Origin of the sequence: Azohydromonas australica DSM 1124, from assembly GCF_000430725.1 — a bacterium.
GTDB classification, from domain to species: Bacteria; Pseudomonadota; Gammaproteobacteria; order Burkholderiales; family Burkholderiaceae_C; genus Azohydromonas; species Azohydromonas australica.
The window spans coordinates 55,515-105,210 of the sequence record NZ_KE387213.1; the positions used below are offsets into that span (position 1 = coordinate 55,515).

Here is a 49,696-nt window from a genome sequence, read left to right on the forward strand (position 1 = left end):
AGCCCGGCACGCCGCTGGCAACATCGCTCACGCCCGTCTACCCGGCCAGCGCGCAGCTGCCGCAGGCCTACCTGCGCAAGGCCGTGGTGTCCGCGCTGGGCCGCGCGCCGCTCAACGAGCTGCTGCCGCCGCAGGTGCTGCCCGCCGGGCTGCCCACGCTGCGGCAGGCGCTGGACTTCCTGCACCACCCGACGCCCGACGTGAGCATGGCCACGCTGGAGGACCACAGCCACCCGGCCTGGCAGCGGCTGAAGTTCGAGGAGCTGCTGGCGCAGCAGATCAGCCAGCTGCAGGCGCAGCGCGAGCGCGCCAAGCTGCAGGCGCCCGGGCTGGTGGCGCGCGCGGACGGCCTGCGCGAGCAGCTGCTGGCGCAGCTGCCCTTCGGCCTGACTGGCGCGCAGCAGCGGGTGGTGGACGAGATCGCCGCCGACCTCGCGCTCACGCAGCCCATGCACCGGCTGCTGCAGGGCGACGTGGGCTCGGGCAAGACGGTGGTGGCGGCGCTGGCGGCGGCCGTCGCCATGGATGCCGGCTGGCAGTGCGCGCTGATGGCGCCGACCGAGATCCTGGCCGAGCAGCATTTCCGCAAGCTGGTGCAGTGGCTGGAGCCGCTGGGCGTGGGCATCGCCTGGCTCACCGGCAGCCGCAAGGGCAAGGCGCGCCAGCAGATGGTGGAGCGCGTGGGCAGCGGCGAGGCGAAGCTCATCGTCGGCACGCACGCGGTGATCCAGCAGGACGTGCATTTCGCCCGGCTGGGCCTGGCCATCGTGGACGAGCAGCACCGCTTCGGCGTGGCGCAGCGGCTGGAGCTGCGCAAGAAGCTGGCGCACGAGGCGCTGGAGCCGCACCTGCTGATGATGAGCGCCACGCCCATCCCGCGCACGCTGGCGATGACCTATTACGCGGACCTGGACGTGAGCACCATCGACGAGCTGCCGCCGGGGCGCTCGCCGATCGTGACCAAGGTGTTCGCCGACACCCGGCGTGAGGAGGTGATCGCGCGCATCGCCGACGAGGTGGCCAACGGCCGCCAAGCCTACTGGGTGCTGCCGCTGATCGAGGAAAGCGAGACGCTGGACCTGCGCAACGCCACCGAGGCGCATGCCGAGCTGCAGGCCGCGCTGCCGGGGGTGAAGGTGGGGCTGCTGCACGGGCGCATGCCCGCGGCGGAGAAGGCGGCCGTGATGGCGGAGTTCTCCGCCGGGCAGATGGGGCTGCTGGTGGCGACCACGGTGATCGAGGTGGGCGTGGACGTGCCCAACGCCAGCCTGATGGTGATCGAGCACGCCGAGCGCTTCGGCCTGAGCCAGCTGCACCAGCTGCGCGGCCGCGTGGGCCGCGGCGCGGTGGCCAGCGTGTGCGTGCTGCTCTACACCGGGCCGCTGTCGCAGACGGGCAAGTCGCGGCTGCGGGCCATGGCGGAGACGACGGACGGGTTCGAGATCGCCCGCCGCGACCTGGAAATCCGCGGCCCCGGCGAGTTCATGGGCGCGCGCCAGAGCGGCGATGCCCTGTTGCGCTTTGCCGACCTGCTGCACGACACCGCGCTGCTGGAGCGCGCGCGGCGCGTGGCGCCGAAGCTGCTCGACCAGTTCCCCGACGCCGCGCAGGCGCACGTGGCGCGCTGGCTGGGGAGCAAGGCGGAGTTCCTGAAGGCGTGAGGCGCGTGTCGACGCGCCCGGCGCGGTCTCAGATCTCCACGTTGTCGATCAGCCGCGTCTTGCCCAGCTTGGCCGCGGCCAGGACCACCATGGGCTCCTGCAGGCCCTGCGGCTCCAGCAGGTCGGCCTGGCGGCGGATGACCACGTAGTCGGGCTGCCAGCCGCGGCGCTGCAGCGCGGCCAGCGCCTCGCGCTCCAGCGTGTGCGCGTCGCTGCCGCTGTCGCGCACGGCGCGCGCCACCGAGTCCAGCAGCCGGTGCAGCTCCACCGCCTCGGCGCGCTCGGCCGGGCTCAGGTAGCCGTTGCGTGAGGACAGCGCCAGGCCGTCGGCGGCGCGGCAGGTCTCGCCGGCCACGATCTCCACCGGCAGCGCCAGCTGCCGCACCATCGACTTGATCACCAGCTGCTGCTGGTAGTCCTTCTTGCCGAAGTAGGCCGCCGCGGGCTGCACGATGTTGAAGAGCTTCAGCACCACCGTGCACACGCCGGTGAAGAAGCCCGGGCGGAAGTGGCCTTCCAGGATGTCGGCCAGCTCGGCCGGCGGCTGCACCTTGTAGCTCTGCGGCTCGGGGTACAGCTCCGCCTCGTCCGGTGCGAACACGATGTCGCAGCCCTCGGCCTTGAGCAGTTCGCAATCGGCTTCGAAGGTGCGCGGGTAGCGGTCGAAGTCCTCGTTGGGGCCGAACTGCAGCCGGTTGACGAAGATGCTGGCCACCACCGGGCGGCCCGAGGCCTTGGCCTGGCGCACCAGCGCCAGGTGGCCCTCGTGCAGGTTGCCCATGGTCGGCACGAAGGCCGGACGGGGACCTTGCGCCAGGGCGGCGCGCAGGTCAGCGATACGGTGCAGCACTTGCATGGCGTGCCAGGCTCCCTTGAAGTCGTTTCTTGTTTATCGGCTGTGCAGCCGGTCGTCCGGGAAGCGCCCGGCCTTGACCTCGCTGACGTAGCTGCGCACGGCGGCGTCGATGCCAGGCGCGCCTTCCATGAAGTTGCGCACGAAACGCGCCTTCTTCCCCGGCGTGATGTCGAGCATGTCGTGCAGCACCAGCACCTGGCCGCTGCAGCCCGCGCCGGCGCCGATGCCGATGGTGGGGATGGGCAGCTCAGCCGTGATCTCGCGCGCCAGCGCCGCGGGCACCAGCTCCAGCACGATCATCGCAGCGCCGGCCTGCGCCAGCTCCTGCGCGTGGCGCTTGAGCGTGGCGGCGGCCTCGTCGCTGCGGCCCTGCACGCGCCAGCCACCCAGCGCGTGCACCGACTGCGGCGTCAGGCCCAGGTGGCCGCACACCGGGATGCCGCGCTCCACCAGCGCGCGCACCAGCGGCACGGTCCAGCCGCCGCCTTCGAGCTTGATCATGTGCGCGCCGGCCTGCATCAGCGCCGCGGCGCTGCGCACGCCCTGCTCGACGGTCTCGTAGTAGCTGCCGAAGGGCATGTCCGCCACGATCCAGGCGCTGCGGTTGCCGCGCGCCACGCAGCGCGTGTGGTAGGCCATCTCCTCCAGCGTCGTGGGCAGCGGGCTGTCGTGGCCCTGCAGCACCATGCCCAACGAATCGCCCACCAGCAGGATCTCCACGCCCGCGGCGTCGAGCACCTGGGCGAAGACGGCGTCGTAGCAGGTGAGCATCGTGAGCTTCTCGCCGGTGGCATAGAGCTCGCGCAATCGGTGCAGGGTCAAGGGCTTGCGGTCCATGGTTTCACTCCGTGCCGGCGCGGCTCGCGCGGGCGGGGCGGGATTTGAGCACAATCCCCGGATGACCCTGACCGAACTGCGTTACATCGTGGCGGTGGCCCGGGAGAAACATTTCGGTCGCGCCGCCGAAGCCTGTTTCGTGTCCCAGCCGACCCTGTCGGTGGCCATCAAGAAGCTGGAGGAAGAGCTCGACGTCAAGCTCTTCGAGCGTGGCAGCAACGAGGTCAGCGTCACGCCCCTGGGCGAGGACATCATCCGCCAGGCCCAGTCCGTGCTCGAACAGGCCGCGGCCATCAAGGAGATCGCGCGCCGCGGCAAGGACCCGCTCAGCGGCCCGCTGCGCCTGGGGATCATCTACACCATCGGCCCGTACCTGCTGCCGGAGCTGGTGCGCCATGCCATCGAGCACACGCCGCAGATGCCGCTGATCCTGCAGGAGAACTTCACGGTGAAGCTGCTGGAGATGCTGCGCACCGGCGAGCTCGACTGCGCCATCATGGCCGAGCCCTTTCCCGACACCGGGCTGGCGCTGGCGCCGCTGTACGACGAGCCTTTCGTCGTGGCCGTGCCCCAGGCGCATCCGCTGGCGCAGCGCAAGGCCATCGGCGCCGAGGAGCTCAAGCAGGAAACCATGCTGCTGCTGGGCACCGGCCATTGCTTCCGCGACCACGTGCTGGAGGTCTGCCCGGAGTTCGCGCGCTTCTCCAGCAACACCGAGGGCATCCGCAAGAGCTTCGAAGGCAGCTCGCTGGAGACCATCAAGCACATGGTGGCCTCGGGCATGGGCATCACCGTCGTGCCCAAGCTCTCCGTGCCGCGCGAGCCGCAGCCCTTCGTCAAGTACATCCCCTTCGAGCCGCCCGTGCCCTCGCGCCGCGTGGTGCTGGCCTGGCGGCGCACCTTCACGCGCTACGAGGCCATCGCCGCGCTGCGCAACGCGGTCTACGCCTGCCAGCTGGAAGGCGTGACGCTGCTGAGCGAGTGAACGACCCAGCCGGGGGCTGGGGCTATCGCCGCGTTTGAGCTATTCAAATAGCTCAACAGATAGCCAGGCACTATTCTTTGCCTCATCCCGGCGCTGCCGGATTCGAAGACGAGGAAGGAAGCCCATGAACCAGCCCAGCACCGCTCTCGGCACCCCGGGTGCCGGCACGCCAGGTGCGTGGGCGTCCGCCATGGGCACTGTGCCGGGCCGCCTTGACCTTCCCCGGGTCCGCCGCCTTGCGGGATGGGCCATATTCGTGACGGGCGCGCTGCACGGCCTGGCACAGGCACTGCCCTTGCTGACGCGCGGCGCCTGACCGGCAGCACGCGGGGTCCGCGCCGATGGCGCCGCCCCGCTCCCGCCCCCATCCCCTCAGCAGTCCGTCCACTCACAGCCACAAGGAGAAACGCATGCCCTCGCCCATCAACATCGGCATCAGTGAAGAGCATCGCGCCGCCATCGCCGGCGGTTTGAACAAGCTGCTGGCCGACACCTTCACGCTGTACCTGAAGACCCACAACTTCCACTGGAACGTCACGGGCCCGATGTTCAACACGCTGCACACCATGTTCATGGCGCAGTACACGGAGCTGTGGAACGCGGTGGACCCGATCGCCGAGCGCATCCGCGCGCTGGGCCACACGGCGCAGGGCTCCTACGCCCAGTTCGGCCAGAACGCCACGGTGGGCGACGCCCCGGGCCAGCCGCCCAAGGCGCTGGAGATGGTGCGGCTTCTGGTGGAAGGCCACGAGGCCGTGGCCCGCACCGCGCGCGAGCTGTTCCCCAAGGCCGAGGAAGCCGGCGACGAGCCCACGGCCGACCTGCTGACGCAGCGCCTGACGGTGCACGAGCAGACTGCCTGGATGCTGCGCTCGCTGCTGGAGGAGTAAGCCGCCACGCCGCCGCGGCCCGCACCGGCACGAGTGCACGGCGCCGGTGCCGCGGCAAAGCCCGCCCGGCCGGCTCGCCCGGGCGGGGCCCGCGATAATCGAGGGTTTTCCTCCTCCAACGAGCGGTCGGGTTTGCGGCCGCGAGCCGCATGTCCGCCGACCTCCTCTCCCAGGTGCGCCGCCGCCGCACCTTCGCCATCATTTCCCACCCCGACGCCGGCAAGACCACGCTGACCGAGAAGCTGCTGCTGTTCTCGGGCGCGATCCAGATCGCCGGCTCGGTCAAAGCGCGCAAGGCCAGCCGCCACGCCACCTCGGACTGGATGGAGATCGAGAAGCAGCGCGGCATCTCGGTGGCCTCCTCGGTCATGCAGATGGAATACCGGGACTGCGTGATCAACCTGCTCGACACCCCGGGCCACCAGGACTTCTCCGAAGACACCTACCGCGTGCTCACCGCCGTGGACGCGGCGCTGATGGTCATCGACGCGGCCAACGGCGTGGAGCCGCAGACCCGCCGCCTGCTGCAGGTCTGCCGCGCGCGCAACACGCCCATCCTGACCTTCGTGAACAAGATGGACCGCGAGGTGCAGGAGCCGCTGGCGCTGATGGACGAGATCGAGCGCGAGCTGGGCATGGGCGTGGTGCCGTTCACCTGGCCGGTGGGCATGGCCAAGCACTTCGGCGGCGTGCTGGACCTGCGCCGCGACCAGATGCGCGTGTTCTCGCCCGGCGAGGACCGCCACCACGACGACGACGAGATCGTCGACGGCGTCAACAACCCGGTGCTGGCGGATCGCTTCGGCATGTCCTACGAGCAGGCCGCCGGCGAGATCGAGCTGGTGCAGGAAGCCGCGCCCGCCTTCGACGAGGACGAGTTCCTGGCCGGCCGCCAGACGCCGATGTTCTTCGGCTCGGCCATCAACAACTTCGGCGTCAAGGAAGTGCTGGACGCGCTGGTGGAGCTGGCGCCGGCGCCGGGCTCACGCATGGCGATCCAGCGCGAGGTGAAGCCCGAGGAGCCCAAGTTCAGCGGCGTGGTGTTCAAGATCCAGGCCAACATGGACCCGGCGCACCGCGACCGCATCGCCTTCCTGCGCGTGGCCAGCGGCCACTTCGAGCGCGGCATGCGGCTGAAGGTGGTGCGCTCGGGCAAGGAGCTGCGTCCCAACTCCGTGGTGAGCTTCCTGTCGCAGCGCCGCGAGCTGCTGGACGAGGCCTTTGCCGGCGACATCATCGGCATCCCCAACCACGGCGTGCTGCAGCTCGGCGACACCATCACCGAGGGCGAGGCGCTGCAGTTCACCGGGCTGCCCTTCTTCGCGCCGGAAATGTTCCGCGCGGTGGAAGTGGCCGATCCGCTCAAGACCAAGCAGCTGCGCGCGGGCCTGACGCAGCTGGGTGAGGAAGGCGCGATCCAGGTCTTCCGCCCGGCGGCCGGCTCGGTGCTGCTGCTGGGCGCGGTGGGCCAGCTGCAGTTCGAGGTGGTGGCGCACCGCCTGGAGCACGAGTACGGCGTGCGCGCGCGCATCCAGCCCGTGCGCTACAACGTGGCGCGCTGGGTGACCTGCCCGGAGGAAAACGGCGGCGCCAAGGAACTGCAGCGCTTCATCGACCACAACGCGCACCGCGTGGCCTACGACGCCGTGAACGCGCCCTGCGTGCTGCTGGAATACGCCGGCGAGCTGCGCGCCATGCAGGACAACTGGCCCAAGATCAAGTTCCACGCGCTGCGCGAGCACGCGGGGCTGATGTTCCAGCAGCGGCTGGAGGCCTGACCAGGCGCGGCCTGGCGCAAGCCTGAAAAGCCGGGGAGCGGTCCATTGGGCCTCCCCGGTGCGTCAGCTCTTCACGCATCCCTTCCCGGCTGATCCTCCCGGATCGCCTGGCTCACGTCCGTGCGCGCGAGGCCCCAGCGCAGCAGCAGGTGGTCGAAGAGCACGCGCTCGCTGTCCTGCACGCGGCCGTCGGCGGTGATCACCGCGGCGCCCAGGCGCGCCACCAGGCGCTGCTTGGCCGGGTCGCGCACGGCCTGCAGCTCGGCCTCCATCAGCGCCCGCTCCGACAGCGTCAGCCACGGCCGCTGCTGCAGCCGCTCGCCCAGCTCCTCGCACAGCTCGCCGGCCACGTGCATGAACTCGGCGCGATCGATGCCGATGCGCCCGAAGGCGTCCAGCTCGTCGAGCATCGCCAGCTCGCGCGGGTCGAGCCGGGTGTCGGCCACGATCAGCAGCGCGATCAGGCGCGCCATGGCTTGGGGGCTGTCGGTCTCGCGGATGGACATGGGCGGTTCTCCTTGATGGCAAAAGCGTGCGCCGCACCCTTGCCTCAGGTGCGGCCCCGGTGGACCCAGGGCAGGCGCGGGGCCCGGCGCGCACCTGCCGTGGAGCCGCGGCGACGCGCCGGAGTTCCGCGCGGGCCTGCGCGCGACAATCCGCCGCCATGAGCACGCACGCCGTATCGCCTCCCTCACGCCTGTCGCTGTACCTCGACCTGATCCGCTGGAACCGCCCCGCCGGCTGGCTGCTGCTGCTGTGGCCCACGCTGTCCGCAATGTGGATGGCGGCCGACGGCTTCCCCGGCTGGCACCTGCTGGCGGTGTACGTGGGCGGCACCGTCCTCATGCGCAGCGCCGGCTGCTGCGTCAACGACGTGGCGGACCAGGAGTTCGACCGCCACGTCAAGCGCACCGCCCAGCGCCCCGTGACGCGCGGCGCCATCGGCACGCGCGAGGCACTGCTGGTGGGCGCGGCGCTGGCGCTGCTGGCCTTCTTCCTGGTGCTCACCACCAACGGGCCGACCATCACGCTGTCCTTCGCCGCGCTGGCCATCGCCATCGCCTACCCGTATGCGAAGCGGCTGGTGTCCATGCCGCAGGCCGTGCTGGGCGTGGCCTTCAGCTTCGGCATCCCGATGGCCTTCTCGGCCGTGCAGGGCGGCACCGGCTGGGGCCCGGCCGCGGTGGCGGACGCCGTGCCGCTGCACGCCTGGGGGCTGCTGGTGTCGAACCTGTTCTGGGTGCTGGCCTACGACACCGAGTACGCGATGGTCGACCGCGACGACGACATCCGCATCGGCATCAAGACCTCGGCGCTGACGCTGGGCCGCTTCGACGTGATCGGAGTGACGCTGTTCTACCTGGTGCACCTGGCGTCCTGGGCCTGGATCGGGTGGCTGCTGGGGCTGGGCGGCTGGTTCCTGGCCGGCATCGCCGCCGCCCTGGCGCAGGTGGCGTGGCACTGGACGCTGATCCGCCACCGCACCCGCGAAGGCTGCTTCAAGGCCTTCCGCCTCAACCACTGGCTGGGCTTCACGGTGTTCGCCGGCACGGTGCTGGACCTGGCGCTGCGCTGAAGGCGGCTCGCCCGGCGGCCGGCACGGCTTGACACCCACCGCCGCGCCGCCGGAGAGTGCACTGCACACCGCCGCGAGGCCTCCACATGCATGACGCCAAAGCCGCTGCCCGCACGCTGATAGAAATGGCGGCCGAGCGAAATATCGAGCTCACACACTTGAAACTGCAGAAGCTCCTGTATTTCTGCCACGGCCTGATGTTGGCCCAGCACGGCCGGCCGCTGGTCAAGGACGATTTCCAGGCCTGGAAATATGGCCCGGTACTCGAAGACCTCTATCACGACCTGAAGGTTTTCGGCACGTCCGGCATTCGGCCCGAAGACGGCTTCATCAAATACTGGCCCAGCCTGCCCGAAGGGGCGGCCGTGGAGAGAAAAGCCATCTCGGACGTGCTGGACCAATTGGGCGACATGCGCGGCGGAGAGCTGATCAACATCTCACACGATCCGAACGGGCCTTGGTATGCCGTCTTCCAGGAACAAACCCAGAGCAGCACGATCGGGAACGACCGGATCGAAAGCTATTTCAAGACCATCGTCGCCCGCTGAGCCGGACGGTATTCAGCCCGTCGCCGCTGAGGAGCCGCGCAAGCCCGGCGTCTTCACCCTGCCCCGGCACCAGTTCGCCAATCCCGTCCCGGACGCGGAGCTGGGCGAGGACGACGTGCCCAAGAGCGTGCGCTACGAGACGCGCTACGTCGGCTTCATCGACATCCTGGGTTTCAAGGAGCTGATCAAGCAGTCGGCCCGCGGCGGCAAGGGCCCGCAGTCACTGGAATCGATATTCAACGCGATGAGCCTGGATTTCTCCGGCATCAGCGCGGACTATGCCCGGCAATCCGGCACCGGCGCCGATGCGCTGGACTTGCGGGTCAATACCTTTTCGGATTTCGTCGTCATTTCCTGCCGCGACACGCCCGAAGGCCTGGACATGCTGTGCTTTGCCGTGTGGTGCGTGGCGCGCGATTGGCTCTCCAAGGGTTACCTGAGCCGCGGCGGCATTGCCAAGGGCAGCGTCATTCACGAAGGCGGCAAGGAAGGCAAACCCGGCCTGGTATTCGGGCCGGCTTTCATCGACGCTTATCTGCTCGAACAGGAAGTGGCCGAATATCCCCGCGTGGTGCTGTCCAAGGACGTGCGCCAGGACGTGCGCCACTGGCAGGTCAATGGCGGCGGCGCCATCGAGGCCGTGAAGAAACTGGTGGCCCGCTGCGAGGACGGGCCCATGTGCATCGATCTGTTCGCGCACCTGCGGCGCAACGGCTTTTCATTCCTCGGCCTGGACCACCGCCTGGAAGCCGGCCAGTTCGCGCAGACGCTGCACACGCACCTGGAACAGGGCTCGGACGTGCCGCGCTGGCACCGCAAGACCCGCTGGCTGATCGAGCAGTTCAACGAGGCCGTGACCCGCACGGCCTACGCCGATCTCACCATCCAGCCGCACGGCTTCTGAGGCCGGTTTTTCTCGGCACAGAAAGAAAACCCGTTCGGGCTGAGCTTGTCGAAGCCCCCGGCACAACCGGCCTACAGGCCCTTCGACAGGCTCAGGGCGAACGGTGACTTCACTTCCAGCCCGGGTTTGAAGTGAGCTTGGCAGCGCCGCGGCAGGCCAGCCCCGGCGCAAACGCCTCGAACACCCGCAGCCGCGCCCCCCGGCGCTCGAACACCGAGCTGCGCCCGTGCGCCACCCCGGCCGGCCAGGGCGCGCCGGTGGCCTGGAGCCAGTCGCGCGCGATGCGCCGGTGCCCGGGACCGCCGCGGCCCAGGCGGTGCGGGCGCAGCGGCGAGCGCGCCACGCGCGCATCGTCGAACAGCAGCTGCCCCAGCGGCCGCGTGCCCAGGCCGGCCAGCGCGCGCCAGGGGCCGGCCAGCGAGCGCGCCGGGGCCACGCTGCGCGCCCACACCAGCGCTTCACCATCCACCTTCAGGATCACCTCGCGCACCAGGTAGCGGCCCGGGCCCAGCACGCGCTTCTCTTCGGCCAGCAGCGGCGCGACGCGCTGGCGCAGCGTCAGCACCTCGAAGCACTCGCCCAGTGCCTTGAGCCGGGCCGTGAGCGAGCCCGGCGCCCGCTGCCAGCGCCGCAGCGCCAGGCTCACGCCTGGCCGAACTCGTCGCCCAGCTCCCGGGCACGAGCCTGCGCGGCCTGCAGCGCGCGCACGAAGGCATCGCGCACGCCGTCCTTCTCCAGCGAGCTCAGCGCGGCGTAGGTGGTGCCGCCCTTGGAGGTGACGCGCTCGCGCAGCACGGCCGGGCTCTCGTCGGACTGCTGCGCCAGCGCCGCCGCGCCGGCCACGGTGGCCAGCGCCAGCTCGCGGCCCTGGTCGGCGCTCAGGCCCATCTTCTCGGCCGCGGCCATCATGGCCTCCACCACGTAGAAGACGTAGGCCGGGCCGGAGCCGGAAAGCGCCGTGACGGCGTCGAGGTCGGCCTCCTGCTGCACCCACAGCGTGCGGCCGGTGGGCGCCAGCAGCGCGTCCACCTCGGCCTTCTGCGCCTCGGTCACGGCCGCCCGCGCGTACAGGCCGGCGATGCCCTGGCCGATCAGCGCCGGCGTGTTGGGCATGGCGCGCACCACGGCCTCGCTGCCGGTGGCGCGCACGATGGCGTCGCTGGGAATGCCCGCCATCACGCTGAGCTGCAGCGCCTGGCTCACGCGGCCGGCGCAGGGCGCGGCGGCTTCCTTGAAGAGCTGGGGCTTCACGGCCCAGACCACGATCTGCGCCTGCGACAGCGCCGGCGCCGCCGCGGGCAGCGCCACGATGCCGAAGGTCTGCAGCAGCTTCACGCGCTGCGCCTCCACGGGCTCCACCACCAGGATCGAAGAGGCCGGGCGACCGGACTGCAGCAGCCCGCCGATGAGGGCGCCGGCCATGTTGCCGCCGCCGATGAATGCAACTGTGCTCATCCGGAAAGTGTAGGCGGCGCGCCGCGGGCGCCTGGCCGGCACGCGTCCTGCCCGCGGCACGCGCGCCGGCTTGGCTGAGATCACGGCCTTTTGGCCTCGCGCCGGCCTACAGTGGCCTGGACGGCCGCAAGAGACCGCCTTGGACGACGACCCGCGTCGAGAAAGAGGAGAAGAACCCATGACATCGAGCCTGTCCTACGTGCATCCCACGCCCGGCAGCCCCTGGGGCACCTACCTGTCGCAGGTGGAGCGCGTGACGCCCTACCTGGGCCACCTGGCGCGCTGGGTCGAGACGCTCAAGCGCCCCAAGCGCGCGCTGATCGTGGACATCCCCATCGAGCTCGATGACGGCACCGTGGCGCACTTCGAGGGCTACCGCGTGCAGCACAACCTCAGCCGCGGCCCCGGCAAGGGCGGCGTGCGCTACCACCCGGCCGTGACGCTGGAGGAGGTGATGGCGCTGTCGGCATGGATGTCGATCAAGAACGCCGCCGTCAACCTGCCCTTCGGCGGCGCCAAGGGCGGCGTGCGCGTGGAGCCCAAGCAGCTCTCGCTCAAGGAGCTGGAGCGGCTGACGCGCCGCTACACCAGCGAGATCGGGCTGATCATCGGCCCGCAGCAGGACATCCCCGCGCCGGACGTCAACACCAACGCCCAGGTCATGGCCTGGATGATGGACACCTACTCCATGAACACCGGCGCCACCGCCACCGGCGTGGTCACGGGCAAGCCCATCCACCTCGGCGGCTCCCTGGGACGCGTCAAGGCCACCGGGCGCGGCGTGTTCGTCACCGGGCGCGAGGCGGCGCGGCGCATCAACCTGCCGCTGGACGGCGCGCGCGTGGCGGTGCAGGGCTTCGGCAACGTGGGCTCGTCCGCGGCGGAGCTGTTCGTGCAGGCCGGGGCGAAGATCGTCGCCATCCAGGACCACACCGGGACGATCTTCAACGGCGGCGGCATCGAGTTCGCCGACCTGATGCCCATGGTGCAGCGCCAGGGCTCCATCGCCGGCTTCACCGGCGCGGAGGTCATCGACGACGAGAGCTTCTGGGACGTGGACTGCGACATCCTCATCCCCGCCGCGCTGGAGGGGCAGATCGACAGCGCCCGCGCCCAGCGCATCAAGGCGAAGCTGGTGCTCGAAGGCGCCAACGGCCCCACGGTGCCCGAGGGCGACGACACGCTGGCCGAGCGCGGCGTGCTGGTGGTGCCGGACGTGATCTGCAACGCCGGCGGCGTGACGGTGAGCTACTTCGAGTGGGTGCAGGACTTCTCCAGCTTCTTCTGGACCGAGGACGAGATCAACGTGCGGCTGGAGAAGATCATGATCGGCGCGCTGCGCCGCATCTGGGACACCGCCGACCAGCACCGCATCTCGCTGCGCACCGCCACCTTCGCCGTGGCCTGCGAGCGCATCCTCACGGCGCGCGAGGAGCGGGGGCTGTATCCCTGAAAGGCCCCCGTTCGGGCTGAGCCTGTCGAAGCCCTCGCAGCCCTGCCGCACAGCCGGGCTGCAGGCCCTCCGGCGGGCTCAGGGCGAACGGGCCTGGAGCGCGGCTTAGCATCCGCGGTTTCGCCTCTTGCCGACCCGACTCATGCAACGCCGAGCCCTGCTGGCCGCCACGGCCTTCGCCCTTCCCGCCTCCTTCGCGCGCGCCGAGCCCGGCTGGCCGCAGCGCCCGGTGCGCCTGATCGTCCCCTCCTCGCCCGGCAGCTCGCTGGACATCATTGCCCGGCTGCTGGGCGACAAGCTCAAGGACCGCTGGGGGCAGAACGTGGTGGTGGAGAACAAGCCCGGCGCCGGCGGGCTGCTGGGCATGGACACCGCGGCCAAGGCACCGCCCGACGGCCACACCCTGGCGCTGGGCTTCAACGGCCCCATCGCCTTCGCGCCCTTCATGTACGCCCGGCTGCCCTACGACCCCGCGCGCGACCTCGCGCCCGTGGTGATGACCACCTCGCAGCCCAACGTGCTGGCCGTCCACGCCGGGCTGCCGGTGAAGAGCGTGCGCGAGTTCGTGGCCTGGGCCAAGGAGCGCGGCGGGCGCATGAACTATGCCTCACTGGGCAAGGGCAGCAGCTCGCACCTCACCATGGAGCTGCTCATGGCCGAGGCCGGTTTCCAGGGCACGCACGTGCCCTTCAACGGCTCGCCGCCAAGCGCGATGTCGGTGGCGCAGGGCGAGACCGACGCCACCATGATGGTCGCGCCGGCGCTGCTGCCGCACGTGCGCGCCGGCCGCGTGCGGCTGCTGGCGGTGACGAGCCGGCAGCGCGTGGAATCGCTGCGCGAGCTGCCGACGCTGGCCGAATCGGGCTACCCCGCCATCGAGGCGCTGGCCTGGAACGGGCTCTTCACCGCGGCGGGCACGCCGGAGAGCGTGGTGCAGCGCATCAACGCCGACGTCAACGCCGTGCTGCACGACGCCGGCGTGCGCGCCGCGCTGGAGCAGCAGGGACTCACGCCCGTGGGCGGCAGCGCGGCGGAGTTCCGCGCGCTGGTGGCGGCGGACATGCAGCGTTGGGGTGCGACCATCCGCCGCATCGGGCTGAAGCTGGAGCCCTGAAGCGGCCTTCGCCGTGCGCCGACCTTCAGCGCGCCGCGCGCAGCACGTCCTGCAGCGACTGCGCCAGGTCGCCGAGCATGGCCCAGCGCCGGCGGTACATGGCGCGCTTGCGCGAGGGCACCTCGCTCAGGTCGCGCGGCAGCGGCTGCAAGCCGGCCTGCCAGTAGCCGTCGCCGCGCTGCGAGGCGCCCACCTCGCTCCAGAAGCGGCGGTAGTCGAAGCGCAGGCGGCGCGAGCGCAGGTTCCAGCGGCCCTTGACGTGGTGCGCCGGGTCGATGCCCACCAGCGCCGAAACGCCCCACGCCGCGGCCGCGGCGCGCAGTGCCTCGAACAGCAGGTAGGGCGGCCGCAGGCCCTCGGCGCTCTTGGTCAGCTCGCGGATGCGCTCCTCCACATCCTCCACCTCGGGCCGCGGCCCCTGCACCGTGCCCACCAGCAGCGCGCCGCAGGGCAGGAAGCCGAAGCTCAGGCTGTAGAGCCGCTGGCCCTGGCCGTTGCGCAGGCTCAGCATCCAGCGGCCCTCGTGCCAGCTCACCTCGTTGAGGCTCAGCGTCACATGGCAGTCCGGGGTCAGCGACCACAGCGGCACGCTCTCCCCGTTCGCCAGGCGCAGGGACAGGTGCGGACCGAAACAGGCCTCGGCCTGCCGCAAGTCGGCCAGCGCGACCTGGAAGCGGTGCCGCAGGCCGAAGCGGCGGTCCAGGAAATGGCTCAGCGCCGGGTAGTAGCACTCGGGATGGCGCCGGTGCAGCTCGCGCCAGGCCGGGTGCTGGGACACGGCCTGCAGGTACTGCGGGCGCAGCGGCGCGGACAGCAGCAGGCGCAACTGGTACTTGGCGCGCTTGACCAGCCCGGACCAGCCCGGCCGCCCCATCGGCTCCACGCGGGGCCAGCACGCAAGCGGCGGCGTCTCGACGCTCCCGGGCAGCTTCAGCGCCGCATTGCCGTTGACATCCATGCCCCACTCCTGCCACTGCTTAAAAACAGGGCAGCAATGTAGCGTCTGTTTACAGAAGAAAAACTTTCAGAAAACTTGCAGCAACATTCGGATTTCACGCCCGAACGGGATAAGTGCGTCCGCCAAAGATAGCCGTGCCGATGCGCACGATCGTGGCGCCCTCGGCCACCGCAGCTTCCAGGTCGGCGCTCATGCCCATGGAGAGCGTGTCCAGCGCCAGCCCCTGCCCGCGCAGCTCGTCCAGCAGCGCCCGCAGCACGCGGTGCGGCGCACGCTGGGCCTCGACATCGGCCGCAGGCTCGGGAATGGACATCAGCCCGCGCAGCCGCAGCCGGGGCAACCGGGCCACCTGCACCGCCAGCGCCGCCACCTCGGCGGGCGGCACGCCGCTCTTGCTGGCTTCGCCGCTGACGTTGACCTGCAGGCACACCTGCAGCGGCGGCAGGCTCTCGGGGCGCTGGACCGACAGCCGCTCGGCGACCTTGAGGCGGTCCACGGAGTGCACCCAGTCGAAACTCTCGGCCACCACGCGCGTCTTGTTGCTCTGCAGCGGGCCGATCAGGTGCCACTCCAGGCCGGCGCGCAGGTCGGCCAGCGCGGCGATCTTGTCCAGCGCCTCCTGCACGTAGTTCTCGCCGAAGGCCCGCTGGCCGGCGGCATGCGCCTCGCGCACGTCCTCGGCGCCGAAGGTCTTGCTGACGGCCAGCAGCGTGACGCCGTCGGTGGAGCGGCCCGCAGCGGCGCAGGCGGCAGCGATGCGCTCGCGGGTGTGTTGTAAGTTGTGAGCGATACCGGTCATGGGGGGAGACTAGCCGATGGAGCTCGCAGCACTGCTGGACCTGGCCGTACGCCACCAGGCGTCGGACCTGCACCTCTCCGCCGGGCTGCCGCCGCTGCTGCGGGTGCAGGGCGAGCTGCGCCGTTAGGGCGGCGAGGCGCTGTCGCACGAGCAGGTGCTCGGCCTCGTCACCGGCCTCATGGACGAGGCGCAGCGCCGGCAGTACGCCGACGCGCTGGAGTGCGACTTCGCGGTCGAGATGCCGGCGCGGCGGCTGCGCGTCAACGCCTTCCACCAGCGCCTGGGCGCCGCCGCGGTGCTGCGGCTGATCCCGCGCGAGGTGCCGACGCTCGCGGCGCTGCACGCGCCGCCGCAGCTGGCCGAGCTGGCGCTGCGCCCGCGCGGGCTGCTGCTGGTCACTGGCCCCACCGGCTCGGGCAAGAGCACCACGCTGGCCGCGCTGCTCAACCACCGCAACGAGCACACGCAGGGGCACCTGCTGACAGTGGAGGACCCGATCGAGTTCGTGCACCCGAGCCAGGGCTGCCTGGTGAGCCAGCGCGAGCTGGGCACGCACACCCGCAGCTTCGCCGCCGCCCTGCGTGCGGCGCTACGCGAGGACCCGGACGTGATCCTGGTGGGCGAGCTGCGCGACCTGGAGACCATCCGCCTGGCGCTCACCGCGGCCGAGACCGGGCACCTGGTGCTGGCCACGCTGCACAGCGCCGGCGCGGCCAAGGCGGTGGACCGGCTCATCGACGTCTTCCCTGCCGAGGAGAAGAGCTTCGTGCGCACGCTGCTGGCGGAGTCGCTGCTGGCCGTGGTGGCGCAGACGCTGTGCCGGCGCCTGGACGGCAGCGGCCGCATCGCGGCCTGCGAGCTGATGCTGGCCACGCCGGCGGTGCGCAACCTCATCCGCGAGAACAAGCTGGCGCAGATCGCCTCCGTGCTGCAGACCGGGCAGCAGCAAGGCATGCAGACACTGGACCAGCACCTGGCGGCGCTGGTGCGCCAGCGCCTCATCAGCCCGGCCGAGGCGCGCGCGCAGGCGCAGCATCCGGAGAGTTTCACGGCTTGAGCCGAGGCCGCCCGCGCGTGGCCGGCGGCCCCGGGCGGCTGGGCGAAGATGGCGCGTTTCACGCGCGGCCCGCGGGGCCGCGCGGCCATCCTTGTTTTCCGCAGGAGAGATGACTTTGAGCGAGCAAGCAGCAAGCGCACGCGTGGCCTTCCTGGGCCTGGGCGTGATGGGCTACCCGATGGCCGGCCACCTGGCGCGCGCCGGGCACCAGGTCACGGTCTACAACCGCACCGCCGCCAAGGCGCAGGCCTGGGAGGCCGAGCACGGCGGGCGCGCCGCCGCTACGCCGCGCGAGGCGGCGCAGGACGCGGACTTCGTCTTCGCCTGCGTGGGCAACGACGACGACCTGCGCGGCGTGGTGCTGGGCGAGCAGGGTGCGCTGGCCGGCATGCGCGCGGACGCGGTGTTCGTGGACCACACCACCGCCTCGGCCGAGGTGGCGCGCGAGCTGTACGCGGCGGCGCGCGCCAAGGGCGTGCACTTTGTGGACGCGCCGGTATCGGGCGGCCAGGCCGGCGCCGTCAACGGCGTGCTCACGGTGATGTGCGGCGGCGACGCGGCGCCCTTCGACGCCATGAAGCCGGTGGCGCTGGCCTATTCGCGCGCCGTCACGCGCGTGGGCGAGAGCGGTGCCGGGCAGCTGGCGAAGATGGTCAACCAGGTCTGCATCGCCGGGCTGCTGCAGGGCCTGTCCGAGGCCATCGCCTTCGGCCAGCGCGCCGGGCTGGACATGAAGCAGGTGCTGGACGTCATCAGCAAGGGCGCGGCGCAGAGCTGGCAGATGGAGAACCGCGGCCACACCATGGTGGACGACCAGTTCGACTTCGGCTTCGCCGTGGACTGGATGCGCAAGGACCTGGGCCTGGTGCTGGACGAGGCCCGCCGCAACGGCGCGCGGCTGCCGGTCACGGCGCTGGTGGACCAGTTCTACGCCGACGTCCAGACCCAGGGCGGCGGGCGCTGGGACACCTCCAGCCTGGTCAAGCGGCTGAAGTGAGGCGCGGCGCGGGGCCGGTGGCGCCCCGCGCGCCCGGCGTCACTTTGCCGTCTGCAGGTTCGCGAGTTCGGACTCGGTGAGGATCTCGAACACGCGCACCACCTTCTCCACGCCGCCCACGCTGCGCGCGAGCTCGGTGGCGCGCGTCGCCTCGCGCTCGGTGACACGGCCCATCAGGTACACCGTGCCGCGCTCGGTGACGACCTTGAAGGCGTTGGAGTGCAGGTCCTTGGCATCGACGAAGGTCGCCTTGACCTTGCTGGTGATGATCGCGTCGCTGGAACGGGAGGTCAGCGCGCTGTTGCCCAGCACGCCCAGCTCGTTGACCACCGCGCGCAGGTTCTCGATGCCGGACACGGCGCGCTCCACGCCCGTACGATCGGCTTCGCTGGGCACCTCGCCCGTGACCAGCAGCGTGCGGTTGTAGCTGGTGAAGTTGACGTGGCCCTGCTCACCCAGCACCTCGCGCGCGCGGTTGGCGGCCTTGACCTCGATGGACTGGTCCTCGACCTGCGTGCCGGAGGTGCGGCGGTCGCTGAACACCATGGCGCCGCCCATGGCGGCACCCCCTACCAGCAGCGGCGCGCAGCCGCTGAACCAGGCGGCCGCGCCCAGCACGGCCGCCACACGCGCGGCCCGCAGGCCGCCTTCAATCCAGTTGCGGGAAAGCTTGCTCATTCGTCCGTTTCGCCCATGAGTTGGAGATCCACCGCGTCGCAGATGGCGTGCAGCGCCAGCAGGTGCAGCTCCAGAATGCGTGCCGCGCGCTCGTGCGGCACGGGGATGTGTACGTCGGTCTCGGAAAGCCGCAGCGCCTGCGCGCCGGCGGCGCGGCCGGTGAAGGCCAGCACCGTCATGTCGCGGCCGTGCGCGGCCTGCACCGCCGCCACCAGCGCCGGCGTGGCCGTGGCGCCCAGGGCGATCAGCACGTCGCCCGCCGCGCCCAGCGCCTGCAACTGCCGCGCCTGCGCCGGCTCGTCGCCCGGGGGCAGGCTCAGCAGGCCCGCGTCGCCCAGCGCCAGTGCCGCCAGCCCCGGGCGCTCGCGCTCGAAGCGGCCGACGAACTGCGCCGCGAAGGCCTGCGCCAGGCCCAGCCAGGGTCCCTGCCCCACCAGCAGCACCTTGCCGCCGCCGGTAATGCTGTTCACTACCACCTGCGCCGCGTCGGCAATGGGCCGCGACAGGGTTTCGGCGACCTGGTAGAGCAGGTCGGCACTCTCGAAGAAATGTTGTTGGATGCGCTGCTCAAGCATGGGCGGGGATGATAGCGACGCGCTGTGAACGGCCTGTTTCGGGGCCGGCGGGCCGGCATGCGGACCGCGTTCCGGGGCCCGCCGCGCGAGCAGCCGGGGTGGTCAGTCCATGCCGAAGGCGCCGCGCAGCCAGGTGACCTGGCCGCCGTCGATGGCGACCACGTCGAAGCGGCAGGGCGGCAGCTCCGGCCAGCGCAGCAGGAAGTGCTCGGCGGCCCGGCGCAGCCGGCGCTGCTTGGCCGCGCCGATGCTGGCCGCGGCGCCGCCGCAGGTATCGCTGCGCCGCGCGCGCACCTCCACGAAGACCAGCGTGCCGTCGCGCTCGCGCAGGATCAGGTCGATCTCGCCGCCGTGGGCGCCCGGCCCCTGCGCCAGCCGATAATTCCGGCTCACCAGCCGCAGGCCGTGACGCTGCAGATGCGCCAGCGCCAACGCCTCGGCTTCCTCTCCCCGCTGCCTGGTCGTCCCCGCCTTGAACATCGCTTCCTTGCTCCAGCAGGCGGCAGCCGCTGCCGCCGGTGCGCAGCAGTATCCCGCTGCTGCCCTCTACGTGGTGGCCACGCCCATCGGCAACCTGGCCGACCTGACGCTGCGCGCGGTGCACGTGCTCGGCCGCGTCGACGCCGTCGCCTGCGAGGACACCCGCGTCAGCGCCGCGCTGCTGCGCCACCTGGGGCTGGACAAGCCGCTGCTGGCGGTGCACGAGCACAACGAGGCCAGCGCGGCGCAGGGCGTGATCGAGCGCTTGGCGCAGGGCCAGCGCGTGGCCTACGTCAGCGACGCGGGCACGCCCGCCGTCTCCGACCCCGGCGCGGTGCTGGTGGCGGCGGTGCGCGCCGCGGGCTACCGCGTGCTGCCCATCCCCGGCTGCAGCAGCGCGGTGACGGCGCTCAGCGCGGCCGGCGACGCCCGTACCAGCGGTTTCACTTTCGTCGGCTTCCTGCCGGCCAAGGGCTCGGATCGCAAGGCGGCACTGCAGGCGCTGGCGGCACAGCCGCAGGCGCAGGTGCTGTTCGAGGCGCCGCACCGCGTGCAGACGCTGGCCGCCGAATTGGCCCAGGCAATGCCGCAGCGGCTGCTGAGCTGCTGCCGCGAGCTGACCAAGCAGTTCGAGAGCATCCACACGCTGCCGGCCGCCGACTTCCCGGCCTGGCTGGCGGAAGACGCGCAGCGGCTGCGCGGCGAGTTCGTGCTGGTGCTGCACGCCGCGCCGGCCGAGGCGCCCGCCGAGGAGGCGGACGCGCTGCCGCCGGAAGCCGAGCGCGCATTGCGCACGCTGCTGGCCGAGCTGCCGCTGAAGCAGGCGGTGTCGCTGGCGGCCACGCTCAGCGGCGCGCCGCGCAACGCGCTGTACCAGCGCGCGCTGGCGCTCAAGGCCGAGAGCTGAACCTGAAGGCGCCCGGCGCGGGCCGGGGGCGCGGGACCGGCGCCTGAAGCTGCCGGCCGCACCGGCGGCTTCAGCGGTCCACGAACCACCCTGCGCCACCAGCGTTCCTTCAGCGGGCCTGCTGCGGGTCGTGCTTCTGGTGCTGGATGGCGACGTTGGCGCGCTGCTGCATGCGGTTGAGGCGCTCGCGCTCGGCGTTGCTGAGCTGGCCGTCGGAACGCGCGCGCGCCTCGGCGGCCTGGATGTTGGCCTGTTGCTGCTCCAGCCGCGCGGCTTCGCGGGCATCGATCTGGCCGCTGGAAATGCCCTGGCGGATGCGGGCGTCCTGCTCGGACTGGCGGCGGTCCACCGCGGCCTTGGAGGTCGGCGGCGCGGCGGGCGCCATCGGCGTGCCGGCCGAGGGCGCATCGTGCTTCTGCTGCCAGATGTCGCGGTTGGCGTTGTCCTGCATCCGGTTGAGGCGCTCGCGCTCGGCGTCGCTGAGCCGGCCATCGGAGCGTGCGCGCGCCTCGGCGGCGTCGATGCGGCCCTGCTGGCGCTCCAGCCGGTAGGCTTCGTGGGCATTGAGATCGCCGTTGGCAATGCCCTGCTGAATGCGCTGGTCCTGGTGCGCTTCACGCTGATTGACGGCGCTGGGCGTGGCCGGCTGGGCAAAGGCGCCGAGGCTGGCCAGCGCCAGGGTGGCGGCGATCAGGGCATTCGGAAACTGCTGCATGCTGTGGTCCTTGGCGTGGGAACATCTCCACGACTTTTCAACGGTGTTCGGACCACCCAGATGACGGGGCAGTTGTGGCCTTGAGTAACAAGGTGGTTCGGCCTAACCCAAGGCGTCGCCTCTACCCATGATCTCCCGCGAACCCACCATCGAGCGTCTGGCCCAGGCGCAGTCGCTGCTGCTCGATCCCTATGGCCTGAGCGAGACGACGCTGACGCAGGCGCTGCGCCTGATCAGCGAGCACCGCATCGACGATGCGGACCTGTACTTCCAGACCACGCGCCACGAGGGGTGGAGCCTGGAGGAAGGCATCGTCAAGAGCGGCAGCTTCAGCATCGACCAGGGCGTGGGCGTGCGGGCGGTGGCGGGCGAGAAGACGGCCTTCGCCTACTCCGACGACATCTCCGAGGCCGCACTGCTGGACGCCGCGCGCACCGTGCGCAGCATCGCCGCCGCGGGCCAGAGCCGGCGCGTGAAGGTGCCCTCCGCCGGCACGGTCGTCGGCAGCCGTGCCCTCTACGCGCCCACCGACCCGATCGGCACCCTGGACAGCGCGCAGAAGGTGGCGCTGCTGGAAAAGGTGGAGCAGCGCGCCCGCGCGCGCGACCCGCGCATCGTGCAGGTGATGGCGGGCCTGGCGGCCGAGCACGACGTGGTGATGGTGGCGCGCGCCGACGGCACGCGCGCCGCGGACGTGCGCCCGCTGGTGCGGCTGAGCGTGACCGTGATCGCCGAGTCCAACGGCCGGCGCGAGATCGGCTCCGGCGGCGGCGGCGGGCGCTTCGGGCTGGGCTATTTCCAGGACGACGTGATCGACCGCTACGTGGAGCAGGCCGTCAACGCCGCGCTGACCAACCTGGAAGCCCGGCCCGCGCCCGCGGGCGAGATGACCGTGGTGCTGGGCCCGGGCTGGCCCGGCATCCTGCTGCACGAGGCCATCGGCCACGGCCTGGAAGGCGACTTCAACCGCAAAGGCTCCAGCGCCTTCGCCGGGCGCATCGGCCAGCGCGTGGCGGCCAAGGGCGTGACGGTGCTGGACGACGGCACGCTGGCCGATCGCCGCGGCTCGCTCAACGTGGACGACGAGGGCTGCGCCACGCAGCGCACGGTGCTGATCGAGGACGGCATCCTGCGCGGCTACATCCAGGACGCGCTCAACGCGCGGCTCATGAAGGTCAAGCCCACCGGCAACGGCCGGCGCGAGAGCTACGCGCACCTGCCCATGCCGCGCATGACCAACACCTACATGCTCGCCGGCGACAAGCCCAAGGACGAGATCGTCGCCTCCATCAAGAAAGGCCTGTACGCCACGAACTTCGGCGGCGGGCAGGTGGACATCACCAGCGGCAAGTTCGTGTTCTCGGCCAGCGAGGCCTACTGGGTCGAGAACGGCAAGATCCTCTACCCGGTCAAGGGCGCCACGCTCATCGGCAACGGGCCCGACGCGCTCACGCGCGTGTCCATGATCGGCAACGACCTGCAGCTCGACAGCGGCGTGGGCACCTGCGGCAAGGAAGGACAGAGCGTGCCGGTGGGCGTGGGCCAGCCCACGCTGCGCATCGACGGCCTCACCGTCGGCGGCACGGCCTGACAGGACAAGCCGGGGACGGGCCAGCGAAATGAACGATCCGGTACGTACCCGAAATGCGTTGACGGGTTCAGGGGGCTCCCCCCATGATCTGGGGCTTATGCGCTCTGCACGATTTTTCTTCGGCTTTTATTGGTTCTCGCACCGCCCCGGCGGAGGAGAGGCCCGCGCATAAGCCGACAGCAGCGCAGCAGATCCTCAAGACCGCCGGGAGACCCCCGGCGGTTTTTTTTTGCCCTTCGTCTTCTTTCCCCAGTCTTCGAACCCCGTTCGTTTCCCTCCAGGAGCTCAGCGTCATGACCGACCACCAGAAATCGCCCCCCGCCGTCGTCGAGGGCTGGCAGGCCCCGCCGGACCGCACCAGCCAGACCGACGACGCCCGCATTGAGGACATCACGCCCTTGCCTCCGCCCGAACACCTCATCCGCTTCTTCCCGATCCGCAACACGCCCGTGGAGGCGCTGGTGACGCAGACGCGCCAGCGCATCGGCCAGATCCTGCACGGCCAGGACGACCGGCTGCTCGTGATCATGGGCCCCTGCTCCATCCACGATCCCGCTGCCGCGCTGGAGTACGCGCGCCGCCTGATGGAACAGCGCCGCCGCTACGCCGACACGCTGGAAGTCGTGATGCGCGTGTACTTCGAGAAGCCGCGCACCACGGTGGGCTGGAAGGGCCTGATCAACGACCCGTACCTGGACGAGAGCTTCCGCATCGACGAGGGCCTGCGCTTCGCGCGGCAGCTGCTGGTGGAGATCAACCGCCTGGGGCTGCCGGCGGCCAGCGAGTTCCTGGACGTGATCTCGCCGCAGTACATCGGCGACCTCATCGCCTGGGGCGCCATCGGCGCGCGCACCACCGAGAGCCAGGTGCACCGCGAGCTGGCCTCGGGCATCTCGGCTCCTATCGGCTTCAAGAACGGCACCGACGGCAACATCAAGATCGCCATCGACGCCATCCAGGCCGCCTCGCGTCCGCACCACTTCCTGTCGGTGCACAAGAACGGCCAGGTCGCCACGGTGCAGACCAAGGGCAACCCGGACTGCCACGTCATCCTGCGCGGCGGCAAGGCGCCCAACTACGACGCCGACCACGTGGCCGCGGCCTGCCGTGACCTGCAGGCCGCCGGCCTGGACACCTCGCTGATGGTGGACTTCAGCCACGCCAACAGCAGCAAGAAGCACGAGCGCCAGGTGGACGTGGCGCGCGACGTGGCGGCGCAGATCCGCAGCGGCGGCCGATCCATCTTCGGCGTGATGGTGGAAAGCCACCTGCAGCCCGGCGCCCAGAAGTTCACGCCGGGCAAGGACGACGCCAGCAAGCTCGTCTACGGACAGAGCATCACCGACGCCTGCATCGGGTGGGACGACTCGCTGACGGTGCTGGAAGAGCTCAGCGCGGCGGTGAAGGCGCGCCGCGGCTGAGGCTAAAGCCGCTTCGGGAACGCATCGACGAGCGCCACACGGCGCCTGTCGAATGAAGCCATGGGCCCTGCCGGAAGGCAGGGTTTCAAACGGGTGGGGGCCGAGCGGCCCCGTTCCGGGTTCAGCCGCCCTTGAGGCGCTCGCTGTGCCAGTACAGGTCGTCGCCGCCCAGGCCGTCGAGGTTGGCGCGGTTGAGCACGCGCGCCAGCACGAACAGCAGGTCCGACAGGCGGTTGAGGTACTGGCGCGGCTCGGCACGCAGCGTCTCGTTCGCGCCCAGGGCCACGAGTGAACGCTCGGCGCGGCGCGCCACGGTGCGTGCCACGTGCGCCAGCGCCGCGCTGCGGCTGCCGCCGGGCAGGATGAACTCCTGCAGCCGAGGCAGCCGGGCGTTGTACTCGGCCAGCGCCTCGTCCAGCCGCAGCACGGCGTCGCCCTTGAGCAGTTCGAAGCCAGGGATGGAAAGTTCCCCGCCGAGGTTGAACAGCTCGTGCTGGATCGTGATCAGCAGCTCGCGCACCTCATCAGGCAGCGGCTCGCACAGCAGCACGCCGAGGTGGGAGTTGAGCTCGTCCACCTCGCCCATGGCGTGGACGCGCAGGTGGTCCTTGGGCACGCGGCTGCCGTCTCCCAGGCCCGTGCTGCCATCGTCGCCCGTGCGGGTGGCGATTTGAGTGAGTCGATTTCCCATCGAAGGATGCTAGCAGCCGGCAGCCGCCCTGCGGCCCGCCTTACAGTGGCGCGCCGCGGCGGGCGGCGTGACGCCGCTCACAGCCCGCCCCCTTCCTGAGGAACACTGATGCCCAAGATCATCCACTCCATGATCCGCGTCCTGGATCTGGACCAATCGCTGAAGTTCTACGACCAGGTGCTGGGATTGAAACCCGCACACCAGCTGGACTTCCCCGACTTCGCGCTGGTGTACCTGCGCAACGCCGAGAACGACTTCGAGATCGAACTCACGTTCAACAAGGGCCGCGAGGAGCCCTACACCCACGGCACGGGCTACGGCCATGTCGCCGTGGTGGTGGACGACGTGGCCGCGGAGCATGCGCGGCTGCAGGGCCTGGGCTACGAGCCCGCCGCGGTCAAGGAATTCAAGCGCGGCGAGGAGTTGCTGGCCCGCTTCTTCTTCATCCAGGACCCCGACGGCTACAAGATCGAGGTGCTCGAGCGCCACGGCCACTACCTCTGAAACAGCCGACCACGGCGGCACCCAGAGTGCGCCGTCGGCTGGACTACGCTTTCAGCCGCCCGGGAACAGCGATTGCTGTTCAGTTGAAGAGTGTGATGAGCACTTGGTACACACCCAACAGCGCCGCGCCGAGACCCACGTTGAGGGCCAGGTGCGGCAGGCCACGGCCAACATGGATGCCCAGGCGCACGCAAACGCAACCCCAGAAAATGACCAGCAGCGTGGCCCCGGCGTTGATCGGCTCGAACACACCACCAGTGGCATGCAGCGCAGCGACATAGAGCAGCCACAGGCCCGAAGCCATGACGGCCGACGCGGTGACTTCGTTGAAGGAAGGTTTACGGAGTTGAACGCCCAGGATTTTCATGCGGGTACTGCGACGGATGGCCCCGCCGGGAGGCGGGAAGATGCGGCAAGTGAGGGCACAGCCACAACGCACCGCACCCCAGGGTGTGGCGACATCGTTTGTGCAAGGATTTGACGGGAGCCCGAAGATGGACTGCAGCGGCTCCAGCAGGCGTCATTGTTGGGGTTAACACCCGACAAGTGAAGCGCGGGGGCTTTAACTTGCTCGCAACTGCCGTGAATTTCCAGGCATCTGCACGCTCTACGGCACTTCTTGAAAAGAAAACGCCGGGCGGCCACTGACCGCCCGGCGTCGTCAAGGGTCACATTGAATCAAGGCGGCGGTGCCGGCACCGACCAGCGCTTGCGCACCTCACCACGGCTGTCCACGCTTTCCAGGTGCACGCCGAAGCCCCACAACCGCGCCACGTGCCGCAGCACCTCCTGGGCGGTGTCGGCCAGCGGCCGGTCCTGGTGCTGCACGTGGCGCAGCGTCAGCGCACGGTCGCCGCGCAGATTGACGTTCCAGACTTGGATGTTGGGTTCGCGCGTGCCCAAGTCGTACTGGCGCGACAGCGCCTCGCGCACCCGACGGTAACCCTGCTCGTCGTGGATGGCGCTGACCTCGATCTCGCTGTCCTTCTCGTCATCGACGATGGCAAAGAGCCGGAAGTCCCGCATCAGCTTGGGCGAGAGGTATTGGCCGATGAAGCTTTCGTCCTTGAAGTTGCGCATCGCCTCGTCTAGCGTGGGCAGCCACGGCGCGCCGGCGATGTCGGGGAACCATTGCCGGTCTTCCTCTGTCGGGTCCTCGCAGATGCGCTTGAGATCCGTGTACATCGCGAAGCCCAGCGCGTACGGGTTCAGGCCGCTGTAGGCCTTGTGCCCCACGGGCGGCTGGTAGATGACATTGGTGTGCGACTTGAGCCACTCCATCATCACGCCGTCGGTGAGGTAGCCGTCGTCGTACATCTGGTTGAGCAGCCGGTGGTGCCAGAAGGTGGCCCAGCCTTCGTTCATCACCTGCGTCTGGCGCTGCGGATAGAAGTACTGCGCCACCTTGCGCACGATGCGCACGATCTCGCGCTGCCAGGGCTCCAGCAGCGGCGCGTTCTTCTCAATGAAGTACAGCAGGTTCTCCTGCGGCTCGTCCGGGAAACGCCGCTGCGTATCGGACGCTTCCTTCGCCTCGTCATGGCGCCGCGGCAGCGTGCGCCACAGGTCGTTGACCTGCTGCTGGGCGTAGTTCTCGCGGTCCTTGCGTTCGGCCAGTTCCTGCGCCAGCGTTCGCTTGCTGGGGCGGCGGTAGCGGTCCACGCCGTGGTTGGACAGCGCGTGGCAGGAATCCAGGAAGGACTCCACCGTGTCCAGGCCGTGGCGCTCCTCGCATTCGGCCACGTAGTTCTTGGCGTAGACCAGGTAGTCGATGATCGACGACGCGTCGGTCCACATGCGGAACAGGTAGTTGCCCTTGAAGAAGCTGTTGTGGCCGTAGGCGGCATGCGCGATCACCAGCGCCTGCATCGCCATCGTGTTCTCCTCCATCAGGTAGCTGATGCAGGGGTTGGAGTTGATGACGATCTCGTAGGCCAGGCCCATGAAGCCGCGCCGGTAGTTCTTCTCGGTGGAAATGAACTCCTTGCCGTAGCTCCAGTGGCGGTAGTTCACCGGCATGCCCACGGATGCGTAGGCATCCATCATCTGCTCGGCGGTGATGATCTCCAGCTGGTTGGGATAGGTGTCGAGCCCGAAGCGCTCGGCCGTGGAGCGGATCACGTCGTGGTACTGCTGGATCAGCTCGAAGGTCCAGTCGCTGGGTCCGGGCAGCGGCTCGCGCGGTCGAGCGGCCAGCGCCAGCGGCTCACGCAGCGGGTTCCTGATGACGACGGCATTCATGCGGCCACCGCTCCTTCCTTCTTGAAGAGATCGCGGAACACGGGATAGATCTGCGAGGCCTCGGTGGCCTTGCGCATGGCGAAGTGCGGGTGCGCAGTCAGCAGCTGGGTGTACTCCTCCCACAGGTTCTGCTCTTCCTCGGCCACCTGCACGTAGGCGTAGTAGCGGCACATCGGCAGGATCTTGTCGGACAGCAGCTCGCGGCAGCGGCCGCTGTCGTGGTGCCAGTTGTCGCCGTCGCTGGCCTGCGCGCCGTAGATGTTCCAGTCACCGCCGGCATAGCGCTGGCGCACGATCTCCTCCATCAGCACCAGCGCGCTGGAAACCACGGTGCCGCCGGTTTCGGTAGCGTGGAAGAAGTTCTGCTCATCCACCTCCTGCGCTTGCGTGTGGTGGCGGATGAAGACGAGCTCGATCTTCTCGTAGTGCCGGGTGAGGAACAGGTAGAGCAGGATGAAGAAGCGCTTGGCCAGGTCCTTGCGTGCCTCGTCCATCGAGCCCGAGACGTCCATCAGGCAGAACATCACGGCCTTGGACGAGGGCACGGGCACGCGGACGCGGTTGCGGAAGCGCAGGTCGATCGGATCCAGGTACGGAATGCGCGCCAAGCGTCCGCGCAAAGCCTCGATCTGCTCCTGCAGCTCCGCAATCTCGCGCTCGGCCAGCGCCGGCGTGGGGTGAGGATGTGCCTGCAACTTCTGCAGTCGCTCCTCCAGTTCGCGCAACTCGCGCCGCGATTCCGACCCTAAGGCGATGCGGCGCCCCAGCGCACCGCGCATCGAGCGCAGCACGTGCAGGTTGTTGGGCGTACCGTCGGCGGTGAAGCCCGCACGCTGGCTCTTCCACTCGGGCACCTCGGCGATTTGAGTACGCACCAGGTGCGGCAGCGCCAGGTCCTCGAAGAAGACCTGCATGAACTCCTCCTTGGACAGGGAAAAGACGAAATCGTCCTCGCCCTGGCCGGAGTCGCTGGCCTGGCCGCTGCCGCTGCCACCCCCGCCACCGCCCTTGGGGCGCTGGATGCGGTCGCCGCGCACGTACTCCTGGTTGCCCGGGTGCACGACCTCGCGCACGCCGCCCTGGCCGTGGTGGAACACCGGCTCGGAGATGTCCTTCTTCGGGATCGAGATTTCCTCGCCGCGCTCGATGTCGCGGATGCCGCGTCCGTCCACCGCGCGCTTGACTGCCTCGCGGATCTGGTCGCGGTAGCGGCGCAGGAAACGCTCGCGGTTGCCGATGGACTTGTTCTTCCCCGCGAGCCTGCGATCGATGATCTGTTGAAGCATGACGTCTCCCGTCGGTGCGTGGGGCTCGGGCTCAGCTGCTCTTGCGCACGCGCAGATACCACTCGCACAGCAACCGCACCTGTTTGGGCGTGTAGCCCTTCTGCACCATGCGCGTGACGAAGTCCTCGTGCTTCTTGGCCTCGTCGGCACTGGCCTTGGCGTTGAAGCTGATGACCGGCAACAACTCCTCGGTGTTGCTGAACATCTTCTTCTCGATCACGGTGCGCAGCTTCTCGTAGCTGGTCCACACCGGGTTCTTGCCTTGGTTGTTGGCACGCGCGCGCAGCACGAAGTTGACGATTTCGTTGCGGAAGTCCTTGGGATTGGCGATGCCCGCGGGCTTCTCGATCTTCTCCAGCTCCGCGTTGAGCGAGGCGCGATCGAACACTTCGCCGGTGTCGGTGTCGCGGTACTCGTGGTCCTGGATCCAGTAGTCGGCGTAGGTGACGTAACGGTCAAAGATGTTCTGCCCGTACTCGCTGTAGCTTTCCAGGTACGCGGTCTGGATCTCCTTGCCGATGAACTCCGCGTAGCGCGGCGCCAGCTGTTCCTTGATGAAGCCGATGTACTTCTGCTCCAACTCGGCCGGGAACTGCTCGCGCTCGATCTGCTGCTCCAGCACGTACATCAGGTGCACCGGATTGGCCGCCACCTCGGTGGAGTCGAAGTTGAAGACCTTGGAGATGATCTTGAAGGCGAAGCGCGTGCTGATGCCGCTCATGCCCTCGTCCACGCCGGCGTAGTCGCGGTACTCCTGGTAGCTCTTGGCGCGCGGGTCGGTGTCCTTGAGGTTCTCGCCGTCGTAGACCTGCATCTTGCTGAAGAGGCTGGAGTTCTCCGGTTCCTTCAGCCGCGTGAGCGCCGCGAACTGGCTCATCATCTTGAGCGTGCCCGGCGCACAGGTGGCCTGGGCCAGCGACGAGTTGCGGATGAGCTTCTCGTAGATCTTGACCTCCTCGCTCACGCGCAGGCAGTACGGCACCTTGACGATGTAGATGCGGTCCAGGAAGGCCTCGTTGTTCTTGTTGTTGCGGAACGCCTTCCACTCGCTCTCGTTGCTGTGTGCCAGCACCACGCCGTCGAAGGGAATTGCGCCGAAGCCCTCGGTGCCCTTGAAGTTGCCTTCCTGCGTGGCCGTGAGCAGCGGGTGCAGCACCTTGATGGGCGCCTTGAACATTTCCACGAATTCCAGCAGCCCCTGGTTGGCCAGGCACAAGCCGCCGGAGTAGCTGTAGGCGTCGGGGTCGTCCTGGGCGTAGGTTTCGAGCTTGCGGATGTCGACCTTGCCTACCAGCGCGCTGATGTCTTGGTTGTTCTCGTCGCCGGGCTCGGTCTTGGCGATGCCGATCTGCTTGAGGATCGACGGATGGCGCTTGACAACGCGGAACTTGCGGATGTCGCCACCAAACTCTTCCAGCCGCTTGACGGCCCAGGGCGAGAGCACGCGGTTGAGATAGCGGCGCGGAATGCCGTATTCCTTTTCCAGGATCGGGCCGTCCTCCACCGCATCGAACAGGCCCAGCGGGCTCTCGTTCACCGGCGAGCCCTTGATCGCGTAGAAGGGCACCTCCTGCATGAGCTGCTTCAGCCGCTCGGCAATGGAGCTCTTGCCACCGCCGACCGGACCCAGCAGATAGAGGATCTGCTTCTTCTCTTCCAGCCCCTGCGCGGCATGGCGGAAGTACGAAACCACCTGCTCGATCGAGTCCTCCATGCCGTAGAACTCGGCAAAGGCGGGATAAATCTTGATGACCTTGTTGGCGAAGATGCGCGACAGGCGCGGTTCGTTGCGCGTGTCAATCATCTGTGGATCGCCGATGGCCTTGAGCATGCGCTCGGCCGCGGTGGCATAGGCCAGCGGGTTGCGCTTGCACTCCGCGAGGTATTCCTCCAGCGAGAGCTCTTCCTCGCGGGTGCGTTCGTAACGGGCGGCGAAGCTGCTGATCACGTCCATGGGACCTCCTTGAATGGAAGACGCACACAGGCGGTAGCCGGCCGCCAGAGCGTCTGGGAAGTTCTGATGAAGTCCCGGCTGTACGGGCCCGGGCGCCATCAGAGCTTTCCGGTCTTCAGCGTGTGGCTTGCGTGATCGTCCCTCCAAGGGAGCCAAAGTCAGCGCGATTCACCAGGCGAGTCTTTCAACGACGCCTGCCTCATCCTCAGCAAGGACCGTGCCCCGTTTGGTCCTTGCATTCCAGTGCCGGTCCGGCGTGCCCGCATGAGGTACTTCAACGATGCTGCCCTGATATGGGCTGACACGCACGTCGGGCAGCCATCGCTTTACATCCGAACCCGTACCCCAGTTCATTCGTTCACATTTCGAAGGACTCAGTTCTGAGGGCTTTCCCGTATTTCAGGTTGCCTTTCTTCTTTACGCCCACGCTACCGGCTGGCCTATAGCCCCTGCGCCGTCGTTGCCTTACTTGGCGGCGCTTCTGTTCGCGCTGGCTACGCTGTCTGCATGTCAGGACCCCCTCTGCTTACACCCGGATGTGCCGTATTTCTGGATTTCGACGGCACGCTGGCCGAGATCGCACCTCATCCGCAAGCCGTGACGGTGCCTGCCAGCTTGCCTTCTCGCTTGGCTGCGCTGACCAGCGCACTGGACGGCGCTCTGGCCATCGTCACGGGCCGGCCGATCACCGAAATCGACCATTTCTTGACCCCCCTGCAGTTGCCTGCCGCAGGCGTGCACGGCGCCGAGCGGCGCAACGCCGAGGGCAGCTGGCAGCGCCTGCCCACGCCGGCGCTGGACGCGGTACTGGCCCCGCTGCAAGCCTTGTGCGCTGCGCATCCCGGGCTGCTGTTGGAACGCAAATCCGTTGCCTTGGCGCTGCACTACCGCTTGGCACCGGCACTGGAGGCCGAATGCTTGGCGGCCATGACCCGCGCCCTGGAACAGCTTCCGGACATGGCCCTGATGCGTGGCAAGCAGGTGCTCGAGCTCAAGCCGCGCACTGCTGGCAAGGATGCCGCCGTGCACGCCTTCCTGGCCGAAGCGCCGTTCCACGGACGACAACCCTGGTTTTTTGGGGATGACGTGACCGACGAAGTGGCATTCGAGGCCGTGCAGGCCTTGGGAGGCATCGCCGTCAAGGTCGGTGAGGGGGCCACCCGAGCCCACTACCGGGTACAAGGCCCAGCGGCGCTGCAGCGCTGGATGCAGTCTTCCCTGCAGGCCCTTGGTATCCCCTCTGGAGACCTGGACTGACTCCTGAATTCGGAGGAGGTTGGATCCGGGCACGATGGGACGGCTGCGCATGTTCCTCGCCCCAGGCGGTCCGTAGTTGCAATCAATCCGGGCCCACTGCACCACTTCGGGGGCAATTTGCCCGCAGACGGTGCCTGTAGCGTCACATGCAACGCGGCGGTCCGTCACGGTTGCACCTTGAGCCGGTATCCATGGCTGCCGGCCTGCGCTTGCCGAGCCGGCGCCTCTCAAGGCACGCGCCCTGCCCTGGGCGCCTGAAGGCTCGCGATACCCGTCCAGGGCGCGCGGGGATATTTCATGCAACGGTGCGCCCGGAGTGCACCCGGGAACAGGTGATTTGAGATGCCGCGACTGGTCGTCGTTTCCAACCGCGTGGCCGATCCGCGCAAGACCGCTGCTGGCGGCCTCGCGGTGGCGCTGGGCGAAGCGCTCAATGCCACCGGCGGACTGTGGTTCGGCTGGAGCGGCAACATCGTCGAACGAACCGAGGCCGGGGCGCAGGGCCAGACCCAGCTTCATGTGCAGCGGGCCGGCGACGTCACGCTGGCCACCGTGGATCTCAGCCGCGAGGACCACGACGCCTATTACCTCGGCTATTCCAACGGCGTGCTGTGGCCGGTGTTCCATTACCGCCTGGACCTGGCGGACTTCGACGCCGGCTACATCGGCGGCTACCGGCGCGTGAACCGCATGTTCGCCCAGCAGCTGCTGCCCCTGCTGCGGCCGGATGACGTGATCTGGGTCCACGACTACCACCTCATCCCTCTGGCCGAGGAGCTGCGCACGCTGGGCTGCCGCCAGCGTATCGGCTTCTTTCTGCACATCCCGGTGCCGCCGCCGCTGATCATGGCGGCCATCCCGGCGCACGAGTGGCTCATCCGCGCCCTCTTCGCCTACGACCTGCTCGGGTTGCAGAGCCAGACCGACCTCAGCCATTTCGCCCGCTATGTCTACACCGAGGCCCAGGCCGAGCAGGTGGCCGATGGCCGCTTCAACGCCTTCGGGCGCCAGCTGCAGGTCCAGGCCTTCCCGATCGGCATCGACGTGGACGAGTTCGCCGCGCTGGCCGAGGGCCGCGAAGCCCAGGAGACGCTGGCCACGATGCGCGAGCAGTACGCCAAGCGCCGCCTGCTGGTGGGCGTGGACCGGCTCGACTACTCCAAGGGCCTGCCGCAACGCCTGCGTGCCATGCGCAGCCTGCTGCAGCGCTATCCGGGCAACTGCAACAGCGCCACGCTGATCCAGATCGCTTCGCCTTCGCGCGAGACGGTGGGTGCCTACAACGACCTGCGGCGCCAGCTCGAAGGCCTGTGCGGCTCCATCAACGGCAACTTCGGCGAACTCGACTGGATGCCCATCCGCTACATCCACCGCACGGTAGCGCGCAAGCGGCTGCCCGGCCTCTACCGCGCCAGCCGCGTGGCCCTGGTCACGCCGCTGCGCGACGGCATGAACCTGGTGGCCAAGGAGTTCATCGCCGCGCAGGACCCTGCCGATCCCGGCGTGCTGGTGCTGTCACGCTTCGCCGGCGCCGCGGAGCAGTTGCGCGACGCGCTGCTGGTCAATCCCTACGACAGCGACGGCACGGCCGACGCCATCCAGCATGCGCTGCACATGCCGCTGGAGGAGCGTCAGGTGCGCCATGAGCGGCTGCTGGCCAACATCCGCGAGTTCGACGTGCACTGGTGGCAGCGCAGCTTCCTGGAGGCTTTGCGGCAGTCCTAGCGGCTCGTCGCTCCCCCAACAAAAATCCCGTGCCACAGCCGTGGCACGGGGTTTATTCAGCATGCTGATGAAGTGGAAGCTCGACCGCTATGCTTCCTTCACGCCCAGCTTGTCCAGCAGCCCGTTGAGCTCGTCCAGCGAGCTGAAGGCAATGGCGATCTCGCCCTTTTCGCCATTCATCGTCTTGCGGCGGATGCGGATTTCCACCGCGGCGGTCAGCGCATCGGCCAGCAGTTCCTCGATGCGCTGAAGGTCGCGCGACTTGTCCTGCAGCGCCTGCGGACCCGGCTTGGGCTTGGCCGGGGCCGCCTGGCGGGCCACCAGCTTTTCCGCCTCGCGCACCGAGAGCTTGCGCGCCACGATCTCGTTGGCATGCAGGATCTGCTGCGCCGGCTCCACCGCCAGCAGCGCACGCGCATGCCCCATGTCCAGGTCGCCCGCCATCAGCATCTGCTGCACCTGCGGGCACAGGTTGAGCAGGCGCAGCAGGTTGCTGGCGGCACTGCGCGAGCGGCCGACGGCACGCGCGGCCTGCTCGTGCGTGAGGTTGAACTCGGTGATCAGACGCTGCAGCCCCTGAGCTTCTTCCAGCGGGTTCAGGTCCTCGCGCTGGATGTTCTCGATCAGCGCCATCACGGCCGCCGACTCGTCGGGCACCTCGCGCACCAGCACCGGCACCTCTTCCAGCCCGGCGATCCGGGCCGCGCGGCTGCGGCGTTCGCCGGCAATGATCTCGTAGCGCCCTTCCTGTGCCGGCCGCACCAGGATCGGCTGCATCACGCCTTGGCTCTTGATGCTTTCGGCCAGCTCGTAGAGCGAGCCCTCGTCCATGCGGGTGCGCGGCTGATAACGGCCGGGCATCAGCAGATCCAGCTTCAACGCCGACGGCGGCGCCTCGGGCGCCTCCACGCGCGGCCCGAGCAGGGCTTCCAGGCCCAGACCCAGGCCCTTGGGTTTCTTCGTCACCATGGCGCGATTGTCGGTGATAGCCCCCCCGCCACTGCCACCCGGCGCAACAGTTCGAGACCTTGTGCCCAGTCGCCCAGACCCGATTCGGCATTGATGTGGCCGGCATTGCCCAGCTTCACCAGCTCGGCGCCCCAGTCCACCGCGATGCCCTCGGCCCGCGCCGGGGCGCAGAAGGGGTCATCGCTGCTCACCACGGCGAGCGCCGCGAAGGGCAAGCGCTGTCTCACCATGGGACGCCAGGAATAGAGATTGGGCGGCATGTCCTCGCGCTCCACGTCGGGTGGGGCCACCAGCAGCGCCCCGGCCACGCGCTGCGCGTGCTGCGAGTGCGCAGCCCACGCGGCCACCAGTTGGCAACCGAGGCTGTGCGCTGCCAGCAGCAGCGGGCCGCGCGCCTGGAGAACGCTCTCCTCCAGTTGCGCCATCCAGTCGCCGCGGCGCGGCCACAGCCAGTCGTCCTGCTGCACGCGCGTGAAACCGTGACGCTGCTCCCAGCGGCTTTGCCAATGATCGGGGCCGGAATCCTGCCAACCGGGCAGGAGCAGCACTTGCAAGTCGTCCATGGGGCTTGGCTTATCCTTTTACGTTTGCTCGAAGTGGAGAGGCGAAGATGAAACATACCGTGTTCGTGGACGGGCAGGAGGGCACCACCGGCCTGCGCATCCATGAGTACCTGGCGCAGCGCGACGACGTCGAGCTGCTGCGCATCGACCCGGACAAGCGCAAGGATCCGGCCGAGCGTGCCAGGCTGCTCGACGCCGCCGAAGTGTCCTTCCTGTGCCTGCCCGATGCCGCCTCGCGCGAGGCCGCCGCGCTGGTGCGCAACCCGAATGCCTGCCTGATCGACGCCAGCACCGCGCACCGCACCGCACCGGGCTGGGTGTTCGGCCTGCCGGAACTGGCCAAGGGGCAGCGCGAGCTGATCCGCCAGTCCAAGCGCATTTCCAACCCGGGCTGCCACTCCACGGCCTTCATCCTGCTGTTGCGCCCGCTGGTCGATGCCGGCCTTGTGGCCCCGACGCTGCCGTTGTCAGCCACGTCGATCACCGGCTACTCGGGTGGCGGCAAGACCATGATCGCGGACTACGAAGGCAGCGGGAATCCCAAGCTGGCCTCGCCCCGGCCTTACGGTCTGACGCTGGCGCACAAGCACATTCCCGAGATGACGGCGCACACCGGCCTGCAGGTGGCGCCCGTGTTCATGCCGGTGGTGGGCCCGTTCCTGAAAGGCCTGGCGGTGAGCGTGCCGCTGCACTTCTCGCAGCTTGCCCCTGGCACCGATGCGCAGCGCCTGCATGCGGCCTACGAGGCGCATTACGCCGGCGAGCGCTTCATCAAGGTGCTGCCGCTGGGCGATGCGGCCAACCTGGACGGCGGCTTCTTCGACGTGCAGGCCTGCAATGACACCAACCGCGTGGACATCGGCGTGTTCGCCAACGACAAGCAGGCCATCGTCATGGCCCGCCTGGACAACCTGGGCAAGGGCGCCAGCGGCGCAGCCGTGCAGTCGATGAACATCCACCTCGGCCTGGACGAAGGCCTGGGCCTCTGAAGCCAGCCCCAACTGCCAAAGCCAAGCAGAGCCGCCTCCGGGCGGCTTTTCGATGCCCGCCTCGCGCGAATGCGCCTGACCGGCATCAGCTTCTCAGCGCTTGGCGCAGCGCTTGACCAACTCGTCGGCGAACTCGACGTAGGCCTGCGCCCCCTTGGCTGCCGGATCGAACACCACGCCCGGCAAGCCATAACTGGGCGCCTCCGCCAAGCGCACGTTGCGCGGGATGACGCTATCGAACACCTTGTCGCCGAAATGCTGCTTGAGCTGCTCGCTCACCTGCTGCTGCAGCGTCATGCGCGGGTCGTACATCACGCGCAGCAATCCGATGATCTGCAGCCGCGGATTCAGGCTGGCATGGATCTGCTTGATGGTGTTCACCAAGTCCGTCAGCCCCTCCAGTGCGAAGTATTCGCACTGCATCGGCACCACCACGCCATGCGCCGCGCACATGCCATTGAGCGTGAGCAGGCTCAGTGAAGGCGGGCAATCGACCAGCACGAAGTCATAGTCTTGCTCACAAGCCGCCAGCGCTGCGCGCAAGCGGTCCTGCCGCCGTTCCACGCCCACCAGTTCCACTTCCGCACCGGACAGCTCACGGTTCGCGCCCAGCACGTCGTAGCCGGCCTTGTCGGCTTTCACGCGCGCATCGGCCACCGTGATGGTTTCCAGCAGCACCTCGTAGACGCTGTGTTCCAGCGTCCGCTTGTCCACGCCGGAACCCATGGTGGCATTGCCCTGCGGGTCCAGATCCACCACCAGCACCCGTTGCCCGATACGCACCAGTCCGGCGGCGAGGTTGACGGCGGTGGTGGTCTTGCCGACGCCGCCCTTCTGGTTCGCGATACAAAAGATCTTGGCCATGTTGGGGATTTGTTGTGATGGTGGAGCGGCAAGCGTTCTCAGCGCACCAGCCGCAGACCGAAGCCCAGCAGCGCCAGGCCAGCCAGGCGTTGCAGGGCGCGTGCCAGACGCCGGTGCGCGCGCACGTACGCCGCCACGGCATTGGCACCCGCACACAGCGCCAGGCACCACACCGCGGTGATCACCGCGATCAGCAGCGCCATGAACGCGAAGGTCCACACTCCCTGCTGGCGTGCCGGATCAATGAACAGCGGGAAGAAGGCCATGTAGAACACGATGGCCTTGGGATTGGACAAGGTGATGAAGAACCCTTGGCGCAGATAGTGCCCCGGCGACACGCGAACCGGCAGTGCTTCCTCTCCGTCGCGGGCCAGCAGCATTTTCAACCCCATCCAGCTCAGGTAGGCGGCACCGGCCACCTGCAATGCCTTGAACAGCGCCGGATAGGCGGCCAGCGTGGCCGCCACTCCCGCCACCGCCAGCCACAGCAGCACTTGGTCACCGAGGATCAGCCCCAGTGTCGCCGCGGCGCCACCCTTGAAACCACCTTGCCCTGCGCTGCTCAACAGCATGAAAGTACCTGGCCCGGGCAGTGCCAGAAACAGGATCACGGCGGCACAAAAGGCGCCTACATCGATGCCGAGCATGAATCCCTCCAGAGGTTCGGGACCGCCCGGCATGCACTTCCAGGCGCTCGCCGTGATTGTCCGGTTTCAGCGCCGTAATCGCATCCACACCAGACAACGTTCGGCATCCAGTCCCGGTACGGCCAAGGGTTCCACGTGAAACACTTCCACGTCCGCGGGCAAGGCAGCGATTTCCTCATCCGGCCGTTTGCCCTTCATCGCCATCCAAAGCCCCTCGGGCGCCAGCCGCTCGCGCGTCAACGCCACGAAATCGGCCAGCGTGGCGAAAGCCCGGCTGGTGATCAGCTCGTAGCGGCCGGGGAGTTGCTCCACACGCGCATGTTCCGCGCGCAGGTTGCGCAGCCCCAGTTCCGCACTCACCTGTCGGATGAAAGCCGCCTTCTTGCCCACCGTGTCCACGCAACTTACCTGCAATCCCGGACACAGCACGGCGATCAGCACGCCCGGCAACCCGCCGCCACTGCCCACATCCAGCAGCCGCAAGCCGTCACGGCCAGCCAGCACGCGTTGCAAAGGTGGCAGCGCTGCCAGGCAATCCGCCAGGTGATGCGTGAACATCTGCGCCGGGTCGCGCAGCGCCGTCAGGTTGTAGGTCTTGTTCCAGCGCTGCAGCAACGCCAGATAGTCGTGCAGCTGCCGCAGCTGGTAGTCATCCGGCGCCAACCCCAGTTGCCGGGCCAGCGCCGCGATGGGGTGATCGGTAGAAAGGTCCATCGGAAGTTCAGAGGGCAACATCGTCACCCGCCCCCGCCGTGCTCACGGCTTTGAAATCCTTCCAGCTGCCTTTGCGCAGATGCACCAGCAGCAGCGAGATCGCGGCCGGCGTGATGCCGGAAATGCGTGACGCCTGCCCCAGCGTGGCCGGCCGGTGCTTGTCCAGCTTCTGCCGCACTTCGAAGGAAAGCGCCGTGATCTCGGAATAATCCAGGTCCTCGGGCAACGGCAGCTTCTCGTACTGCGCCGCGCGCTGGACCTCCTCCTGCTGCTTGTCGATGTAGCCGGCGTATTTGACGCCAATTTCCACCTGCTCGATGACGGCATCGGCCAGCTCGACACCCAGCTCGGCGTGCAGTGTTTCACGTGAAACAGGCGCATCTTCACTGGCCCGAGCTTGCTTCACCAGCGCATCGACCGCTGTAACCTTGTCCCAGTCCACACCGGGCCGGCGCAGCAGGTCGATCAACGGGTACTCGCGCTCGATCGCCTTGCCCAGCAGTGGCTCGGCCTGCTCCGCTGTCAGCCAGCGCGGCTGCACCCAGGTTTGCCGCAGCCGCTGTGTTTCACGTGAAACAGCGTCGCGCTTGCGGTTGAAGGCGTCCCAGCGCGCGTCGTCCACCAAGCCCAGACGCCGCCCGTCCTCCGTCAAGCGCAGGTCGGCATTGTCTTCGCGCAACTGCAACCGGAATTCGGCGCGGCTCGTGAACATGCGGTAAGGCTCGCTCACGCCACGGGTGATGAGGTCGTCCACCAGAACACCCAGGTAGGCCTGGTCGCGCCCCGGTAGCCAGGGCTCCTTGCCCTGCGCCTGCAGCGCGGCATTGAGGCCGGCAAACAGGCCTTGCGCCGCCGCTTCCTCGTAGCCCGTGGTGCCGTTGATCTGTCCGGCGAAGTACAGGCCCTTGATGGCGCGCGTCTCGAAGCTGGCCGAGAGTTCGCGCGGATCGAAGTAGTCGTACTCGATGGCGTAGCCCGGGCGCAGGATGTGCGCGTTCTCCAGCCCCGGCATGGAGCGCACCGCCGCCAGCTGGATGTCAAAGGGCAGCGAGGTGGAAATGCCGTTGGGATAGAACTCGTTCGTGGTCAGCCCTTCCGGCTCCAGGAAGATCTGGTGCGAGTCCTTGTCCGCGAAGCGGTTGATCTTGTCCTCGATGCTGGGGCAATAGCGCGGCCCCACGCCTTCGATGACACCGGTGAACATCGGGCTGCGGTCGAAGCCGCTGCGGATGATGTCGTGCGTCTGCTGGTTGGTGTGCGTGATCCAGCACGGCAACTGGCGCGGATGCTGCGAGGCATGGCCCATGAAGCTGAACACCGGCACCGGGTCCAGGTCGCCGGGCTGCTCGGTGAGCTTGGAGAAGTCGATGCTGCGCCCGTCGATGCGCGGTGGCGTGCCGGTCTTGAGGCGACCCTGTGGTAGCTTGAGTTCCTTGAGCCGCGCCGACAGGCTCACCGCCGGTGGATCGCCGGCACGCCCGGCGCTGTAGTTCTGCAGCCCGACGTGGACCTTGCCGTCCAGGAAGGTACCCGCCGTGAGCACCACCGTCCGGGCGCGGAAGCGCAGGCCGATCTGCGTCACGGCACCCACCACGCGGTCACCCTCGACCATCAGGTCGTCCACCGCCTGCTGGAACAGCCACAGGTTGGGCTGGTTCTCCAGGCGGCGGCGGATGGCGGCCTTGTAGAGAATGCGGTCGGCCTGGGCGCGCGTGGCCCGCACCGCCGGGCCCTTGCTGGCGTTGAGAATGCGGAACTGGATGCCCCCCTCGTCGGTGGCGGCGGCCATAGCGCCGCCCAGGGCGTCCACTTCCTTGACCAGATGGCCCTTGCCGATCCCGCCGATTGACGGGTTGCAGCTCATCTGGCCGAGCGTTTCGATGTTGTGGGTCAGCAGCAGCGTCCGGCAGCCCATGCGGGCTGCGGCCAGCGCCGCCTCGGTGCCGGCATGGCCACCGCCGACCACGATGACCTCGAATTCCTGGGGATGCAGCACGGCGCGCGCACCGCCGCTGGTGCGACGGCGTCCTGAAGTGGCAAACCCACGATTTTAAGGTTGCGGGGCGGCCTCCCCGGGTGCGGGGGCATGGGCAAAGTGCCGCTCCCAGGCCCGATCGAAAAAGTAATGGGCCACCATGTTCACTAACGGCTCCACCAGCGTCACCGCGCCGGCCACTGTCACGCTGCCCGAGAGCGCATAGCTGACGCCAAAGGCCGTGCACACGTGCATCACACCGAAAGCTGCCGTCTTGGCCATGATGGGTTTCCTCGCCAAATGAGAATGATTCCTGACAACATGGTGCCGTCCGCGGCCGGCGCAGACCAATGGATAAGGCTTATGGCAGCGATGGTCTGGGCCTTCGGTGCCGCAAACCTTTGCCGTTTGCGGTGTGGCACCCGGCACGATGCCTCGACGAATGCGCCGGCTCAGGCCGATGCCGGTCGCTGTGCCGCCGCCCGGCGCCGTTGCCAGCGCCGCGACAGCACCACCGCGGCAGTGGTGAGCATCAGCAGCGCGGCGCTGCCGATGGCGGCGCGGCGCCGCACGGCCTTCTGCTCGGCCTGCACGCCGCGCAGCGCGGCAGCCTCGTCCACGGCGGCCAGGGCCAGCAGCGGGGTGCTGCCGGCGCGCTGCCAGCCCAGGATGCGGCGTCCCTCCTCCGGTGGCCAAGCCTGGCTCAGCACCTCGCCGGCACGCGGCGCGCGCTCGAACAGCGGCATCACCGGGAAAGGCAGCGGCTCCACCAGCCCGTCGCTGCGTGCCACGGCCACGCCGTCGGCACGCACCAGCAGCAGCAGGTCGCCGCGCGAAGGCTGAAGCCGCCGCAACAAGCCGGTAAGGTAACCAGGTGAAAGCGTGAGCAGCACCTGGCCCTGGCTCTGGCCCGGCAGCGGCCGCACGAAACTCACGGCGCCCGCCACGGGCTGGCGCGCCGGTGCCCCGATGGACAGGCCATTGCCCGGCGTCGGCAGGCCGTCGATCACCACCCGCACCACGCTGCCGTCCAGCGACTGCAATTGCCCCTTGCCATTGAGCACGCCGAGCTGCAGCACCGCGCCGGGCGGATAAGGCGGCGGCGGTACCGGTTGGCGTTCACTCCACTGCGCTCCCACCGTGGAAAGCACGAAATCCGCCGATTGCACCAGCGTCTCGGCCTGCAGGGCCAGCGTGTCGGCCAGGTGCACGGCACGTGCCGCCGCGTTGGCCAGCGCGCGCTCACGCGCCTGCTCCTGCGTGTGGAGCAGCTGGGTCCAGTAGCCGGCGCACGCCAGCACGGCGGCAGCGGGCAAGGACCAGGGGAGCAGGCGGCGGGCTTGCATCGGAACGAAGGCGGCGGTGGCCGCTGCGCGAGAGCAGCGGCAAAAAGGCAGGGTGGCGATCGGGGCCGCAGTAGGGATTCAACGATGCTGCCAGCGCAGCATTGTCCGAAGCTGACAAGCAGCCCCGGCGCAGGGCCAAGCCTGACGTCGGACAATGCTGGGTTTTCCCAAGCGTCGGGTTTCCATGGACTGCCGCCCCGGCTGCGGTGCCTGCTGCATCGCGCCTTCCATCTCCAGCCCCATTCCCGGCATGCCGCAAGGCAAGCCGGCCGGCGTGCGCTGCGTGCAGCTGTTGCCGGACCTGCGCTGCGCGATCTTCAACGACCCGCGCCGCCCGGCCGTGTGCGGCTCGCTGCAGCCTTCGGCCGAGCTGTGCACCGATTCGGCCGAGCAGGCGCTGCGCAACCTGCTGTGGCTGGAGCAGCAGACGGCGCCTTGAAAAGACCAAGGGGGCTTTGCGCCCCTGCAACGGCGCGGCGGCTCAGCCTGCCTGCAGCAGCCGCTGCAGCTCGCCGCCGGCGATGAGCTTTTCCAGCTCCTGCGCGCCGCCCACGAGCTGGCCGCGCACGAACACCATGGGGAAGGTGGGCCAGCCCGTCCACATCTTGAGCGCGTTGCGCCGCCGCCACTGGCTGAAGTAGCTGCCGTAGTCGAGATCGAAGTGCGCGATGCCCGCGCGGTCCAGCGACCGGCGCGCGCGCTTGGGGAAGGGGTTCTGCGCCATGCCGACCACCACCACCGGGTGCGCCGCCGCCGCGCGCTGCACCTCTTCCACGATGTCGGCATGCAGCGCGCTCACGCGCTGGCGGATGGCAGGGTGCAGACGCTCTTCTGCAAGGATGGGACGCGGCATTGAAGATGCTCTGGGGGCAGGAAGCCAGGACAGCGGCTATCGTACGTGACCCCCCTCGAATGAAGGAGACCCGATGAAGCTTTACTACAGCCCCGGTGCCTGCTCGCTCAGCCCGCACATCGTGCTGCACGAGGCCGGCCTGCCGTGCGAGCTGGTGCTGGCCAGCACCAAGACGCACAAGCTGCAGGACGGGACCGACTACTACACCCTCAACCCCAAGGGCTCCGTGCCGCTGCTGGAGCTCGACAGCGGCGAGCGCCTCACCGAAGGCCCGGCCATCGTGCAGTACCTGGCCGACCAGGTGCCGGACCGCAAGCTCGCGCCGGCCTTTGGCACCATGGCGCGCTACCGGCTGATGGAGTGGCTCAACTTCATCACCAGCGAGCTGCACAAGAGCTTCGGCGCCTTCTTCACGCCCGGCATGCCCGACGACGCCAAGGCGCTGTACCGCAACCGCCTGCGCCAGCGCCTGCAGTACGTGGACCAGCAGCTGGCCGGCAAGTCCTACCTGATGGGCGACGACTTCACGGTGGCCGACGCCTACCTGTTCACCGTCAGCAACTGGACCGTGCCCACGCAGGTGGACATCTCCGACCTCGCCAACCTGCAGGCCTTCCGCGAACGCATGCTGGCGCGGCCCAGCGTGCAGGCGGCGATGAAGCACGAGGGGTTGATCAAGTAACTCCCCGCCGCCGCGGCAGCCAAGGCCCGGCGACCTTTTCTGGCCTCACGCCAGCCGCGCCGCCGCCAGCAGCTCCTGCGTGTAGGGCTGCCGCGGCGCGCTGAACAGCTGCTCGGCCTCGCCCTCCTCCACCATCTCGCCCTGGCGCATCACGATCACGCGGTGCGACATGGCGCGCACCACGGCCAAGTCGTGGCTGATGAAGACGTAGCTCAGCCCGTAGCGCCGCTGAAGTTGCGCCAGCAACGACAACACCTGCTGCTGCACCGACACGTCCAGCGCTGAGGTCGGCTCGTCGAGCACCAGCAGCTCCGGCTCCAGCACCACCGCGCGCGCGATGGCGATGCGCTGGCGCTGCCCACCGCTGAACTCGTGCGGATAGCGTTGCAGCACGTCGGCCACGCCGTGGCGCGCGCTCAGCCCCACCTCGTCCAGCATTTTCAGCACGCGCGCCTCGCGCTCGGCGCGGCCGAGCTGCGGCTGGTGCAGCGCCAGCCCCTCGCCCACGATCTGGCCCACGGTCATGCGCGGGCTCAGGCTGCCGAAAGGGTCCTGGAACACCACCTGCATGCGCCGGCGCATGGCGCGCAGCGTGTCGCGGCCCGCGTCGTCGATGCGCTGCTCGCCCAGCCGCACCTGCCCGCCGGCAATGGGCTGCAGCGCCAGCAGCGCCATGCCCAGCGTGGTCTTGCCCGAGCCGGACTCGCCCACGATGCCCAGCGTCTCGCCGCGCTTGAGCTGCAGCGTGGCCTGCTTCACCGCCTCGAAAGGCGGCAGCCGGCGGAACCAGCTGCCCTTGCGCGCGAAGTGCACCCGCACGTCCTGCCCCTGCAGCAGCACCGGCGCGTCCGGCGCCACGGGCTGCACCACGCGCTGCGGCCGGCTGCCCAGCAGCTTCCTCGTGTACGCGTGCTGCGGATCGCCGAACACCACCGCCGTGTCGCCGCTTTCCACCAGCCGTCCGCGCTCCATCACGCCGACGCGGTGCGTGAAGCGGCGCACCAGGTTCAGGTCGTGCGTGATGAACAGCAGCGCCATGCCCATCTCGGCCTGCAGTTCGTCCAGCAGCGCCAGGATCTGCGCCTGGATGGTCACGTCCAGCGCCGTCGTGGGCTCGTCGGCAATCAGCAGCTTGGGCTTGCAGGCCAGCGCCATGGCGATCATGGCGCGCTGGCGCTGCCCGCCCGAGAGCTCGTGCGGGTAGGCGTCCACGCGCCGCTGCGGCTCCGGAATGCCCGTGCGCTCCAGCAGCTCGATGGCCCGCGCCCGCGCCGCGTTGGGCCGCAGCGCCTCGTGCAGCTCCAGCACCTCGGCGATCTGGTTGCCCACGCTGTAGAGCGGGTTCAGCGCTGTCATCGGCTCCTGGAAGATCATGCCGATCTCGCGCCCGCGCAGGCCGCGCATGCGCCGCTCGCCGGCCTGCACCAGGTCCTCGCCGCCAAAGCGGATGGCGCCGCTGGTCTGCGCCCCGTCCACCAGCCGCAGCACCGACAGCGCGGTGATCGATTTGCCGGAGCCCGATTCCCCCACCAGCGCGAATTTCTCGCGCGGCCGGACCTGGAAGCTGACGTCGTTGACCACCGTGTTGGCGCCGAAGCGCACCGTCAGGTGCTCGACGCTGAGCAACGGCTCCGTGGATGACTGGGGTGCGCGGCTCATGACTTGCGGGTGTCGAAGGCGTCGCGCAGCGCGTCACCGATGAAGGTCAGCAAGAGCATCGTGATCACGAGCAAGGTGAAGGTCGGGACGATGATCCACCAGGCGTCGAGGTTGGCCTTGCCCTGGTTGAGCAGTTCGCCCAGCGAGGGCACCGTCGGCGGCACGCCCAGGCCCAGGAAGTCCAGCGAGGTCAGCGACAGGATCGCCGCGCTCATGCGGAAGGGCAGAAACGTGATCACCGGCGTGAGCGAGTTGGGCAGCACGTGGCGGAAGATGATCTGGCGGTTCGACAGCCCCAGCGCCCGCGCCGCCTTCACGAAGTCCAGCGAGCGGTTGCGCAGGAACTCCGCGCGCACGTAGTCCGACAGCCCCATCCAGCCCCACAGCGACAGCAGGATCAGCAGCAGCAGGAGGGACGGCTCGAAGATGGACGCGAAGATGATCAGCAGGTACAGCTCCGGCACCGCGCCCCAGACCTCGATGATGCGTTGCAGCGTCAGGTCCAGCTTGCCGCCGAAGTAGCCCTGCAGCGCGCCGGCCAGGATGCCCAGCACCGTGCCCACCGCCGTGAGCGCCAGCGCGAACCAGATGCTCACCCTAAAGCCGTAGAGCAGCCGCGCCAGCATGTCGCGGCCCTGGCTGTCGGTACCCAGCACGTTGCGCGCGCTCGGCGGCGCCGGGTCGGGCTCCTTGGAGAAGTAGTCGGTGGAGATGGCCGAGTGCGGGTTGGGCGCGCGCAGCCGCCAGTTGCCGGGCTTGTCGAACTGCGCGGTGATGAGCGGGTCCTTCCAGTCCGTGGGCGTGGCGAAGTCGCCGCCCAGCGCCGTCTCCGGCGGGTTGCTCAGCACGGGGAAGAACCAGCGCCCCTCGTAGCGCGCCACCAGCGGCCGGTCGTTGCTCACGACCTCGGCCAGGGTGGAGAACAGCAGCATCGCCAGGAAGAGCCACAGCGACAGATAGCCCAGGCGGTTGCGCCTGAAACGGGCCCAGGCGCGCTGGTTGGGCGAGCGGGGCTCGCCCGCGCCTGCGCCCGCTGCGGTGGCGACGGCTTCGGCCGTGGCGCCGGCCGGCGGCGCCGCCATCAGGTCCACGGGACGGTCGCTGCCCTGGGCAGCGGCGGGGGTGGCGGGGCCGCGGTCGGAGACGCCGGGCACGATCGGTTGAGAACTCATGCCGTGCGCCTCACTTGCCCACGCTGCCGAACTGCACGCGCGGATCGACCACCACGTACAGCAGGTCCGAGACCAGCTTCACCACCAGGCCGATCAGCGTGAAGAGGTAGAGCGAGCCCAGCACGACCGGGTAGTCACGCCGCACCACGGACTCGTAGGCCAGCAGCCCCAGGCCGTCGAGCGAGAACAGCGTCTCGATCAGCACCGAGCCGGCGAAGAAGGCGCCGATGAAGGCCGCCGGGAAGCCCGTCACCAGCGGGATCAGTGCGTTGCGGAAGATGTGCTTGTAGAGCACGCGCCGCTGCGACAGCCCCTTGGCGCGCGCCACCAGCACGTACTGCTTGCGCATCTCCTCGACGAAGGTGTTCTTGGTCAGCATGGTCATGACGGCGAAGCTGCCGATCACCAGGCAGATCAGCGGCAGCGTCAGGTGCCAGAAGTAGTCGGCGATGCGCGCCGGCCAGCTCAGGGTGTCCCAGTCGTCGGAGGTCAGCCCGCGCAGCGGGAACCATTCGAGGAAGGTGCCGCCGGCAAACAGCACGATCAGCAGCACGCCCAGCACGAAGCCGGGGATGGCGTAGCCGACCAGCACCACCAGCGTGGTCAGCGCGTCGAAGCGCGTGCCCTCGCGCACCGCCTTGGCCACGCCCAGCGGGATGGAGACCAGGTAGGAGATGAAGAAGGTCCACACCCCCAGCGAGATCGACACCGGCAGCTTCTCCTTGATGAGCGTCCACACGTCCTTGTTCTGCAGGAAGCTCTTGCCCAGGTCGAAGCGCGCGAACTGGCCCAGCATCTCGAAGTAGCGCACGTGCGCGGGCTTGTCGAAGCCGTAGAGCTTCTTCAGCTCGGCCAGTTGCTTGGCGTCGCTGTCGCGCCCGGCCTTGTACACGTCGCTGTCGCCGCCCTTCTGGCTGGCGCGCGCCTCGGCCAGCAGCTGCTCCACCGGCCCGCCGGGCACGAACTGGATCACGACGAAGGTGATGGTCAGCGCCCCCAGCAGCGTGGGAATCATCAGCAGCAGCCGCTTGAAGATGTAGCCAAGCATTCAGGCCTCTCCCTTTTTCCACCAGCACATGATCGGCCAGGCGCTGTGGTCGCCCGAGGTGTCGATGCCAAAGTACAGCGGCGTCTTCTGCGGGATGCCGAAGCGGTTCCAGTACGAGGCGCGCTCGGCGGAGACGTACACGTCGGGCACCTGCCAGTGGTTCCACATCACCACGCGGTCCATGGCGCGGCAGCAGTCGCGCAGCTCGGCCAGCGTGCGCGCCCCGCCCATGACCTTGAGGATGTGGTCCAGCGCCGCGCTCTTGATGCCGCGGAAGTTGTCGTTGCCCTTCTCGTCCGCGGCCTGCGAGCCGTAGCTGGTGATGTAGCCCGCGGCGTTGGGCAGCGAGAACTTGCCTTCGACGATGGTGATGACGTCGAAGTCGTAGTTCTCCAGCCGGTTGCGGTAGAGCGCGAAGTCGACGTTGCGCTCCTTGAGCGTGATGCCCAGCTTCTCGCAGTTCTTCTGCCAGTCGGTGATGCGCCCGCCGGTCTCGCCGGGGTTCAGGTACTCCAGCTCCAGCGCCCGGCCCTGCGCGTTGCGCAGCCGGCCGTCGCCGTCGAGCTTCCAGCCCGCGTCTTCGAGCAGGCCGCGCGCCTTGAGCAGGTTGCGCCGCAGCGCCGCCGCGCCGCCGGCGGTGCTGGGCGGCCGGTACGCGGGGCCGAACACCTCCGGCGGCAGCTCCTTGCGGTAGGGCTCCAGCAGCTTGAGCTCGCCCGGCCCGGGCAGGCCCTCGGCCGCGAACTCCGAGTTGTTGAACACGCTGTACGCGCGCTTGAGCAGGCCGAAGCGGTTGATGCGCTCGAAGTCGTAGGCCAGCGCGATGGCCTCACGCACGCGCCGGTCCTGCAGCAGCTCGCGCCGGGTGTTGAACTGGTGGCTCTGCAGGCCCTGGCCGGTGGCGGTCTCGAAGCTCTTCTTGACGATGCGCCCGTCGTCCCACTTCGGCCCCTTGTGCTGGCGCACCCAGGAGCGCGAGCTGTACTCCTTGTAGATGTCGTACTCGCCGGTCTTGAAGGCCTCGAAGGCCACCGTCGCGTCCTTGTACATGCGGTAGACCACGCGGTCGAAGTTGAACCAGCCGCGCCGCGCGGGGTGGTCCTTGGCCCAGTAGTCCGGGTTGCGCTGGAACTCGATGCGCCGCCCCATGTCCACCGCGGCGATGGTGCAGGGGCCGGTGGTGATGGGGTACTCCGTGACGATCTGGTCGAAGGGCTTCACCTTGCCGTCCGCCCCGGCGCCCCACTTGCGCGAGAACACCGGCAGCCCGCCGATCAGGAACAGCGTGTCGGTGCTCCGGTCCTTGACGCCGAAGCGCACCGTGCGCTCGTCGAGCACCGTCACCGGCCCGGCCGGCGCGTAGGCCTGCACCAGCGCCGGCGAGGCCTGCTTGCTGGTGAGCATGTCGAAGCTGTGCTTCACGTCGGCCGCGGTCACCGGGTCGCCGTTCCAGAAGCGCGCCTTGGGATGCAGCCTGAAGGTGATGCTGGACTTGTCCGGCGCGATGAGAAAACGCTCGGCCAGCAGCCCGTACATGGTCTGCGGCTCGTCGTCCGAGGCCACGCACAGCCCTTCGAACATGAACAGCCCCACCCCCGCCGGCGCGTTGCCGCGCACGGTGAAGGGGTTGAACTTGTCGAAGCTGGTGCGCCGGTCCGGGTTGCGCAGCCGCAGCACGCCGCCCTTGGGCGCGTCCGGGTTGACGTACTCGAAATGCGTGTAGCCCTCGGGGTACTTGGGCTCGCCGAAGGTGGCCAGCGCGTGCACCCAGCGCCCGCCCTCGGCGGCAGGGGCGGCATCCGCCGGCGCGGCGGGTGCGGTTGCGGGACCGTTGGGCGCGGCGGGTGCCGCCTGCGCCCGGGACTGGGCGATGGCCGCCAGCGCCGGCCAGGCCGGCCACAGGCCGGTGGAAAGCAGCAGCGCCGCGGCGCGGCGCCGGTCACGCCGCGGTGCCGCGGCAGGCTTGTTTGGCATCTTTGTCAACGGGCGGACCCGCAGGTCCGGGGTTGGAGGAGGCGCGCCGATCATGCGCGAAATGCCGCCGTGGCGGCAACGCGGCGGCGCGGAACCCCGGCGCCGGCGTGCCGGCGGGCATCATCGTGAAACGCTCTCCCTGGGCGGTGCGGAAACTCTTGCCCCGCGCCGCGCTCCCATCACGACCACGCCCCCCAAGAAGGACTGCCCGATGGAACTGCTGACCGACCCGCAAGCCTGGATTGCCTTCCTGACGCTCACCGCGCTGGAGCTGGTACTGGGCATCGACAACATCATCTTCATCTCGATCCTGGTCGATAAGCTGCCGCGCGAGCGGCGCGAGTTCGC

The 49,696-nt window shown here is 69.1% G+C and carries 51 protein-coding genes (1 of these 51 running past the window's edge); 22 read left to right on the top strand and 29 right to left on the bottom strand.

The genetic code is table 11. The features are described from left to right. On the top strand, positions 1-1,661 hold the 3' portion of the coding sequence (gene recG / locus H537_RS0134595) for an ATP-dependent DNA helicase RecG (RefSeq protein WP_084151186.1). It extends 418 nt beyond the left edge of the window; 1,661 of the gene's 2,079 nt are visible here — the last part of the coding sequence; the start codon falls outside the window, past its left edge; it ends in the stop codon at positions 1,659-1,661. Positions 1,662-1,689: 28 nt separating this feature from the next. Here the strand turns inward: recG and panC are convergent, their stop codons facing one another. Then, positions 1,690-2,517 (bottom strand): pantoate--beta-alanine ligase, encoded by an 828-nt coding sequence (gene panC, locus H537_RS0134600; protein WP_029001537.1) that lies wholly within the window; start codon positions 2,515-2,517, stop codon positions 1,690-1,692. Between the two features lie 33 nt (positions 2,518-2,550). Beyond that, the gene (gene panB / locus H537_RS0134605; protein WP_051244252.1) at positions 2,551-3,354 is read right to left on the bottom strand and encodes a 3-methyl-2-oxobutanoate hydroxymethyltransferase; all 804 of its coding nucleotides are present in this window, start codon (positions 3,352-3,354) and stop codon (positions 2,551-2,553) included. A 61-nt stretch (positions 3,355-3,415) separates the two neighbouring features. On the opposite strand from panB, the gene H537_RS0134610 reads away from it, so the two are divergent. The 4 genes from H537_RS0134610 to H537_RS0134625 all read left to right on the top strand — a co-directional run bounded on the left by H537_RS0134610 (position 3,416) and on the right by H537_RS0134625 (position 7,007). After that, positions 3,416-4,339: a LysR substrate-binding domain-containing protein gene (locus H537_RS0134610; RefSeq protein WP_029001539.1), complete on the top strand. Its 924-nt coding sequence runs from the start codon at positions 3,416-3,418 to the stop codon at positions 4,337-4,339. Positions 4,340-4,463: 124 nt separating this feature from the next. After that, complete coding sequence (locus H537_RS0134615; RefSeq protein ID WP_029001540.1) at positions 4,464-4,655, top strand: hypothetical protein; 192 nt, start codon at positions 4,464-4,466, stop codon at positions 4,653-4,655. 94 nt (positions 4,656-4,749) lie between these two features. Further along, the gene (locus H537_RS0134620; protein WP_029001541.1) at positions 4,750-5,229 is read left to right on the top strand and encodes a Dps family protein; all 480 of its coding nucleotides are present in this window, start codon (positions 4,750-4,752) and stop codon (positions 5,227-5,229) included. Between the two features lie 149 nt (positions 5,230-5,378). Beyond that, on the top strand, positions 5,379-7,007 hold the full coding sequence (locus tag H537_RS0134625; RefSeq protein ID WP_029001542.1) for a peptide chain release factor 3: 1,629 nt from the start codon (positions 5,379-5,381) through the stop codon (positions 7,005-7,007). A gap of 71 nt (positions 7,008-7,078) precedes the next feature. Here H537_RS0134625 and H537_RS47245 read toward each other — a convergent pair whose 3' ends face one another. Further along, positions 7,079-7,513, bottom strand: coding sequence for a hypothetical protein (locus H537_RS47245; RefSeq protein WP_051244255.1), 435 nt, complete (start codon positions 7,511-7,513; stop codon positions 7,079-7,081). 158 nt (positions 7,514-7,671) lie between these two features. Here H537_RS47245 and ubiA point away from each other — a divergent pair, with 158 nt between their 5' ends. From ubiA to H537_RS50010, 3 genes are all read left to right on the top strand, one after another. Continuing rightward, the gene (gene ubiA / locus H537_RS0134635; RefSeq protein ID WP_029001543.1) at positions 7,672-8,583 is read left to right on the top strand and encodes a 4-hydroxybenzoate octaprenyltransferase; all 912 of its coding nucleotides are present in this window, start codon (positions 7,672-7,674) and stop codon (positions 8,581-8,583) included. A gap of 86 nt (positions 8,584-8,669) precedes the next feature. Next, positions 8,670-9,131: a Panacea domain-containing protein gene (locus H537_RS47250; protein WP_084151188.1), complete on the top strand. Its 462-nt coding sequence runs from the start codon at positions 8,670-8,672 to the stop codon at positions 9,129-9,131. 115 nt (positions 9,132-9,246) lie between these two features. Next, positions 9,247-10,035, top strand: coding sequence for a hypothetical protein (locus H537_RS50010; protein ID WP_051244262.1), 789 nt, complete (start codon positions 9,247-9,249; stop codon positions 10,033-10,035). A gap of 109 nt (positions 10,036-10,144) precedes the next feature. On the opposite strand, the gene H537_RS50015 is transcribed toward H537_RS50010, so the two are convergent. Together H537_RS50015 and proC are read right to left on the bottom strand one after the other, a co-directional pair. Then, entirely contained in the window at positions 10,145-10,681 is a 537-nt protein-coding gene (locus H537_RS50015; protein ID WP_051244265.1) for a chorismate--pyruvate lyase family protein, read from the bottom strand. Then, on the bottom strand, positions 10,678-11,490 hold the full coding sequence (proC, locus tag H537_RS0134655) for a pyrroline-5-carboxylate reductase (RefSeq protein WP_029001544.1): 813 nt from the start codon (positions 11,488-11,490) through the stop codon (positions 10,678-10,680). The genes H537_RS50015 and proC overlap by 4 nt, the downstream gene beginning before the upstream one ends. Before the next feature lie 178 nt (positions 11,491-11,668). Here proC and H537_RS0134660 point away from each other — a divergent pair, with 178 nt between their 5' ends. Both H537_RS0134660 and H537_RS0134665 read left to right on the top strand, forming a co-directional pair. Then, positions 11,669-12,943: a Glu/Leu/Phe/Val family dehydrogenase gene (locus H537_RS0134660; RefSeq protein ID WP_029001545.1), complete on the top strand. Its 1,275-nt coding sequence runs from the start codon at positions 11,669-11,671 to the stop codon at positions 12,941-12,943. 142 nt (positions 12,944-13,085) lie between these two features. Continuing rightward, positions 13,086-14,057, top strand: coding sequence for a Bug family tripartite tricarboxylate transporter substrate binding protein (locus H537_RS0134665; RefSeq protein ID WP_029001546.1), 972 nt, complete (start codon positions 13,086-13,088; stop codon positions 14,055-14,057). A 25-nt stretch (positions 14,058-14,082) separates the two neighbouring features. On the opposite strand, the gene H537_RS0134670 is transcribed toward H537_RS0134665, so the two are convergent. Beyond that, on the bottom strand, positions 14,083-15,015 hold the full coding sequence (locus H537_RS0134670; protein WP_029001547.1) for a DUF535 family protein: 933 nt from the start codon (positions 15,013-15,015) through the stop codon (positions 14,083-14,085). A 94-nt stretch (positions 15,016-15,109) separates the two neighbouring features. Continuing rightward, positions 15,110-15,814 (bottom strand): YggS family pyridoxal phosphate-dependent enzyme, encoded by a 705-nt coding sequence (locus tag H537_RS0134675; RefSeq protein ID WP_029001548.1) that lies wholly within the window; start codon positions 15,812-15,814, stop codon positions 15,110-15,112. A gap of 139 nt (positions 15,815-15,953) precedes the next feature. Here H537_RS0134675 and H537_RS47265 point away from each other — a divergent pair, with 139 nt between their 5' ends. Further along, a complete protein-coding gene (locus H537_RS47265) occupies positions 15,954-16,871 on the top strand; it encodes a type IV pilus twitching motility protein PilT (protein ID WP_238446925.1) in 918 nt (305 codons plus the stop codon). Positions 16,872-16,986: 115 nt separating this feature from the next. Beyond that, positions 16,987-17,868: an NAD(P)-dependent oxidoreductase gene (locus H537_RS0134685; protein ID WP_259375256.1), complete on the top strand. Its 882-nt coding sequence runs from the start codon at positions 16,987-16,989 to the stop codon at positions 17,866-17,868. Positions 17,869-17,907: 39 nt separating this feature from the next. Here the strand turns inward: H537_RS0134685 and H537_RS0134690 are convergent, their stop codons facing one another. The 3 genes from H537_RS0134690 to H537_RS0134700 all read right to left on the bottom strand — a co-directional run bounded on the left by H537_RS0134690 (position 17,908) and on the right by H537_RS0134700 (position 19,601). Then, positions 17,908-18,546: a BON domain-containing protein gene (locus H537_RS0134690; protein ID WP_051244268.1), complete on the bottom strand. Its 639-nt coding sequence runs from the start codon at positions 18,544-18,546 to the stop codon at positions 17,908-17,910. Further along, positions 18,543-19,121 (bottom strand): SIS domain-containing protein, encoded by a 579-nt coding sequence (locus H537_RS0134695; RefSeq protein WP_029001551.1) that lies wholly within the window; start codon positions 19,119-19,121, stop codon positions 18,543-18,545. Before H537_RS0134695 ends, H537_RS0134690 begins: the two co-directional genes overlap by 4 nt. 102 nt (positions 19,122-19,223) lie before the next feature. After that, positions 19,224-19,601 carry a YraN family protein gene (locus tag H537_RS0134700; protein ID WP_029001552.1) on the bottom strand — a complete coding sequence of 126 codons (378 nt, stop codon included), beginning with the start codon at positions 19,599-19,601 and terminating at the stop codon, positions 19,224-19,226. Between H537_RS0134700 and rsmI the strand changes: the two genes are divergently transcribed. After that, complete coding sequence (gene rsmI / locus H537_RS0134705; protein ID WP_029001553.1) at positions 19,594-20,508, top strand: 16S rRNA (cytidine(1402)-2'-O)-methyltransferase; 915 nt, start codon at positions 19,594-19,596, stop codon at positions 20,506-20,508. The genes H537_RS0134700 and rsmI overlap by 8 nt on opposite strands. 109 nt (positions 20,509-20,617) lie before the next feature. Here the strand turns inward: rsmI and H537_RS55220 are convergent, their stop codons facing one another. Further along, positions 20,618-21,223 (bottom strand): hypothetical protein, encoded by a 606-nt coding sequence (locus tag H537_RS55220; protein WP_051244270.1) that lies wholly within the window; start codon positions 21,221-21,223, stop codon positions 20,618-20,620. Positions 21,224-21,350: 127 nt separating this feature from the next. Between H537_RS55220 and tldD the strand changes: the two genes are divergently transcribed. Next, positions 21,351-22,814: a metalloprotease TldD gene (tldD, locus tag H537_RS0134715; RefSeq protein WP_029001554.1), complete on the top strand. Its 1,464-nt coding sequence runs from the start codon at positions 21,351-21,353 to the stop codon at positions 22,812-22,814. A gap of 293 nt (positions 22,815-23,107) precedes the next feature. After that, positions 23,108-24,235 carry a 3-deoxy-7-phosphoheptulonate synthase gene (locus H537_RS0134720; protein WP_029001555.1) on the top strand — a complete coding sequence of 376 codons (1,128 nt, stop codon included), beginning with the start codon at positions 23,108-23,110 and terminating at the stop codon, positions 24,233-24,235. 121 nt (positions 24,236-24,356) lie between these two features. Here H537_RS0134720 and H537_RS0134725 read toward each other — a convergent pair whose 3' ends face one another. Further along, positions 24,357-24,926 (bottom strand): cob(I)yrinic acid a,c-diamide adenosyltransferase, encoded by a 570-nt coding sequence (locus tag H537_RS0134725; RefSeq protein WP_029001556.1) that lies wholly within the window; start codon positions 24,924-24,926, stop codon positions 24,357-24,359. Positions 24,927-25,034: 108 nt separating this feature from the next. On the opposite strand from H537_RS0134725, the gene H537_RS0134730 reads away from it, so the two are divergent. Further along, positions 25,035-25,430 carry a VOC family protein gene (locus H537_RS0134730; RefSeq protein WP_029001557.1) on the top strand — a complete coding sequence of 132 codons (396 nt, stop codon included), beginning with the start codon at positions 25,035-25,037 and terminating at the stop codon, positions 25,428-25,430. A gap of 79 nt (positions 25,431-25,509) precedes the next feature. Here H537_RS0134730 and H537_RS0134735 read toward each other — a convergent pair whose 3' ends face one another. The 4 genes from H537_RS0134735 to H537_RS0134750 form a co-directional block, all read right to left on the bottom strand. Next, positions 25,510-25,797: a hypothetical protein gene (locus tag H537_RS0134735; RefSeq protein WP_156902136.1), complete on the bottom strand. Its 288-nt coding sequence runs from the start codon at positions 25,795-25,797 to the stop codon at positions 25,510-25,512. A gap of 311 nt (positions 25,798-26,108) precedes the next feature. After that, complete coding sequence (locus tag H537_RS0134740) at positions 26,109-27,671, bottom strand: SpoVR family protein (RefSeq protein ID WP_029001559.1); 1,563 nt, start codon at positions 27,669-27,671, stop codon at positions 26,109-26,111. Continuing rightward, entirely contained in the window at positions 27,668-28,957 is a 1,290-nt protein-coding gene (locus H537_RS0134745; protein ID WP_029001560.1) for a YeaH/YhbH family protein, read from the bottom strand. Before H537_RS0134745 ends, H537_RS0134740 begins: the two co-directional genes overlap by 4 nt. 31 nt (positions 28,958-28,988) lie before the next feature. After that, the gene (locus H537_RS0134750; protein ID WP_029001561.1) at positions 28,989-30,911 is read right to left on the bottom strand and encodes a PrkA family serine protein kinase; all 1,923 of its coding nucleotides are present in this window, start codon (positions 30,909-30,911) and stop codon (positions 28,989-28,991) included. Between the two features lie 507 nt (positions 30,912-31,418). On the opposite strand from H537_RS0134750, the gene otsB reads away from it, so the two are divergent. Together otsB and otsA are read left to right on the top strand one after the other, a co-directional pair. Next, positions 31,419-32,168, top strand: a complete 750-nt coding sequence (gene otsB / locus H537_RS0134755) for a trehalose-phosphatase (RefSeq protein WP_029001562.1) — start codon at positions 31,419-31,421, stop codon at positions 32,166-32,168. Positions 32,169-32,510: 342 nt separating this feature from the next. After that, complete coding sequence (otsA, locus tag H537_RS0134760; RefSeq protein WP_029001563.1) at positions 32,511-33,893, top strand: alpha,alpha-trehalose-phosphate synthase (UDP-forming); 1,383 nt, start codon at positions 32,511-32,513, stop codon at positions 33,891-33,893. Between the two features lie 87 nt (positions 33,894-33,980). On the opposite strand, the gene H537_RS0134765 is transcribed toward otsA, so the two are convergent. Further along, entirely contained in the window at positions 33,981-34,862 is an 882-nt protein-coding gene (locus tag H537_RS0134765; protein ID WP_029001564.1) for a ParB/RepB/Spo0J family partition protein, read from the bottom strand. After that, a complete protein-coding gene (locus H537_RS0134770; protein WP_029001565.1) occupies positions 34,856-35,425 on the bottom strand; it encodes an RBBP9/YdeN family alpha/beta hydrolase in 570 nt (189 codons plus the stop codon). The genes H537_RS0134765 and H537_RS0134770 overlap by 7 nt, the downstream gene beginning before the upstream one ends. Before the next feature lie 47 nt (positions 35,426-35,472). Between H537_RS0134770 and argC the strand changes: the two genes are divergently transcribed. Continuing rightward, on the top strand, positions 35,473-36,414 hold the full coding sequence (gene argC / locus H537_RS0134775) for an N-acetyl-gamma-glutamyl-phosphate reductase (RefSeq protein ID WP_029001566.1): 942 nt from the start codon (positions 35,473-35,475) through the stop codon (positions 36,412-36,414). 93 nt (positions 36,415-36,507) lie between these two features. Here argC and H537_RS0134780 read toward each other — a convergent pair whose 3' ends face one another. From H537_RS0134780 to H537_RS0134805, 6 genes are all read right to left on the bottom strand, one after another. Further along, a complete protein-coding gene (locus tag H537_RS0134780) occupies positions 36,508-37,278 on the bottom strand; it encodes a ParA family protein (protein ID WP_029001567.1) in 771 nt (256 codons plus the stop codon). A 38-nt stretch (positions 37,279-37,316) separates the two neighbouring features. Further along, positions 37,317-37,925, bottom strand: a complete 609-nt coding sequence (locus H537_RS0134785; RefSeq protein WP_029001568.1) for a LysE family transporter — start codon at positions 37,923-37,925, stop codon at positions 37,317-37,319. Between the two features lie 66 nt (positions 37,926-37,991). Further along, a complete protein-coding gene (gene rsmG, locus H537_RS0134790; RefSeq protein ID WP_043461423.1) occupies positions 37,992-38,639 on the bottom strand; it encodes a 16S rRNA (guanine(527)-N(7))-methyltransferase RsmG in 648 nt (215 codons plus the stop codon). Positions 38,640-38,646: 7 nt separating this feature from the next. Next, a complete protein-coding gene (gene mnmG, locus H537_RS0134795) occupies positions 38,647-40,635 on the bottom strand; it encodes a tRNA uridine-5-carboxymethylaminomethyl(34) synthesis enzyme MnmG (protein WP_029001570.1) in 1,989 nt (662 codons plus the stop codon). A gap of 54 nt (positions 40,636-40,689) precedes the next feature. Then, positions 40,690-40,896, bottom strand: a complete 207-nt coding sequence (locus H537_RS47280) for a DUF2061 domain-containing protein (RefSeq protein ID WP_051244274.1) — start codon at positions 40,894-40,896, stop codon at positions 40,690-40,692. A gap of 170 nt (positions 40,897-41,066) precedes the next feature. Then, the gene (locus H537_RS0134805) at positions 41,067-41,960 is read right to left on the bottom strand and encodes a PDC sensor domain-containing protein (protein ID WP_156902137.1); all 894 of its coding nucleotides are present in this window, start codon (positions 41,958-41,960) and stop codon (positions 41,067-41,069) included. Positions 41,961-42,144: 184 nt separating this feature from the next. Between H537_RS0134805 and H537_RS0134810 the strand changes: the two genes are divergently transcribed. Then, the gene (locus tag H537_RS0134810) at positions 42,145-42,399 is read left to right on the top strand and encodes a YkgJ family cysteine cluster protein (protein WP_029001572.1); all 255 of its coding nucleotides are present in this window, start codon (positions 42,145-42,147) and stop codon (positions 42,397-42,399) included. 42 nt (positions 42,400-42,441) lie between these two features. On the opposite strand, the gene H537_RS0134815 is transcribed toward H537_RS0134810, so the two are convergent. Beyond that, the gene (locus H537_RS0134815; protein ID WP_029001573.1) at positions 42,442-42,813 is read right to left on the bottom strand and encodes a glutaredoxin; all 372 of its coding nucleotides are present in this window, start codon (positions 42,811-42,813) and stop codon (positions 42,442-42,444) included. 73 nt (positions 42,814-42,886) lie between these two features. On the opposite strand from H537_RS0134815, the gene gstA reads away from it, so the two are divergent. Continuing rightward, complete coding sequence (gene gstA, locus H537_RS0134820; protein ID WP_029001574.1) at positions 42,887-43,495, top strand: glutathione transferase GstA; 609 nt, start codon at positions 42,887-42,889, stop codon at positions 43,493-43,495. 45 nt (positions 43,496-43,540) lie between these two features. On the opposite strand, the gene H537_RS0134825 is transcribed toward gstA, so the two are convergent. From H537_RS0134825 to H537_RS47290, 4 genes are all read right to left on the bottom strand, one after another. Continuing rightward, a complete protein-coding gene (locus H537_RS0134825; protein WP_029001575.1) occupies positions 43,541-45,154 on the bottom strand; it encodes an ABC transporter ATP-binding protein in 1,614 nt (537 codons plus the stop codon). Next, entirely contained in the window at positions 45,151-46,236 is a 1,086-nt protein-coding gene (locus H537_RS47285; protein ID WP_084151197.1) for an ABC transporter permease, read from the bottom strand. Before H537_RS47285 ends, H537_RS0134825 begins: the two co-directional genes overlap by 4 nt. A 100-nt stretch (positions 46,237-46,336) precedes the next feature. After that, positions 46,337-47,374 carry a microcin C ABC transporter permease YejB gene (locus H537_RS0134835; protein ID WP_029001576.1) on the bottom strand — a complete coding sequence of 346 codons (1,038 nt, stop codon included), beginning with the start codon at positions 47,372-47,374 and terminating at the stop codon, positions 46,337-46,339. Further along, positions 47,375-49,348, bottom strand: a complete 1,974-nt coding sequence (locus tag H537_RS47290) for an extracellular solute-binding protein (protein ID WP_051244278.1) — start codon at positions 49,346-49,348, stop codon at positions 47,375-47,377. A gap of 52 nt (positions 49,349-49,400) precedes the next feature. On the opposite strand from H537_RS47290, the gene H537_RS56105 reads away from it, so the two are divergent. Further along, positions 49,401-49,696 (top strand): TerC family protein (locus H537_RS56105; RefSeq protein WP_502527950.1); only part of this gene is annotated, 296 nt, incomplete at its 3' end.

Excerpts from the sequence above, each read along its gene's own strand:
- panC (WP_029001537.1), bottom strand. The coding sequence starts at position 2,517 with ATGCAAGTGCTGCACCGTATCGCTGACCTGCGCGCCGCCCTGGCGCAA.
- panB (WP_051244252.1), bottom strand. The coding sequence starts at position 3,354 with ATGGACCGCAAGCCCTTGACCCTGCACCGATTGCGCGAGCTCTATGCC.
- H537_RS0134610 (WP_029001539.1), top strand. The coding sequence starts at position 3,416 with ATGACCCTGACCGAACTGCGTTACATCGTGGCGGTGGCCCGGGAGAAA.
- H537_RS0134615 (WP_029001540.1), top strand. The coding sequence starts at position 4,464 with ATGAACCAGCCCAGCACCGCTCTCGGCACCCCGGGTGCCGGCACGCCA.
- H537_RS0134620 (WP_029001541.1), top strand. The coding sequence starts at position 4,750 with ATGCCCTCGCCCATCAACATCGGCATCAGTGAAGAGCATCGCGCCGCC.
- H537_RS0134625 (WP_029001542.1), top strand. The coding sequence starts at position 5,379 with ATGTCCGCCGACCTCCTCTCCCAGGTGCGCCGCCGCCGCACCTTCGCC.
- H537_RS47245 (WP_051244255.1), bottom strand. The coding sequence starts at position 7,513 with ATGTCCATCCGCGAGACCGACAGCCCCCAAGCCATGGCGCGCCTGATC.
- ubiA (WP_029001543.1), top strand. The coding sequence starts at position 7,672 with ATGAGCACGCACGCCGTATCGCCTCCCTCACGCCTGTCGCTGTACCTC.
- H537_RS47250 (WP_084151188.1), top strand. The coding sequence starts at position 8,670 with ATGCATGACGCCAAAGCCGCTGCCCGCACGCTGATAGAAATGGCGGCC.
- proC (WP_029001544.1), bottom strand. The coding sequence starts at position 11,490 with ATGAGCACAGTTGCATTCATCGGCGGCGGCAACATGGCCGGCGCCCTC.
- H537_RS0134660 (WP_029001545.1), top strand. The coding sequence starts at position 11,669 with ATGACATCGAGCCTGTCCTACGTGCATCCCACGCCCGGCAGCCCCTGG.
- H537_RS0134665 (WP_029001546.1), top strand. The coding sequence starts at position 13,086 with ATGCAACGCCGAGCCCTGCTGGCCGCCACGGCCTTCGCCCTTCCCGCC.
- H537_RS0134670 (WP_029001547.1), bottom strand. The coding sequence starts at position 15,015 with ATGGATGTCAACGGCAATGCGGCGCTGAAGCTGCCCGGGAGCGTCGAG.
- H537_RS0134675 (WP_029001548.1), bottom strand. The coding sequence starts at position 15,814 with ATGACCGGTATCGCTCACAACTTACAACACACCCGCGAGCGCATCGCT.
- H537_RS0134690 (WP_051244268.1), bottom strand. The coding sequence starts at position 18,546 with ATGAGCAAGCTTTCCCGCAACTGGATTGAAGGCGGCCTGCGGGCCGCG.
- H537_RS0134695 (WP_029001551.1), bottom strand. The coding sequence starts at position 19,121 with ATGCTTGAGCAGCGCATCCAACAACATTTCTTCGAGAGTGCCGACCTG.
- H537_RS0134700 (WP_029001552.1), bottom strand. The coding sequence starts at position 19,601 with ATGTTCAAGGCGGGGACGACCAGGCAGCGGGGAGAGGAAGCCGAGGCG.
- H537_RS55220 (WP_051244270.1), bottom strand. The coding sequence starts at position 21,223 with ATGCAGCAGTTTCCGAATGCCCTGATCGCCGCCACCCTGGCGCTGGCC.
- tldD (WP_029001554.1), top strand. The coding sequence starts at position 21,351 with ATGATCTCCCGCGAACCCACCATCGAGCGTCTGGCCCAGGCGCAGTCG.
- H537_RS0134720 (WP_029001555.1), top strand. The coding sequence starts at position 23,108 with ATGACCGACCACCAGAAATCGCCCCCCGCCGTCGTCGAGGGCTGGCAG.
- H537_RS0134725 (WP_029001556.1), bottom strand. The coding sequence starts at position 24,926 with ATGGGAAATCGACTCACTCAAATCGCCACCCGCACGGGCGACGATGGC.
- H537_RS0134730 (WP_029001557.1), top strand. The coding sequence starts at position 25,035 with ATGCCCAAGATCATCCACTCCATGATCCGCGTCCTGGATCTGGACCAA.
- H537_RS0134735 (WP_156902136.1), bottom strand. The coding sequence starts at position 25,797 with ATGAAAATCCTGGGCGTTCAACTCCGTAAACCTTCCTTCAACGAAGTC.
- H537_RS0134740 (WP_029001559.1), bottom strand. The coding sequence starts at position 27,671 with ATGAATGCCGTCGTCATCAGGAACCCGCTGCGTGAGCCGCTGGCGCTG.
- H537_RS0134745 (WP_029001560.1), bottom strand. The coding sequence starts at position 28,957 with ATGCTTCAACAGATCATCGATCGCAGGCTCGCGGGGAAGAACAAGTCC.
- H537_RS0134750 (WP_029001561.1), bottom strand. The coding sequence starts at position 30,911 with ATGGACGTGATCAGCAGCTTCGCCGCCCGTTACGAACGCACCCGCGAG.
- otsB (WP_029001562.1), top strand. The coding sequence starts at position 31,419 with ATGTCAGGACCCCCTCTGCTTACACCCGGATGTGCCGTATTTCTGGAT.
- otsA (WP_029001563.1), top strand. The coding sequence starts at position 32,511 with ATGCCGCGACTGGTCGTCGTTTCCAACCGCGTGGCCGATCCGCGCAAG.
- H537_RS0134765 (WP_029001564.1), bottom strand. The coding sequence starts at position 34,862 with ATGGTGACGAAGAAACCCAAGGGCCTGGGTCTGGGCCTGGAAGCCCTG.
- H537_RS0134770 (WP_029001565.1), bottom strand. The coding sequence starts at position 35,425 with ATGGACGACTTGCAAGTGCTGCTCCTGCCCGGTTGGCAGGATTCCGGC.
- argC (WP_029001566.1), top strand. The coding sequence starts at position 35,473 with ATGAAACATACCGTGTTCGTGGACGGGCAGGAGGGCACCACCGGCCTG.
- H537_RS0134780 (WP_029001567.1), bottom strand. The coding sequence starts at position 37,278 with ATGGCCAAGATCTTTTGTATCGCGAACCAGAAGGGCGGCGTCGGCAAG.
- H537_RS0134785 (WP_029001568.1), bottom strand. The coding sequence starts at position 37,925 with ATGCTCGGCATCGATGTAGGCGCCTTTTGTGCCGCCGTGATCCTGTTT.
- rsmG (WP_043461423.1), bottom strand. The coding sequence starts at position 38,639 with ATGGACCTTTCTACCGATCACCCCATCGCGGCGCTGGCCCGGCAACTG.
- H537_RS47280 (WP_051244274.1), bottom strand. The coding sequence starts at position 40,896 with ATGGCCAAGACGGCAGCTTTCGGTGTGATGCACGTGTGCACGGCCTTT.
- H537_RS0134805 (WP_156902137.1), bottom strand. The coding sequence starts at position 41,960 with ATGCAAGCCCGCCGCCTGCTCCCCTGGTCCTTGCCCGCTGCCGCCGTG.
- H537_RS0134810 (WP_029001572.1), top strand. The coding sequence starts at position 42,145 with ATGGACTGCCGCCCCGGCTGCGGTGCCTGCTGCATCGCGCCTTCCATC.
- H537_RS0134815 (WP_029001573.1), bottom strand. The coding sequence starts at position 42,813 with ATGCCGCGTCCCATCCTTGCAGAAGAGCGTCTGCACCCTGCCATCCGC.
- gstA (WP_029001574.1), top strand. The coding sequence starts at position 42,887 with ATGAAGCTTTACTACAGCCCCGGTGCCTGCTCGCTCAGCCCGCACATC.
- H537_RS0134825 (WP_029001575.1), bottom strand. The coding sequence starts at position 45,154 with ATGAGCCGCGCACCCCAGTCATCCACGGAGCCGTTGCTCAGCGTCGAG.
- H537_RS47285 (WP_084151197.1), bottom strand. The coding sequence starts at position 46,236 with ATGGCGGCGCCGCCGGCCGGCGCCACGGCCGAAGCCGTCGCCACCGCA.
- H537_RS0134835 (WP_029001576.1), bottom strand. The coding sequence starts at position 47,374 with ATGCTTGGCTACATCTTCAAGCGGCTGCTGCTGATGATTCCCACGCTG.
- H537_RS47290 (WP_051244278.1), bottom strand. The coding sequence starts at position 49,348 with ATGCCAAACAAGCCTGCCGCGGCACCGCGGCGTGACCGGCGCCGCGCC.